Consider the following 53,666-nt stretch of genomic DNA (forward strand, 5'->3'; position numbering starts at 1 on the left):
TTTAAAATTTTAAAGATATTTGGCTTTGGTAAATTTTACAAACTCTTTGCCACAAAAGATGTGAGCGGCATGAGCAGAGTGATGTATGAAACCCTAAAAAACGTCGTTGATGAGGATTTTACAAAGCTTTTTGCTGACTTTGGGGGCAGGGCTTTTATATTTTGGGGAGAAAATGACAAGGCAACGCCTGTAACAAGCGGCGAGAGCATAGATAGGCTTATCAAAAATAGCTCATTTTTTCCACTCAGTGGCGATCACTTTTTCTTTTTGCTCCACGCTAAATTTATATGTGACGAGATAGAAAAAGGGATAAATTTTGAGCCAAATGAAGCAAAAAATGTCGTGCTAGATGACGATGAGAGCGGGATTGAGGAGATAAGATGAGTATATTTTTAAGCATAAGCACAGTTTTATTTATCTTTGCGCTTGCTTTTTATGTGATCACTTGTTTTCAGTGGTTTTCATATAAGCCTGAGCGTGTGCTCTTTCACTTCACAAAGCCTGCTTGGCACGTCTTTTTCTTCATCGTGCCTTTAGTGCTATTTTACACGACTGGCAAGTGGTTTTTTATCTATTTTTACTTTGCGCTTTTGCCAGCTCTTTATCTTTGGCATAAAAAACTTGATAAAAAGCTAGTCTTTACAGGCAGGATCAAGCACTTTTTTGTGATCCTTGCTTGCGCTATCATCTTAAACTACGCTTTAAATTTCATCATCCACAAGGCGTTTTTGGCTCCTATGCCACTTTTTGTATTGGTCGTGAGCCTATTTTTTAGTGAAATTTTAGAAAAGATCAAATTTCAAGGCTTTAAAAATAAGGCGCTTAAAAAACTTGGCGCAAACAAAGAGCTAAAGATCATCCTAATCACCGCAAGCTACGGCAAAACGAGTATCAAAAATTTCCTATTTGAAATTTTAAAAGATAGCTTTGTCTGCTACAAAACGCCTCGCAGCGTAAATACAATGGCTGGCATCATCAAAGACATCAACGAAAATTTAAGCGAGCAAACGCAAATTTACATCGCTGAAGCAGGCGCTAGGCTAAAGGGCGACATCCTAGAGATCACTAAATTTCTAAATCCACAAATCGTCATCGTTGGCGAGATCGGCGCGCAACACATCGAGTACTTTAAAACGCTTGATAATATCCGCGCGACAAAGCTCGAGGCGTTGCAAAGCGCTCGCTTGCAAAGGGCATTTTTACATAGCTCGACAAAAAAAGAGCCAAGCCAAAATATAGAAATTTACGATGAGAACCTAAAAGATATAAACGCAAATTTAGATGGAATTTCATTTACGCTTGATGGCAAAAACTACGCCTCGCCGCTACTTGGCAAATTTAACGCTACAAATTTAGCCGTTTGCGTCAAGGTGGCAAGATATCTAAAAATGAGCGATGAAGCGATAGATAGTGCGCTATCTAAGATGAAAAACGTCGAGCACCGCCTAAGCAAGATCGAGGCTGGCGGCAAGCTGATAATAGATGACAGCTTTAATGGAAATTTCTCAGGCATGAGCGCTAGCTACGAGCTAGTAAGCACCTACGCTGGTAGAAAAGTGCTGCTAACGCCTGGTATCGTTGAGAGCGATGCTGAGCAAAATGCAAATTTAGCCAAGGTGATAAATGAAATTTTCGACCTCGTCATCATCACAAGCTCGCTAAACGCCCAAACTCTGCTAAAACATATCGTAAAGCCAAAGATCATCATCTTAAAGGACAAGAACAAAATGCAAGAAATTTTAGCCCAAAACACGCACGCTGGCGATCTTATACTATTTTCAAACGACGCACCGAGTTTTATATGAAAAAGATAGTTTTTTTAGCTCTAATCTTAAGCTTAGCCTCAGGCTTTGACATCGATGACTACGACAGGGGCAATGAGGCTAGAAATGCTGGAGACTACGCAACTGCGTATGAAATTTTTTACGATGGTTGCGAGCAAAAAGATGTGCTTTCATGCGAGGCTTTGGGCGATATGTTTGTAAATGAAGAGATAAACGAGCAGATGGATAGTGATCTAAAAAAGCACTCAAATATCGAGCTTGGAGTGAGTTATTTTATGAAAAGCTGCGACCTTGGATATCAAAATGCTTGTGATGACGTTATTAGCCTAAAAGACGATCTAAACATCACCTTGCCATCTGGCGTATACGAAAATGCTAAGGCTAGGTATGATGAGCTTTTTGAAGAGTTTAAAGAGCAAGAGGCGAATAAAACGGTAGAAGAGCCAAAAGAGGGGGCTAAAAAGTAAAATTTAAAGCTTTTAAATTTGGCTTTGTAATGTTAAATTTAGGCAAGTCTAAATAATGGCTACCTTCAAAACATGCTCTTTTAGCCCGCTTGGTATCTCGCTATTTTCAAACGCCATTAGCTCGCTCACTCTTAAGACATAAAAGTCTTGCAAGCTTCTATTAGCAGACTTCTCAAGCTTTTTTGCTAGCGTGTCAAAGATATAAAACTCGGCCTCGTTGCTAGCTAGTAAAAAATCAGCCCCACTATCAAATGCAGCAAAAACTATCTTACTAGCAAGCTTATATGCTAGCTCCTCATCAGCCTTTATCTGTCTTTTATGGCTATCTTAAACTCTTTAAATTTACTGACTTTTTCTATCTTTTCAAGCTCGTTTTCATATTTTGGCGCAGCTTTTACGCCTAAAATTTCTTTGAAAAATCTAATCGCCTCACTGTAAATTTCGCTACCTTCAAAGAGCAAGTCATTAAAATGCCTAGTATTTTGCCGCCTTTATGAAGGTGGCTCATTTAAAATAGTTGTAAAGACAGCCACATTTTGCGTTAAAGCTACGCATTTTTTTATATAAGTAGGGTAAATTTATACCGCAGGGCAAAGTGATATTTAGGCTTGCTTCGCCTGTGAATTTTAAAATTTTTCTAAATTTTGCTTTCTCACGGCGCTACTGGTTAGAAAGATAGGCAATCATCAAATGGTTGCGACAACGCCAAAAATGCCAACTATAAAACTATTTGCCCAGATTAGTCTAAAGGCATTTTGCAGATCTTTGGTAGTGGTGTTTGTAACTGCGTCAAGTGTCGCACCGGCTATGACTATAAAAAGGATGGCGTGAGCTAGAAAAATGGCTAGTTTTAGCGCTCCAAGCCAAATTTACCTCGTTATAAAGTTGAGAGTGCATAGGCGTTTGCCTTTGGGTTGCTTGGGCTTTAAGCTAAATTTGTCCCGTCATAAAGCGGTTTATATCAAGCACACCAAAGATGAAGCTTCTCACCCAAAAGACAAAGATAGGCGACTTTAAATTTAAGATAGCTATCTACCAGCTTATCAAGCCTTTTAGCATCAAATTTTTAGTATTTTTAGCAGAGCAAAGTCCTTTGGTAGCTTGCTTTGCGGTGGTAAAATGATAAATTTGCGTTTTTCTCGCTATTAATGAGTAAATTTTGATTTAAATTTACTCATTTGCCAAGTCCTCAGCCACTTTTGCGGCTAGTTTTAGCTTGTCGCTATCAAAGTGCGTGTAAATTCGCGAGGTATTTAGGCTTGCATGTCCAAGGGCTTCTTGCACTAGCACAAGGTCTTTTTGCTTTTTATAAAGCATAGTTGCAAATGTGTGGCGCAGCATGTGAGCGCCGTTTTTCTCTTTTCTGATGCCTGCTTTAAATAAAATTTGCTCCACGATACGGCTAACATAAGCTTGCGTGAGCCTCGTGCCTTTTTTATTTATAAAAAGGTAGCCCTCTTTGTTGATGTAGTTTATGGCGATTGCGTTTAGATGAGCTTCGATTAGGTGACGCTTTATCATTACTATGCGGTATTTGTTGCCTTTGCCACGGATCCTGATGATAAAAAGATCGCCATCTTCAGTGATATCTTTTCTCTTTAAATTTAGCGCCTCGCTCACACGAATGCCAGTAAAGATGATGATTTTTATGATGAGCTTGTTGCGGTTTGAGTTTTGCTTAAAGTCGCTCTGCTCGATCGCATCAAGAAATTTCTTGATCTCCTCCTCGCCCATAAATTCAGGCAGCTTTTGCCCTTTGTTGCCACTAACACCGCCCCAGTTTTTTAAATTTATATCAAAAACATGAGCCTTGCCGTCCTCTTCGTTTTGTTTGTCTAAAAATGCAAAGAAATTTATCACTGAAATTCTGTAGTTTTTCTTGCTCGCATCACTTAGTCCGCCAGTGGTGCTTGCTAGAATTTCACTTAGCAACTCTTCATCGATCTGCTTTAGACTGCTAAGCTCATAAAATTTCATCGTCTCATATATCTTTTTAAGCGGGTTAAAGTAGGTATTTATACCAGTTAGTCCTGCATTTCTAGCGCTTTTTACCAGCCCATCAAGCTGCTCTATATTTTTTATATCGCGGCTTAGGGCGAAATTTACACTTGCAAGCGCCTTTGGATCTCTTAGCTCTTTGTTTGAAAGCGAGCTAAGCTTAAATTTGACATATCTTGTGAGCCAAAATATAAATGAGCTATCAAAACTATCTTTGCAGTCAAGTGGAAATTTCATGCTTAAAGCGTTCTCTCTTTTATCACTCTAGCTGTCTCTATGGCGATCTCTAGCTCTTCGTTGGTTGGGATGATGAGCGTTTTTATCTTTGCCCCTTCTTCATCTATGCACCTCTCGCCTCGCTTGTCAGAGAAATTTAGCTCGTGGTTGATGTGGATACCAAGATGTTTTAGATCATCACAAATTTTTTGCCTTGTGTTTGGCGCATTTTCGCCGATACCGCCAGTGAATATGAGCGCATCAACACGCCCTAAAATGGCGTAGTATGAGCCGATATACTTTTTCACTCGGTAGCAAAACATCTCAAACGCAAGCTTTGCGCGCTCGTCGTTTTGCATCTTGGCTACGACCTCTCTCATGTCGCTTGAGCCACAAATTCCAAAAAGTCCGCTCTTTTTGTTTAAGAAGTTATCGATCTCGTTCCACTTTAAAACGCCGATATTTAGCAAATAGATGACCACGGCTGGGTCCATATCGCCGCTTCTTGTGCCCATTATGAGCCCTTCAAGCGGACTAAGTCCCATCGAGGTGTCGATACTTTTACCATTTTGCACAGCACAAGCTGAGGCGCCGTTGCCTAAGTGAAGCGAGATGGCGTTAAATTTATCAAACTCTATGCCAAGCATTTTAGCAGCTTGTTTGCAGACATATCTGTGCGAAGTGCCGTGAAAGCCATATTTTCTGATGTGATGAGTCTTGCAAACGTCGTAGGGTAGGGCGTAGCGGTAGGCGTACTCTGGCATGCTTTGATGAAACACAGTGTCAAAAACGACCACGTGAGGCACGTTTTTGCTCTCTTTCATCGCATTTTTGATGCCAGCAAGGTGCCCTGGGTTGTGAAGAGGGGCAAGTGGGCTTATCTCCTCGATCTTTTTGATAACGCTCTCATCAACGATCATCGAGCTAAAAAAGCTCTCGCCGCCATGCACTATCCTGTGTCCGATGCCGTCAAGCTCGCTTAGATCGTGCAGCGTATGCGAGGTGGTAAAGAGTTCGTTCATCGCTTCAAGTCCGTCGTGGTGGTCTTTTATGAAGCGTTTTATCTCATAAACTTCGCCATTTGCCTTTAACACCGCCCTTGAGCTAGAGCTGCCGATTTGCTCGACTAGACCGCTTGCTAGGCTTGTTTTTGTCTGCATTTCAAAAAGTTGAAATTTTATCGAGCTGCTACCTGAGTTTAAAACTAAAATTCTCATATCACTCTCCTTCTTGTATCGCGCTTATTAAGATGGTATTTACGACGTCTTCGACGAGGCAGCCGCGGCTTAGGTCATTTACTGGCTTTTTTAGCCCTTGAAGTATCGGGCCCACAGCTAGGGCGTTTGCACTTCGCTGAACTGCTTTGTAGCAGATGTTTCCGCAGTTTAAATTTGGGAAGATAAAGACATTTGCCCGCCCAGCGACATCGGAATTTGGCATCTTTTTGCTAGCCACGCTTAGATCAACCGCCGCGTCAAACTGAATTGGCGCTGCGATCTTTAAATTCGCATCAAGCTCGCTTGCTTTTTTGGCAGCCTCTTTTACAAACTCAACATCAGCCCCACTACCACTATCAGCTGTTGAGTAGCTTAGCATGGCGATCTTTGGGCTAAGTCCAAAGGCACTTGCTGTTTGAGCGCTACTTAGCGTGATGCTAGCTAGCTCGTCCGCGCTTGGGTTTGGCGTGACAGCGCAGTCTGCAAAGAGTAAAATTTCTTCTTCAAGCGCCATGAAAAATGCCCCGCTTACCACACTTACATTTGGCTTTGTTTTTATGATCTGCAAAGCTGGGCGGATCGTATCAGCCGTGCTCATCGTAGCGCCACTTACCAAAGCATCAGCCATGCCTTCATGTATTAGCATCGTGGCAAAGTAAATTTTATCTTTTGCAAGCGCGTTTGCCTTGGCTTCATCCACGCCTTTATGTTTTCTTAGCTCATAAATTTTATTTGCAAATTCATCTGTTAGCTCATTTTGCGCAGGGTTTAGCACCTTTGCTTTGCTTAAATTTAGCCCCAAAGTGGCTGCTTTTTTTGAAATTTCACTCTCAAGCCCTAGCAAGATGATATTTACCGCACCTTTTTCTAGCACGATGTGAGCTGCTTTTAAAATTCTCTCATCATCACTTTCAGGCAAAACGACTGTCTTGCTTGCCGCTTTGGCTCTTTTTAGAAGCAGACTTTGAAATTTAAACGGCGTGATGATCTCGTGCTTGTAGCTTAAAATTTCATCAAATTTATCAGTTATTAGAAGCTTTGAGTTTAAATTTAGCACCCTTAGCTCGCTTGCGTTTTTGTCAAAGACTGGAGCGTTTAAATTTCTAGCTAGTTTTAAATTTAGCTCGCTTTTGCCAAAGACGCTAAAGCCCTCACAGCCAACGACTATGACGAAGTCGCTTTTAGCCTTTATCTCTTCAAATTTATCTATAAATTTTAAAAAAAACTTCTTTTCATTTAAATTTATTAGATTTTTTTTGTCATTTTCGTCTGGAGTTATCTTAAAGATCTCAACTTTTTTGAATTTTGTAGCTATAATTTCCTGCAAATATGCTAGATTTTTGTCTGAAAAAATGTAACAACTTTTCATTTGTGACCTTTTTGGGAACTTAAATTGCTTAATCTTAGCACAAAGATACTTATTTTAAGGCATTTTATGAACTATAAAAAGATTTGGCTCGTCACATTTGCGGGCATTTTTTACACAGGTTGCACCCCAAGTGCAGATCCTCATATCAATATGAAACCTCCAGTTTATGTCGAGCAACTCCCTTCAAAAGATAGTGGCAGCGGTCAAAGCAACGCCGGCAGTCTCTTTGGCAAGGGCGAAAACCCTCTTTTTTCAGATAGAAAAGCGATGAATGTAAATGACATCGTAACCATCGTCATCTCAGAAAACGCAAGTCAAATTTCAAGCGGTAGCAAAAGCACCAACAAAGATAGCACCATTTCGCTTGGCGGAGGCGTTTTCACAGCTGGGGCTGCACCGCTCTCAACCGTGGCTGATAATCTAAACAAATACGGTGACATCGGCTTTAAAGCAGGTGGTGGCAATAAATTTACAGGTAGTGGCACTAGCAACAGGAGCGAGAAATTTACCGCAACCATCTCAGCTAGGATCATCAAGATCTTAAACAACGGCAACTACTTCATCGAGGGCAGCCGCGAGCTACTCATAAACGGCGAAAAACAGATCATGCAAGTAAGTGGCGTCATCAGACCTTACGACATCTCGCAAAACAACGAAATCGACTCAAAATACATAGCTGACGCCAAAATTTTGTATAAAACTGAGGGCGAGCTAGACAAATCAACCAAAAAACCTTGGGGCACAAGGCTTATGGAGGCTATCTGGCCATTTTAATGCAAATTTAAAAGCCTAAATTTAACCCGTTTAGGCTTTTAAAAATTTATATTTCAAAGCCCTTTATTCTTAAATATACTAAATTATATTTTTTAAAAATTATTAAAAATTTAATTGATATTTACTTTCAGAACAATAAAATTTTTGCCATATCATTTCTCAAAATGGGATAAATTCTCACTAAATATTATTTTTTAGCATATTTTAGGACTATTGATAACAAGGCATTTAAAAATTTAGACTTTAAAATTTATTTAAATATAATTATTAATGAAATAAAATAATATTTCTCTTTTCAAAAAAAGATAATATACAAAATAAATAAATTTCTAATGAAGGAGCTTATATGAATAATGACTTGCGTCAAAAGATCAATAGACGCTTAAGCGAACTTAGTGCATTGCCTAAGATGAAAAATGACACTAGTATTGCGCAGCTTTTAAAAGATAAGGGCTTTACTAGGCGTGATTTTATGAAGTGGGCTGGTGCGATGACAGCTTTTATGGCATTGCCAAGCGCGATGACACCGATGGTTGCTCGTGCTGCTGAGCTAAGCGATAGGCTCCCTGTGATATGGCTTCACATGGCAGAATGCACTGGCTGTAGCGAGGGCTTGCTAAGAACTGACGCTCCAAGCATAGATAGCCTTATATTTGACTATATAAGCCTTGAATACCACGAAACTATCATGGCGGCTGCTGGCTGGCAGGCTGAAGAAAATTTAGAGCATGCGATAGAAAAATATAAAGGCAGATATATCTTGCTAGTTGAGGGTGGTGTCCCAACTGGAGCAACTGAACACTTTTTAACAGTCGGACCTCATGGCACAAGCGGCAAAACTCACGCTGTAAATGCCTCTGCTAACGCAGCTGCTATCTTTGCTATTGGCACCTGTTCTAGCTTTGGCGGTATCCAAGCAGCTAAGCCAAATCCAACAAATTCAGTCGGTCTTTCAAAGGTGACTGATAAGCCAGTCATAAACGTGCCAGGCTGTCCTCCAAGCGAGAAAAACATCGTTGGCAACGTGCTTCACTACTTGCTATTTGGTACCTTGCCTGCACTTGATGTTTATAACAGACCAAAATGGGCTTATGGCTTAAGAATTCACGATCTTTGCGAGAGACGTGGCCACTTTGATGCAGGCGAGTTTGTCCAAAGCTTTGGCGACGAGGGCGCAAAAAATGGCTACTGCTTATATAAAGTAGGCTGTAAAGGTCCATATACATTTAATAACTGCTCACGCGAGAGATTTAACCAGCACACATCATGGCCAGTTCAAGCAGGTCACGGCTGTATAGGCTGCTCAGAGCCAGACTTCTGGGATACGATGGGGCCGTTTGAAGAGCCTATGGCTGATAGGCTGTTTGACACTGTTTTAGGGCTTGGCGCTGATAATGTAAGTGATAAAATAGGCATTGGAATTTTAGCTCTAGCTGGTGTTGGTATAGCGGCTCACGCTGCACTAGCTTGTATGAGTAAAGATAAAGAATAAGGCGAAAAAATGAGTGAAAAAAGAATAGTAATAGACCCTATAACACGTATCGAAGGGCACTTAAGAATCGAAGTCGTAGTCGATGAAAACAACGTTGTAAAAGAGGCTTACTCTGGCTCAACTCTTTGGAGGGGCTTAGAGCAGATAGTAAAAAACAGAGACCCAAGAGATGCTGGCTTTTTCATGCAAAGAATTTGTGGCGTTTGCACATACTCACACTACCGAGCAGGCATAGTAGCAGTTGAGGACGCCCTTGGCATCAAGCCTCCGCTAAATGCTGAGCTAACTAGAACGCTCATGAACGCAGCTTTATATCTTCACGACCACATCGTGCACTTTTATCAGCTCCACGGCATGGACTGGGCGGACGTCGTCTCTGCACTAAGCGCTGATGTACATAAAGCTAGAGAGGAGGCGTTTAAATACACTAATCTGCCATTTGCAACAGGCGCAGACAAACTAAAAGAGGTAAAAGAGAGAGTTGAAGCCTTTGTTAAAAAGGGCAACCTTGGACCATTTGCCAACGCATACTGGGGACATAGCACATATAAATTTACGCCAGAGCAAAACTTAATCGTCCTCTCACACTACTTAGAGTGCTTAAGGATCCAAAGAACAGCAGCTCAGATGATGGCTATCTTTGGCGCAAAAAACCCACACCCACAAAGCCTAACAGTTGGTGGCGTGACCTGCGTGATGGACCTTATGGATCCAGCTAGAATGGGCGAATATATGAGCAAATTTGCTGAGATCAAAGAATTTGTTGATAGAGCTTACTATCCAGATATTTTGATGGCTGCTAAGGCTTATGCAAACGAACCAAGCGTTCTAAACGACGTTGGCGTATCAAATTTACTTTGCTACGATGAGTTTTTGATCGGCAAAAATGATCATCTATTTAAAGGCGGTATCATCTTAAATAGCGATCTTAGCAAGGTTTATGACATAGACGAAGACAAGATCACAGAAGAGGCGACAAGAGCTTGGTATAAAAATGACAAAGCACTTCACCCTTATGATGGTGAGACAGAGGCAAACTATACAGGCCTTGTTGATGGCGAGAGCATAGACGGCGAGGGCAAGCTAGCTCATAGCAAGCTTTTTGACACAAAGGGCAAATATAGCTGGATCAAAGCGCCAAGATATGACGGCATGCCTATGCAAGTAGGACCGATCGCAAGCATCGTCATAAACTACGCTAAAGGCAACGAGAGAGTTAAAAAAGTAGTCGATGAGTTTTTAGCAAAGAGTGGCTTACCACTAAGCGCAGTCTTTTCAACTCTAGGCAGAACCGCTGCTCGTATGCTTGAAGCAAAAGTGGTCGCAGAGCACACGATGGACGCATTTAATGCCTTGATCGAAAATTTAAAGACAGATCAAGAGACCTGCACAAAATATGTAATAGATAACAAAAAAGAATATAAAGGAAATTTTCAAGGCAACGCTCCAAGAGGCGCGCTAAGCCACTGGTGCCGCATAAAAGATGGCGTCATCTCAAACTGGCAAGCAGTAGTGCCAAGCACTTGGAACGCCTCTCCAAAAGATGCCAAAGGTCAAATGGGCAGCTACGAGGCGTGCTTAGTTGGTATGAAGATCGCTGATCTTTCAAAACCACTTGAGATAATACGAAAAATTCACTCTTACGACCCTTGCATCGCGTGTGCCGTGCATGTTATGGACACGAAGGGAAATGATTTGAGTACTTATAAGATAAATCCAAATTTGTAAGGAGAAAAGATGTCACATAAAAATCCTGACAGGATCAGCGAATACGAATTCTCCATCGGCGTTAGGCTGACACACTGGATTAGATTTATAGCTATCACGCTTTTGGTTGTGAGCGGCTACTACATCTCTTATGTCTTTATGAGCCCAGAGATCACGAGCGAGCCTACAAATTTCATGCAAGCAAAGTGGCGTTTGGCGCACCAGGTCGCTGGCTTTGTGCTAATAGCGGTATTTATCTTTAAATTCTATCTATTTGTCTTTGATAAACACAGCAAAAAAGAGTGGATGAGCGTGCTTGACTTTTTAAGTCCAAAAGTTTGGATCGCACAGATAAAGTACTACATCTTTATGGGACCGCACCCGCATTTAAGGGGCGTTTATAACCCATTGCAGTTTGCCTCATACTTTTTCTTTTACGTCATCTTAGCGCTCATTTGCCTAACTGGCCTAGTGCTTTACGCTCATGTTTATCACAACGGACTTGGCGGAGCGATCTACGAGCCAGCGAGATACTTTGAAGAGCTTATGGGCGGACTAGCAAATGTTAGAACGATACATAGAATTTGTATGTGGATCATCATGATATTTGTGCCTATTCACGTTTATATGGCGATATTTAACGCCGTTAAAGGCAAAAATGGAGCGATGGACGCCATCGTTAGTGGCTATAAATTTGTAAAAGAACACTGATGAGAGTGCTGGTTCTTGGCATTGGCAACGTGATGTTTGCTGATGAGGGCATAGGTGTTCATTTTGTAAATTTGATGGCTAAAAACTATAAATTTACAAGTTCTAAAAACGAGCTTACTCTAATGGACGGGGGCACTTTAGCCCTCGCTCTAACTCACATAATAAGCGAATTTGACTATCTTATCGTCGTTGATTGCATTAGCGCAAATGGCGCAAGCGTGGGCGATGTTTATTTTTTTGATTTTCTAAACGTACCAAATTTTATCAGCTGGGACGGCTCGGCTCACGAGATCGAGATGCTTCAAACCCTTCATCTAATGGAGCTTGCAGGCGATAGACCGATAACCAAAATCCTAGGCATCGTGCCTAGCCGCATAGAGTCATCAAATTTTAGCCTCTCAGATGAAGTGATTAAAGCTTCTAATATCCTAGAAAAAACGCTGCTTGATCACTTAAAAGAGCTTGATTTTAAGTGTGAAAAGGTAGCAAATTTCACCCTAAATGACACCCTCGATGACTACGCCAAAAAAGGTTTAAAATGATACTTGCTTTTAAATTTGACTGCTTTAAAGAGCCAGCATTTTTGGCGCCATTTTTACGCTCATTAGCTGGGGAGCTTAAGCACTCTATAAGCTGTAAAAATGATCAAATTTCCCTAAAAGTAAGTGGCTCTGCCAATGAGCTTAGCGCCATAGCAGATAGAGCAAGCGCCATTTTGCCTTATAGCCTTTTTATAAAGCATAGCGAGGTTGATGTGGCAGATGAGCTTGACGTGGCAGATGAGATTAAAAAGATAAAATTTGGCACGCTTAGTCCGTCTCAAGCGGCGGCATTTTTGGCTAATGGCAAGGCTATTTTAAATGAAAGCGGCGTGCTCTCTTTGAGTAAATTTGATGGCGAGATAACGCTTGATAATTTTAATGAAAAGCAAAAAACCTGCCTAAATTTATTAAAAAATGGTAAGGGCGTTTGCATAGAGCAAGATGAAAATTTATATGAAATTTCTCTTGGGGTAAAATTTGATGCAAATTTCTTGATGCCTGTAAATTTAAAAGAGCTACCTAAAATTTTTATAGCCGATGATAGGGCGCAGATCGCGCTTGCTAGCTTTGAAAAGCCACTTTTAGCGCTAAAGACGACAGCCATTTATAGGCAAAACCACGAGGACGCACCGCTATTTTTTGACGTGATGGCGCCAAATGACCTTTTTCTTTACGCCCTTTGCGAGCAGCTAAACAAAGAGGGCTTTAGCTTTTTAAGCGTTTCTGTAAAGGAGCAAAAAAACGCTCTTTCAAGGCTTGCTTTGCTTGAAAATAGCGCGCTTTTAAGCCCATTTTTTTATACAAAAGATGAGGAATTTGAGCTTAGTTATTTGGGCGAAGTGGCTTTGGGGCTAAAATTTAGCAAATTTAGCGATGATGAAATTTGCCTGCTTTCAAAATCAAGCAAAACGCAGCTTCTATTTTTACCAAAATTTAGCAGCTTTGAAGAAATTTATGAGCTCATAAGAGCTGATGAGAGCGGCGAAAGACTACTTGAAAACTTCAGTAAAGAGAGCGCCCTGCCAAGTGGTAAATTTAGCTTAAATGCTAGCTTTTTCTCGCTATTTTGCATAGCTGGACGCTTGCTTGGTTTAAGCAGTGACTTTAAAAAAGCAGGGGAGAATTTACTCCTTATGGCAAGCGATTTTAGCGGTCAAAAGGGCGTTAGGATAGATTATAAAATGAAAGATGACTTTGGTTTAGACGGTGTTAAGTTTGTAAAAAGTATCATTTCATTTATCCTTGCTGGCACTGGAGAGAAGAATATCAGCTTTGGTTGCACCGAGTCTTTGGCGCATTTTTTGAGCGATTTTAGCTATGAAAAACGAGATAAATTTAACATCAAAAATGTTACTTTAAGCGGGGATTTATTTTATAATAAGGTAGTTAGCAACTTGATAAAAAAGCACCTAAACCCAAATATAAAAACAAATTTTGACCCCGGATTTGGCATTGAGATCAAGCTTTAGATATGAGATCAAAGGTTTAGTTCAAGGCGTTGGTTTTAGACCTTTTGTCTATACTTTAGCGGACAAATTTAAGCTAGTTGGCGAAATTTACAACGATGACGAGGGCGTGAAGCTAAATTTTAGCGGCGAAGAGGCTAGCTTTTTGGCTTTTGAAAAAGAGCTTTATGAGAAGCTGCCAGCCCTTGCTAGGATCGATGAACTGCATAAATTTAAGATAGATAAAATTTACGAAAAACTTGAGATCATCGCTTCAAAGTCGGCTACCAAGCAAGCGCCTATCTTGCCTGATTACGCACTTTGCGATGACTGCTTGCGCGAGTTTTATGACCCCACAAATCCACGCTACAAATACCCATTTATAAACTGCACCAACTGCGGACCGAGATTTTCCATCATCAAAGCATTGCCTTATGACAGGGTAAATACAACGATGAACGAGTTTAAGATGTGTAAATTTTGTGAGAGCGAGTATAAAGACCCACTTAATCGCCGCTACCACGCAGAGCCGATCTCTTGCCCAAACTGCGGGCCAAAACTCTATCTAAAAGATAAATTTGGCAAAGTCTTGGCTAGTAAAAACGAAGCAGCCAAAGAGGCGGCTAAGCTCATAAACGAGGGCAAAATTTTAGCCATTAAGGGGCTTGGTGGCTTTCATCTGGTTTGCGACGCGACAAATGAAGCCGCAGTTTGCGAGCTAAGAGCCAGAAAACACCGCCCAAGCAAGCCCTTTGCTCTGATGAGTAAAAATTTACAAAACGCTAGAGAGATAGCGCAAATTTCAGAGGCGGAGGCGAAGCTTCTTAGCTCAAATTTAAAGCCTATCGTCTTGCTTGAAGCAAAAAACGGCTCAAATATCGCAAAAAGCGTCGCGCCAAATTTAAATAAGCTTGGCGTCATGCTCGCATTTAGCGGCATTCATCTTTTGCTATTTGATTATTTAGAGCACGACATCATCGCAACTAGCGCAAACATCTCAGGCGAGGTTGTGATAAAAGATGAGAGCGAGCTAAGGGAAAAACTAGGTGAGGTTATAGACTTTTACCTTGATCACGACCGAGAAATTTACTCGCCAAGTGACGATAGTATCGCATTTTGCGTTGGCGATGAAGTGATTTTTACAAGGACAAGCCGTGGGCTAAATCCAAATTTCATACATACAAATTTTAAGCAAAAAGGGACATTTTTAGCACTTGGAGCGGAGCTAAAGAGCTCATTTTGCATCTACAAAGACGGACTTTTGATGATCAGTCCATATATCGGCGATCTAAAAAACGTAGCGACTTTTGATAGGTTTAAAGACATTTTCACCCTTTTTGAAACGACTTATGATCTAAAAATAGACAAAGTTATAGCCGATTTGCATCCAAATTTTTTAAATACAAAATGGGCAAAGGATCAGGGCTTTGAGCTAATTCATCTGCAGCATCACTACGCGCATTTGCTAAGTGTCATCTTTGAAAATGATTTGCCAGACAAAGAGTATCTTGGCTTTTGCTTTGACGGTACTGGATATGCAGAGGATGGCAAAATTTGGGGTGGCGAGGTCTTTAGGCTAGATAAAAATAGCTACAAAAGGGTTTATCACTTTGATGAATTTAGCTTATTTGGCGGCGAAAATAGCATAAAAAATATCTACCTCATCGCTTATTCTATTATTTTGAAGTATGAGCTTGAGGACGAGGGGCGTAAATTTTTAGTAAATTTTGATGAAAAGGTGCTTAGAAATTTCAAGATGATGGAGCAAAAGGGGCTAAATTTAGTAAAAACTAGCTCTGTTGGTAGGATATTTGACGCATTTGGTGCGATAATATGTGGCATTTTTAGCTCAAGCTACGAGGGAGAGAGTGGCATGAGGCTTGAGGCGCTTTATGATAAAAATTTAGATGCGTGTTACAAATTTAGCCTAAATGACGGAGTTATCGGCTTTAAAGATGCCTTTAAAAGCGCTTTAAAAGATGAGCCAAGAGTTGCTGCAACGGCATTTATAAATGGCATGGCTGATATTATTTTTGAAATTTCTAAAAATGAGAAAAAAGAGATTTTATTAAGTGGCGGCGTCTTTCAAAATAAGACTTTGCTTGAGCTTATTTACAAAAAATTTACTGAAGCAAATTTGAAATTTTATATCAATAAGAAATTCTGCAGTAACGATTCTAACGTAAATTTAGGGCAAATTTATTATTATTTATCCACATTTTCTAATAAGTGATGTATAATGATTATAAACGGTAATCAAACGAGAAAGGAGCAAAAAATGGATAGTGTTATACGTTTTAGTGTTTCTTTGCCTAGTCAATTGCTAGACGAACTAGATAGAAAAGTTAGCGAACAAGGCTACGCTTCTAGGAGTGAATTTACAAGGGATTTGATCCGTGAAAAGATCGTAAGCGACAGCTGGAAGGACGCTGACGAGGAGTTGATTGGGGTTTTGACGCTCATTTATGTGCATCATCACAACGATTTGGTGAATAAAAAAATGGATATCGAGCATGACTCTGATGTGAAGATCATCTGCACAAATCACGTTCATGTCGATCACCACAACTGCCTAGAAACGATCTCGATAAGAGGTGAGGCTAGCAAGATAGAGCGCTTTGCTGACAGGATTGCTGGCTTAAAGGGTGTTAAGTTTTCTAAACTTACAAAGGCCGCTGTGCCTAAATTTTAAGCTAAAAGCTTTTTTGGCTCTTAAATTTAGGTTTTTTGTAAATAGCTAGCAGCGCTTTCTTGGCTGCAGAGCTTGTCTTATTTTGTCTTTTTGGTTGTTTTTAGCAGTTTTTGTGATCTATTTTTGCAAATTGATAGCGGGTTTTGCTATTTCTTGCTTGCCTGATATCTTTTTGTGGCGAAAGTTTGATGACCGTTTGTTTTTTTTACTTGGGCTTTGGCTAAAGCTAAATTTGCAAAAGCCCGCCCAAGTTTTTTGGCTTTAAATTTCTCCCTTTTTTTTGCTTTATTTTTGTTCTAGCATTTTTGGCGCTTGTATGCTATCATTAGCCACAAAAAATGTCATTTAAAGAGAATGAAAGATGAATTTTTACAATAGAAATTTTCTAGCCAAAGAGCTAGATCGCTGGCAAAAAGAGGATGTGGTCGATAAGGCCACCGCTTTAAAAATAGCAAATTTATATGATATAGATATAAACGCTCATAGCGAAAAGACTAGCTTTATCTTAAAGTTGGTTGCCTATCTCTTTTTCGCGCTTGCATTTTTTACGCTAGTTGGCGCAAACTGGGAGGAGATGCCAAGGCTGATACGCTTGGTGCTTGTGCTATTTACGCTTGGACTTGTAAATTTTGGCGGAGTTTATTATCTCAAAAAGGGCAAAGATAAGCTTGGCACGGCTACGCTCTTTTTGGGAAATTTCTGCTACGGAGCAGCCATAGCGCTTATCGCTCAAATTTATAACATTAGCGACGAGCCAAGCGGTGGAGTTTTGCTCTGGAGCGTTGGAGCAATGGCGCTCTCTTTTGCTAGCAAAAAGGGTCTGCTAGTGGCTCAAAGCCTTGTCTTTGCGACGATCTGGTTTGTTTTAAAGGGCATGGGCGGCGAGTTTGCTTATGAATTTATCGTCTTTATAGCCCTTGGCGCCTACACGCTTTACAAAAGTGACTCGGCATTTCTTGCGATTGTGCTTTTAGCGGATATATTTTTATACATCGTTTCACTTTGCGCTAGGATCAGTGGGTTTAACGAATTTTATGACTATGATCTTATGTTTAGAGCGCCGATGGCTGCTACTTTATCGCTCTCATACGCGCTTTTACTTGTCGCGCTCTTTAGCCCGTTAGCTGGCTTTAGAGATAGGCTAGCGCACCTTGTAAAAGGCTTTGGCAAGTATCTTGGCATCATTATCTTGATCGTTTGCCTGATAGCTTATGCAAATGGCGACATCTACGAGCTAGAAGAAGATAAATTTTGGTTTGCAAAAGCATTTTTTTATAGCAGTTTTGGCAAGGTTTTTGCTGTATTTGGCATCGCTAGCATTGCGCTATTTTTCAAAGAGAAAAACAAAAGCGGCTTGCTTCTTGGCTTGATACTCTTTGCTTTGCCATTTGTCTTTAGCTTAGGCGTGGGATATGCAAATATCTTCTTCTCGCTAGCAAACATCATCGTCGCAGCCGTGCTTATCAAAAATGGCGAGCTAACGCTTGGACTATGCATGATATTCTTAGTTGCGGTGGTTAGATACTTTGAGCTAATAGGCGATTATTTGGGGGCTACGGCGCTATTTATCATCTTTGCCTTCGTCGTGCTCGCAGTTGCTGCTAAAAAAGGACGTACAAAATGAAGATAAGATCACTAATACTAGCTATAATCTTTCAAATTTTACTAATAATTGCGATGCTCGCATACGCGCTCATGCCACTTTACCTTGGAAAAGAGATAAAAGTGAGGGTAAATCTCTACGATCCAAGGGATCTCTTTCGCGGAAACTACGTGAGCTTGAGCTATGATTTTTCAGATTTTTCAAATCTGCAGCAGTCTAAATTTGATGAAAAAACTGGCGTTGAGATATATATATATGATAGAAATATCTCAAAAAATGATGAAATTTACGCCATTTTAAAGCAAGATGCTAATGCCACTTACGCTTTTGATAAATTTAGCTTTACTAAGCCAAAAGACGTTCTTTTCTTAGCTGGTAAATTTGATGGATATTCATTTGTAAAATACGGCATCGAAGAGTTTTACATGCCAACTAAAAAGGCAAAGCAGACTGAGCGAGAGATGATGGATCAAGACGTGGATGCTGTTGCTGTTTTGATGGTGATGGATGATGGCAGGGCAAGGCTAAAAGATCTCATCATCACGCCAAATGGCAAAAAAAGAAGCAATGATGAAAATTTTGATGAAAATGGCTACACAGATGATAACGAGAGCTTTGAAGAGCCAGTTCGCTTGCAAGATCAAAGGTAAATTTAAAGGATAATTAAAAAACGGGTTAATTTATCTCATTTGCATAAAATGCCCTTAAATTTTAATTTTATTTTTAAATTTAAGCGTTAAAATCTCTGAAAATTAATAAAAAAGGATAATAAAATGTGTAAAGATTGCGGTTGTTCAATGGGTAATCACGCCCACACTCACACTCATGCTGATGGCACCACTCACTCACACCCACACACTCACGACGGGCATACGGATCACGCTCATGACGCACACGAGCATAGTCACGAGGCTCACGCACACCCTGTGCTAAACGAGAGCAAAACCATAGACGTGATAGAGAAAATTCTATCTGAAAACGACAAAGAGGCTGCTCACAACAGAGCGCATCTTGATGAGAAAAAGATACTTTGTGTAAATTTGATGAGTAGTCCAGGCGCTGGCAAGACTACGCTTTTGGAGGCTACGATAAAGGCTGGTAAATTTAAAATAGGCGTTGTCGAGGGAGACTTGGAGACCAATCAAGATGCCGACCGCATAGTAAAAGCTGGCGCAAAAGCTCATCAGATAAGCACAGGTCAGACCTGCCACTTAGACGCTTTTATGGTGCATGAGGGACTTCATCACCTGCCGTTAAATGAGCTTGATCTAGTCTTTATAGAAAATGTTGGAAATTTAGTTTGCCCTGCAAGCTACGATGTCGGCTCACACTTTAACGCTGTGCTTCTTTCAGTGCCAGAGGGCGATGATAAGGTGAGCAAATATCCAGTGATGTTTAGGGCTGCTGACGTGCTTTTAATCACAAAAGCATCGCTTGCGCCACACTTTGACTTTGACATCGAGCGAGTGAAAAACGACGCTAGAAAGCTAAATCCAAAGGTCGATATCTTTGTAGTAGATAGCAAAACAGGCGAGGGCATCGATAAATGGATAAGTTATTTGGAATTTAAAAAAGAGCTAAGATAATGTGCCTCTCAATACCTTCAAAAGTAATAGAAATAGATGAAAATAACGTTGCCACCGTTGAGACACTGGGCGTTACCAGAAAAGTAAGCCTAGATCTCATCTCTGAAGAGGTAAAAGTTGGCGAATACGTGCTAATTCACGTTGGATACGCCATGCAAAAGATCGACACGCAGTTTGCGCTTGAGAGCTTGGAGGTCTATCAAAAGATCGCTGAAGATATGGACGCGGGGAAAATTTGATGGATCTTATCAATGACTTTCGCGATAAAAATTTAATCCTAGCCCTTTCAAAACTCATACAAAAAGAGAGCGTAAAACCGCTAAATATCATGGAAATTTGTGGCGGCCACACGCATAGCATTATGAAATTTGCACTGCCAAGCTTGGTTGGAGAGCATATAAATTTCGTCCATGGCCCAGGCTGTCCAGTCTGCGTGATGCCAAAGAGCCGCATAGACGAGGCCTGTAAGCTTGCTAGTATGGAGAATGTGATCTTTTGCACGCTAGCTGACATGCTAAGAGTGCCTGGCTCAAAGACAAGCTTGCAAAAGCTTCGCGGCGAGGGACACGACATAAGGGCACTTTACACACCACTTGATGCGCTAAATATCGCTAAACAAAACCCAGACAAAAATGTCATATTTTTTGCTATTGGCTTTGAGACGACGACTCCGATGAGCGCAAATTTGGTTGAAAAAGTGGTGCAAGAGGGCATTAAAAATTTATACTTTCATATAAATCACGTGACCGTCCCAGCTCCAGTTAGAGCTATAATGAGCGACGAAAACGTAAGGATAGACGCATTTTTGGGACCAAGTCACGTAAGCGTCATCACGGGTAGCAAAATTTATAAAGAGCTAGCGAGTGAATTTAAAAGACCGATTGCCATTAGCGGTTTTGAGCCGCTTGACATCATGGCAAGTGTGCTAAATTTAGTCCGTCAGCAAAACGCAGGCACATATGAAGTCTATAACGAGTACGCAAGGGCGGTTAAAGAGGAGGGCAACGTCAAGGCAAAAGAGCTCATCGCTAAGTATTTTGAGCCGTGCGACTTTGTCTGGAGAGGTCTTGGCGAGATAGCGCAAAGCGGTATGAAGCTAAAAGATGAGTTTGCCTATCTTGACGCTAGAGTGCAGTTTGACTGCAGCGTAGAGAGCGCTGGCGAGAGCAAGGCTTGCATTTGTGGGCAAATTTTAAGAGGGCTAGCAAAGCCGACTGATTGTAAGGTCTTTGGCAAGGTTTGCAACCCGCAAAATCCGATAGGATCGTGCATGGTATCAAGCGAGGGCGCTTGTGCGGCATATTTTAAATACGCAAGAGTTGGTTAAGGAATTTAATGAAAAAGATAATGCTAAGCCACGGCGGCGGCGGCGAGGAGATGAACTCGCTTATAAACGAGACGATATTTAAAATTTTTGATAATGAAATTTTAAGGCAGAGCAACGACTCAGCGATACTAAATTTAAACGGCAAGATCGCATTTAGCTCCGATAGCTTTGTGGTAACTCCCATTTTTTTTAATGGCGGCGACATCGGTAAGATCGCAGCTTGCGGCACGATAAACGACCTTGCGATGGTTGGAGCAAGCGCAAAATATCTAAGCTGCTCGCTCATCATTGAAGAGGGGCTTAGTATAGAGGAGCTCGAGCGTGTGCTTGGCTCGCTTGCAAAAACTTGTAAAGATAGCGGCGTGAGCGTAGTTTGTGGCGATACGAAGGTCGTGCCAAAGGGCAAATGCGACAAAATTTTTATAAACACAGCAGGTATCGGCGAGATAGTTTGCGAAGGCGTGGAGCTTAAAAATTTAAAAGCAGGGGCAAAAATTTTAATCTCTGGAGATGTTGGCAGACACGGCGGTGTGGTGCTAGCAGCAAGAGAGGAATTTGAGCTTGGTCTTGATCTAAAAAGTGACTGCAAGAGCCTAAAAGAGGTTGTTTTAAAGCTGCTTAGCTCTGGCATAAAGCCACAAACTATGCGTGATGCGACAAGGGGCGGACTAAGTGCGGTGCTAAATGAGTGGGCTAAATTTAGCAAATTTGACATCTTAGTTTTTGAAGAAAATATCAAGGTCGCAGACGAGGTGATGGGCGTTTGCGAGCTGTTTGGATTTGAGCCTTATGAACTTGCAAATGAGGGCACTTTTGTGATGGCTGTCGATGAGAGCCAGGCTGAAGAGGCACTTAAAATTTTAAGAGAATTTGATCAAAACGCGATGATAATTGGCAAGGTTTTGGAAGCTAAAAACGAGCGTGTCATCATCGAAAACGCCTATAAATCAAGAAGATTTCTCGAGCCGCCAAAGGGTGAGCTACTACCAAGGATCTGCTAATGCACGAGCTTAGTATCGTTCAAAATTTAGTCAGTCTTTGCGAGAAAAATGCTGCCAAAGAAAACGCCAAAGAGATAAGTAAGATCGAGATAAAAGTTGGCCGCTTAAGCGGAGTGGAGCCACACTATCTAGAGAGTGCCTTTGATGTTTATAAGACTGGCACGATCTGCGAAAACGCCGAGCTAGTCATAAATTTACAAGGCATTGTTGTAGAGTGTTTGGATTGTGGATTTGGCGGGGAGCTTAGCGAAAATGACTTTACCTGTCCAAAGTGTAAAAGCCAAAATTTAAAGGTGACTGACGGCGAGGATATGTATCTTATGCGCCTTGAGATGAAGTAAAATTTTACGTATTATAGTGCGTAAAATTTTATGAATTTATTGATTTTTATGGATAGTGTTAAATTTTTCTCAATCAAACGCCTAAAGAGCTATAAAAACGAGTAAGAGCATAAAAAGAACTTTTTGCTAGTACAGGCTGGCTTAAAAACTTGGTATTTTGGAAATTGCCACTAGAAATTTAGCTTTTAAGGCTTTGGTGGATAATAATAAGGTAGATATTTTAAGCTCTTTTGGCGGCTACTTTGAGCTAGATGATCTCTTTGTCTCAAAGCAAACTTTTGGATTTTGGGCAAAAAACATCGATGAAGCCAAAATTTACAATGATACCTTCAATCTTGATAAGCTTGATTTTAAAAAGTATTTTAAATTTAACCGCAAAAATAAACTTTTAAACTATCAAAAAGTAAAGATTTTATATGACCTTGCTGTTAAAATTCGAAATCGAGCATTTCATTTTGAAAATCTTTATAAGTTAAATGACGATCAAACGCCGAGAATTTCAACTAAACTTTAGTAGGCATTGATCCGCAAATGTTAGAAGATTTCATTAATGATGCATTGTTTTGTTTTGATGAGGGTCTGGCAAGATACTTAGAATGAGTGGCGGATAATAAGCTCCGCCGTAAATTTTGTAAAAGTCAGACTAAACAATAATATTTTTGCGCAACACTTTACTCAAATATCAAAAACGGAGCTTGCAGGACGTTTCTTATTATCTTTAGTGGCGAGAGCAGGGCGTCTTGCAAGATCTGCGTCGAGTACTCCGGCTTTTCAGTCGTGCCACGTATGGCGATGACGGTTGAGAGCGAGCGGTCTTTGCCAAGGATGATTTGGTTGATAAGTGGGATCTTGTCGATGATACCGCTTGCGTCTTTTAGTATCTTTAGCTCAAGGTCGATGTTTATCTTTTTGCTCTTTAGATCGATCGTGCCGCGTCCGCCGATATCTGCGCTCGTGCCTATCATCTCAATCGCTAAAAACTCGATCACGTCGCCCTTTCTTGTAAGTAAAATTTTGCCGTTTTTAACAGTAAAGCCCTTGTCGTTAAAGTCAGGCGTTTTAAAGCTAAGAAGCGACGGCACCGAGTTTAGAAAGCTTAAAAGCCTTTGATAAAAGATGTAGTCTTTTAGATACGTGCCAAAAAATCTCACCTCAGCCTTGAAATTTTTAGAGCTCTCCCCAAGCATTTTTAGGCGAAATTTACCGCCCTCAAAGCTCTTTATGCCAAAAAGGTCGTTGATAAACTCGCCGCTTATATCAGTTGCATCTAAATTTATGCTTTTCTCATCGCTAAAATATCCGACTCTGCCTTGTTTTGCTAGCCCATTTAGAGAGGTGCTTTTGCCCTTTTTTTCGGCGCTAAAGCTAGTAAATGGCAAGGTTTTGTTTAGATCTTGCAAGATGATGTCGCCATTTTTTGCAAAGAGCTCAAGTGGCGTGCTTTGCTCTTTTGTGCTGTTGTCATCAAGGACAAGCAAATTTAGGTCGTTGCTCTTAGCCTCTATGCCTTTTTCGGCGATATTTAAAGAGAGTTTTTTGCTTGCACTCTGCACCTTTACGCCAGCCTTTGAGACCGTGATCAAAAAGTCGTCACTATCATATTTTGAGCCATTTTTATCCAAAAACGGCATGTCAAATTTAAGCCCTTTTGCCAAAATTTCAAGATTAGTAAAGTCCTTGCTTTTTATGCTCACATTTTCAAAGCCAAGCACACCATTTTGCTTTAAAACTGGGGAGTTTTGCATGATAAAGTTGCTATTTTTCGTAGCTATCAAGCTCTCATTGCCAAAGCTTAAATTTAGTCCAAAAGGCTCAATGCTAAGCGTGGTCTCACTTGGCTTACTAAAGTCAAGAAGCGCGCTAAATGGTTCATTTTTAAAGGCTAAAATTTCATCATTTTTCTCTTTTAGATCAAAGCTTTCTATGACGCCTTTTATCTCGCCGATGCTTTTTTGTAAATTTATATCTGCTTTTGCATTTGCTCTGAAAAAATCAAGCCCAAAGCCGCTTGCATCGATGTTTAGCACAGAAGTATTTACGAGCTTTACAAGGGCACTTTTAGCGTTAAATTTACTCCCAGCGATATCTAAAACAGCATCACTTATCTTAAAGTCGCCATTTGCGATGACGCTCTTTTCGTCAAAATTTTCTAAGCTCTTTTCATCAAGCTTTATCAAAATTTTTAAGCTAGCGTCCATTTTGCCGCTTAGCTGCCTAACTGGCACGTTGATCTTATAAGCTCTTAGTATCTCATTTATCGCCTCATCGTAAATAGAATTTGTCTTTATAAAAAGCTCTAAATTTGCACTCTTTTCATCAAAGATGTTATTTATCGCGACATTTGAGCCATCAAGCTTTTTGCCTTTATAAACTGGAGCTGTAAGGTCAAATTTAAGCTTCGAGTTATTAAGCGTGATGTTTGCCTCACCTACATTTACAGCTGGCAAGCCTTTATCAAATTTAACAAGTAAATTTTTGGCATTTGCAGTCGCATTTAGATCGTTTAGATAAAAGTCATTTTTGGCAATATCGACCTTGCCGTTTATCTCATTTAGGTGATAGTCATCAGCCACGATGTAGCCATATATCCAGTTTTTAACCTCGCTGTTTAGGTGTATGCGACTATCAAGCTCAGCGATGAAGTCCTTGATACTGCCAGCATTTACGTCATAGGCTTTGTAGGTTAAAAGTGTATCTTTTAAGGCAAAGCTAAGCTTGCCATTTAACTCGTGCGAGGTGAAATTTCCATCAAATTTATAGTCATCCTTGTCAAAATTTGCACTGCCCTCGCCGCTAATGCTGACGTTAAAATCTTTAAGGCTTAAATTTTTTACTATGAAGCGATCTATGCCATCTTTCTGCTTATTTTGAAATTTGATATCGATGTTTAGATAAGGGCTATCAACGAAAAATATATCATCTAAAAATAAAATTTTGATCTTAAAATCATTGCCGATTTGCACGCTCTCAAGCGAAATTTCTTGAAAAAAGGTCTCAAGATAATCAACGCCTTGACTAAGGTTTAAAAGTTGCTTGTCGCTGGCTTTTTGCTCTGCGTTTTGTTTAAAATTAGGTAGTTTGATCTGCTTTGCTCTTACAATTAATTTTTTATCTAACTTTATATATAATTGCTCCAATTTTACGCCGTAAAACTCGAAATCGTTAATTTTTATGCCGTATTTTAAAAGCAAAAGAAGCGAAAGAATTAAAATGATAGAAAATTTTATAAAAAAGCCATACCTAGATATTTTCTTTGATATCGTACTCATCGTCGTCCTAAGTGTATTTGTCTATTTGGCACGCCCCATAAACACGAGCAAAGTCGTCTTTGTGCCAAAGGGAAGTGTGGGCGAGATTATATCTTATTTAGCTAATCGCAACTTTAACTTAAGCGCCATAGATAAATACGCCATGCGCTTCATCGGCTCGCCTCAGTCTGGCTGGATCGAGATAGGCAAAGATAAAATTTCAAGGGTTGATTTTTTAAAAAAACTTGCCAAGGCAAAGGCTGCGATGACCGAGATCACGCTCATCCCTGGCGAAACTACTATCGTTTTTTTAAACCAGATAGCAGCCCAGCTTGGACTTGACGGAGCTAAACTAAATAGCGAGTATAACGCCCTTGCGCCAGTGAGTGACGGCTTTTTGATGCCAAATACTTATAAGATCCCAGTTGGCATCAGCGAGAGGCATCTGGCATATTACCTTGTAAATTCATCCAAAAAGGCGCAAAGCGAGATTAGCAGAAAAATTTTTGGCGAATACAACGAGAAAAAGTGGTTTAAAATTTTAACCATCGCTTCAATCATCCAAAAAGAGGCTGCAAACGACGCTGAGATGCCACTTGTCGCCTCAGTCATCTACAACCGCCTAGATAAGGGCATGAGACTGCAGATGGATGGCACGCTAAATTATGGCATCTACTCGCACGATGTGATCACGGCTGAGCGCATAAGAAGCGACATGAGCGAGTTTAACACCTATCTAAACGACGGCATACCGCCAAGTCCAGTTTGCTGCGTCTCTATAAGTGCGATAAAAGCGGCGATAAACCCTGCAAAGAGCGATTATCTATACTTTGTGCTTGATAAAAAGGCGAAAAAACACATTTTTTCAAAAACCTTAAGCGAGCACAATCAAAATATCGCAAAATAGGGCTAAAATACAACTAGCTTTAATAAAAAACGTGATAAATTTCAAAAAATCAAAAGGGCTAAAATGAGTGACATTATCTGGACTAAAACCGACGAAGCACCGCTATTTGCAAGCTACTCTCTCTTTCCTATCGTTAAGAGCTTTTTATCACGTGCTGGCATTAGCATAACTAGGGCTGACATAAGCTTGGCTGGGCGAATTTTATCTCTTTTTAGCAAAGAGCTTGGGCTAAACAAGGCCGATGAGTTAGAGCTTTTGGGCGAGCTAACCGCGCACAAAGAGGCAAATATCATAAAACTGCCAAACATCTCAGCCACGCTAGTTCAGCTAAAAGCAGCCATTGATGAGCTTAGAAGCAAGGGGATAAACGTGCCATTTTACCCAGACGAGATCATCACAGACTACGACGAAGAGGTCGCTAAAAAATATGCAAAAGTGCTAGGAAGTGCGGTAAATCCTGTGCTAAGACAAGGAAACTCAGACAGAAGAGTTTTGCCACCGGTTAAAGAATTTGCTAAAAAGCATCCACATAGCAACGGCAACTGGGATAAGGCAAATAAAACTAAAATTTGCTACATGCAAAAGGGCGATTTTTACGAAAATGAGCGCTCAATCATCGCTAGCAAAGATGAGAAATTTTATATAAATTTCATAAGCATGGAGGGCAAAAAAGAACTTTTAAAAGAGCTTGCCGTTCAAAGTGGCGAGATCGTAGATGCGGCATATTTAAGCGTAGATGAGCTAGATAAATTTTATGAAAGCTGCTTTGACGAGGCAAAAAAAGAAAATTTAACCCTTAGCCTTCATCTAAAATGCACGATGATGAAGGTTAGCGACCCAGTCATCTTTGCTCATGCGATAAAGAGCTATTTTAAAGAGGTTTTTGAGCTATTTGGTGAAGAGTTTAAAACTCACGGCGTTGAGGCAAAAAATGGCTTAAAAGATATGTTTTCTAAAATTTCAACTCTTAAAAACAAAGATCAAATTTTGGCTAAATTTGATGAAATTTTGAGCAAAAAAGCAAAAATTTGGGCACTAAATGAAAATGCCAGCAACTTTGACGTGCCAAATGATGTCATCATCGACGCCTCAGTGCCAGCACTCATTAGAAACTCTGGCAAGGTAAAAGATAGAAGTGGCGAGCTAAATTTCTCACTTTGCATGATCCCAGATAGGACCTACGCTAGGGTTTATGAGGCCTGCGTGGCGGACTTTAAGGAGCATGGTGCGCTTGATGTGAGCAAGATCGGCAGCGTAGCAAACGTGGGGCTAATGGCCAAAAAGGCCGAGGAGTACGGCAGCCACGATAAGACTTTCATCGCAAAAGAGGACGGAGAATTTGTTGTTTGCAACGAAGCTGGCGAGAGCGTCTTTAAATTTAGTGTTAAAAGTGGCGACATTTTTCGGATGACGCAGGCTAAAGACGACGCGATAAATGCGTGGTTTGAGCTTGCTTTAAAAAGAGGCGAAATTTCAAAAGATGAGCTTATATTTTGGCTAGATAGCAGCCGCGCTCACGATAGAAATTTGATAGCTAAATTTGACAAATTTAGAGATAAATTTACTAATGCTGGCGTGAAATTTGAAATTTTAAACTACGAGCAAGCAACTATAAAATCGCTTGAAGCAATAAGAGCTGGCAAAAACGTCATAGGCGTCACTGGCAACGTTTTAAGAGACTATTTAACCGATCTTTTCCCGATATTTGAGCTAGGTGGTAGCTCAAAAATGCTCTCAGTAGTGCCACTACTTGCTGGTGGAGCGATGTTTGAGACCGGTGCTGGTGGGACGGCTCCGACGCTTGTAAAAGAGCTAAAGGAGAAAAATCACCTGCTTTGGGACAGCTTGGGCGAGTTTTTAGCGCTTAGTGCTTCGCTTGAACATCTAGCGTTTTTTAGGCAAAAAAAAGAGGCAAAGGAGCTAAGTGACGCGCTAAATAGAGCTGTTGCTAGCTATCTAGATGAAAACAAAACGCCAAACGCCACTCTTGATACTAGAGAGTCGCACTTTTATCTAGCATTCTTTTGGGCGAGAGAGATGGCAAAAAGTGGCGGGGTTTTAAGCGTAATTTTTGAAAATTTAGCAGACGAGCTAGAGAAAAACGAGAGCGAAATTCTAAAGCAGATCAGAGAAAAAGATGGTGCAAGCGTGGAATTTGGCGGATACTACCTGCTAGATGAAGCAAGAGCAAATGAGGTCATGAGACCAAGTGAAATTTTAAATCAAATAATAGGATAAGAGATGAAAATAAGTGTAGTTGGAGCTGGAAACGTCGGTGCTAGCATAGCTTATGCGCTTTGCATGAGAGAGCTTTGCGATGAGATCGCGCTTGTGGATATATTTGGTGACGTGGCGCGCGCAAAAGCGATCGATCTAGCGCAGTCAAGCTGCGTCTTTAACGCAAAAACTAGCGTTTGTGGTGGCGATGATTTTGTGCTAATTGAAGGCAGTGACATCGTCATAGTCACAGCTGGAAGCCCAAGAAAAGAGGGTCAAACAAGAGAAGATCTACTACTTAAAAACGCCGTTGTCGTAAAGCAAACAGCGCAAAAGATAGCTGAATTTGCCAAAAATGCAGTGATAATAGTCGTCACAAATCCGCTTGATGTGATGGTCTGGACGGCTCATAAATTTAGTGGTTTTAGCAAAAACAAAGTGATCGGCATGGCTGGCGAGCTAGATAGCGCAAGGTGCAGATATGAACTAGCGCTTTTAAAAGATAAGGACGCTAGCAAGCTAAGAGCAAAGATCGTCGGCGCTCACAATGACGAGATGATCGTATCAGCTAGCAATATAAGCGAAAAATTAAATGAAAATGAGCTAAAAGTGCTCAAAAAAGAGACAAGCACTGGTGGCGCAAAGATCGTTAAGCTCCTTGGCACATCAGCTTACTACGCGCCAGCGGCTGCAGCTGTGAAGATGTGCGAAATGATCGTTGGCAAGAGCGATGAGATAATAAGCGCTAGCGTGCTAATAGATGATGAGCTAAGCTGCGGCAGGCTAGTAAGGCTCGGACGTGATGGCTTAAAAGAAATTTTAGAGCTAAATTTAGACGAAGACGAGCAAGAACAACTAAACAAAAGTGAAGCTGAAATTAGAAAAAATATCAAATTTTTAAAAGAAAACTTAGAGTAGGAAGATATATGATCGTAAAAGAAAATGTCCCAGTTTGGGTCGATGAGAGCAGGTGTAAGGCCTGTGATGTCTGCGTGAGCTACTGCCCAGCAGGCGTGCTAGGTATGAGGCTTGAGCCAAAGGCGGTGCTTGGCAAGATGATAGAGGTGGTCTATGCTGACTCATGCATAGGATGCCGTGACTGCGAGCTTCACTGCCCTGATTTTGCCATTTATGTGGCGGAAAAGGGCTTTAAATTTGCAAAGCTAACGCCTGAGAGCAAAGAGCGAGCTGCAGCCGTAAAGGCAAATAAATTTGCAAAACTTGGAGAGAGCGCATGAGAGAGGTAGTATCAACTGGAAATGCCCTAGTAGCAAGGGCTGCGGTCGAGTGTGGCTGTAACTTCTTTGGCGGATATCCTATCACTCCAAGCAGTGAGATCGCCCACGAGCTAAGCGTGCTTTTGCCAAAACATGGCGGCACATTTATACAAATGGAAGATGAGATAGCTGGAATTTCCGTAGCTCTTGGTGCAAGTGCGAGCGGTGCTAAGGCGATGACTGCAAGTTCTGGTCCTGGAATTTCCCTAAAGGCTGAGCAAATAGGTCTTGGCTTTATCGCTGAGATACCGCTTGTCATCGTAAATGTCATGCGTGGTGGCCCTTCAACTGGCCTACCAACCCGCGTCGCACAAGGCGATATCTTGCAGGCTAAAAACCCAACTCATGGCGATGTAAATATGATAGTGCTAGCCCCTAGTAGCTTAGAGGAGTGCTATACGCAGACCGTGCGTGCTTTTAATCTCGCAGCTAGGTTTATGACGCCAGTTATGCTGCTACTTGATGAGACGATAGGCCACATGCAAGCAAGGGTTAGTTTGCCAGAAATCAGCGAGCTAGAAATTTATAAAAGAAGAGAATTTAGTGGCGAGCCAAAAGAGTATAAACCCTACGAGGCAGCACCAGACGCGCCAGCCACGCTAAATCCTTTCTTTAAAGGCTATCACTACCACATAACTGGGCTTCATCACGGCGCTACTGGCTTTCCAACAGAAGATGGCAAGATCGTTGAATACTCGATAAATAGGCTGTTTAACAAGATAAATTTACACACTGATGAGTGCGAGAAATATGAAGAGTTTATGTTAAATGACGCTGAAATTTGTATCATCGCCTTTGGTAGCGTGGCTCTTTCAGCTAAGCAAGCTATCTTAAATTTACGTGAAAAAGGGCTAAAAGCAGGGCTATTTAAGCCACTCACACTTTTCCCAGCTCCAGCTAAAAAGCTAAAAGAGATATCAGATAAATTTAAGAAAATTTTGGTCTGCGAGCTAAATTTAGGTCAATATAGTGGCGAAATTTCAAAGATCATCTTAAGAGATGACTTTGCAAAACTGCTAAAAGCAAACGGCAGACCGATAAGCCCAAGCGAGATCGAGGCGAAGATAGGAGAAATTTATGGCTTTTAATTACGATAAATATTTACGAACAGATAAAATGCCTACTCTTTGGTGCTGGGGCTGTGGCGACGGCGTCATACTAAAGGCGCTCATCCGCGCTATCGATACCATGGGTTGGGACATGAACGACGTTTGCGTGGTCTCAGGCATAGGCTGCTCTGGTCGCTTTAGCGGATATCTTGACTGCAACACCATACACACAACTCACGGCAGAGCCGTAGCTTACGCGACTGGTGTAAAGATGGCAAACCCAGACAAGCACGTCATCGTGGTAACTGGCGACGGCGACGGACTAGCGATCGGAGGCAACCACACGATACACGGATGCCGCCGAAATATCGGGCTAAATCACATCTTAATCAACAACTTCATTTACGCGCTAACCAACTCGCAAACCAGCCCAACCACGCCAAAGGGCATGTGGACGGTCACAGCGCAGTATGGCAACATCGATCCTAGCTTTGACGCCTGTAAGCTCGCAACTGCTGCAGGTGCTAGCTTTGTCGCGCGTGGAAGCGTCATCGAGCCAGAGAAGCTTACAAAGCTCTTTGTAGAGGGCTTTAGCCACGATGGATACAGCTTTTTTGATGTATTTTCAAACTGCCACATAAATTTAGGCCGCAAAAACAAAATGGGCGAGGCGGTGAAAAATTTAGAGTGGATAAAGGGCCGCACGACGAGCAAGGTCAAATTTGACATGTTAAGCGACGAAGAGAAAAAGGGCATTTTCCCACTTGGCGTGCTTCACAAAGATGAAGAAAAGATCGAATACACCAAAGCTTACGACAAGGTAAGAAAGGCTGCTATGAGCAATGAAGCGATAAATTTTGAGGAGCTAGCATGAAGTCACAATTAAGATTTGTCGGCGTTGGCGGACAGGGCGTCATACTAGCAGGCGAGATCCTCTCAGCTGCCAAGATAAAAGCAGGCGGATACGGCGTCAAGGCATCTACCTACACATCTCAAGTGCGAGGCGGCCCAACAAAGGTCGATATCATACTAGATGAGAAAGAAATTTTATATCCTTACGCAAACGAGGGCGAGATAGACTTTATGCTTGCCACCGCGCAGATAAGCTACAACGCCTTTAAAAGTGGCGTGAAAGAGGGCGGTGCGATCGTTGTTGAGCCAAATTTGGTAAAAGTAAGCGACGAGGACAAAAAGCGCTGGAAAATTTATGAAATTCCTATCATCTCTATCGCAAAAGACGAGGTCGGAAACGTCATCACTCAAAGCGTCGTGGCTCTTGGTGTGGCTGTGGCGATGAGTAGGTGCATGGATGAAAATTTAGTGCGTGAAGAGATGCTAGCAAGCGTGCCAGCTAAGGTCAAAGAGGCAAATGCAAAAGCTTATGAGCTAGGTCTAAAATACGCAAAAGAGCTTTTGAAATAAATTTTTGGCTAAATTTAAATTTAGCCAAAAATTTATTTCAAAAGCTCTTTTGCGTATTTTAGACCTAGCTCATAAGCTTTTGCATTTGCCTCTTTGACCTTAGCTGGCACGCTTGCTAGCATCTCTTCACGCACTAAATTTTCATCCATGCACCTACTCATCGCCACAGCCACACCAAGAGCCACGACGCTTTGAGTGATGACGTTTCCGACCTCGTCTTTTGCGATAGAGATGATAGGAATTTCATAAATTTTCCAGCGCTTTTTGTCCTCGTCGCTTACTTTTACCAAATTTGGCTCAACAACGATCGCACCGCCCTCTTTCACGCCACTTTTAAAGGCGTTGTAGCTTATCTGCGCGGTGGCAAGCATAAAGTCTATCTCGCCCTCGTTTGCGTAAGGATATAAAATTTCTTTCTCATCTAGTATGATATCGACCTTTGTTGGGCCGCCTCGCACTTGAGATGTGTAGGTAGATGCCTTGACGCCGTATCCGCCTGCTTTTATCTTGGCAGCTGAGAGGATCTCGCCTGCTAGTATGACGCCCTGTCCGCCAACGCCGACAAATCTTAATTGTGACTTCATGCTAGCTCCTCAAAATTTATCGCTTCATTGCTCATAGCAGCCTTTCTTACCTTGTCGTAAGCTTTGGTGTATTCGATCTTTTCTTCATCTTTGTGAAGCACGCCAAGTGGGAAAATGCCCTTTTTCTCTTCGTCGCTTAACATGTCAAATTTGACCTTGCTCGTCGTGCGGCCCTTTATCCACTCTAAATTTTTCACCGCCTCGCCCATTTTGTTTTTGCGGCCTAAATTTATGTGGCAGTTTGAAAATACATCAAAAAAGCTGTATCCATCGTGGCTAAAGCCCTCTACAAAGAGCTTTGTAAGCTTCTCTGGCTCGATGACGCTTCCACGCGCGACAAAGCTAGCACCTGCAGCAGTTGCGAGCTTACAGGCGTCAAAGCTAGGATCGATGTTGCCATACTGCGCTGTGACCGTCCACATGCCCTTTGGCGTGGTTGGGCTGGTTTGCGAGTTGGTTAGCGCGTAAATGAAGTTGTTGATTAAGATGTGATTTAGCCCGATATTTCGGCGGCATCCGTGTATCGTGTGGTTGCCTCCGATCGCTAGTCCGTCGCCGTCGCCAGTTACCACGATGACGTGCTTGTCTGGGTTTGCCATCTTTACACCAGTCGCGTAAGCTACGGCTCTGCCGTGAGTTGTGTGTATGGTGTTGCAGTCAAGATATCCGCTAAAGCGACCAGAGCAGCCTATGCCTGAGACCACGCAAACGTCGTTCATGTCCCAACCCATGGTATCGATAGCGCGGATGAGCGCCTTTAGTATGACGCCGTCGCCACAGCCCCAGCACCAAAGAGTAGGCATTTTATCTGTTCGTAAATATTTATCGTAATTAAAAGCCATAAATTTCTCCTATCTTCGCCTCGATCTCGCTTGGGCTTATCGGTCTGCCGTTTGCTTTTAGCAGTTTTGCAAAGTCATCTCTTAAGATGATCTTTGAAATTTCGCCACTATATTGACCTAAATTTAGCTCGCAGACCAAAATTTTCTTAAATTTATCTGATATCTCTTTTAGCTTTTTAGCTGGAGCTGGGAAAAGTGTGAGTGGCTTAAATAGCCCTGCTTTTAGCCCTTTTTCACGTAAATTTAAGATAGCTTGCTTAGCTGAAAGAGCCACGCTACCAAAGGCGATGATACAAATTTCAGCGTCATTTAACATAAACTCTTCATATTTCTCGCACTCATCAGTGTGTAAATTTATCTTGTTAAACAGCCTATTTATCGAGTATTCAACGATCTTGCCATCTTCTGTTGGAAAGCCAGTAGCGCCGTGATGAAGCCCAGTTATGTGGTAGTGATAGCCTTTAAAGAAAGGATTTAGCGTGGCTGGCGCGTCTGGTGCTGCCTCGTAGGGTTTATACTCTTTTGGCTCGCCACTAAATTCTCTTCTTTTATAAATTTCTAGCTCGCTGATTTCTGGCAAACTAACCCTTGCTTGCATGTGGCCTATCGTCTCATCAAGTAGCAGCATAACTGGCGTCATAAACCTAGCTGCGAGATTAAAAGCACGCACGGTCTGCGTATAGCACTCCTCTAAGCTACTAGGGGCTAGCACTATCATATTTACATCGCCATGAGTTGGGTTTTTAGCCTGCAAGATATCGCCTTGTGCGACGCGGGTTGGTAGGCCAGTTGAAGGGCCACCACGCATGACATTTACGATGACAAGCGGTATCTCAGCGATAAAGCCAAGACCTATTTGCTCAGCCTTTAGGGAAATTCCAGGACCAGAACTTGCAGTCATCGCCTTAGCACCGCTCGCACTTGCACCAAGAGCTACGGAAATTCCAGCTATCTCATCTTCCATTTGTATAAATGTGCCGCCATGTTTTGGCAAAAGCACGCTTAGCTCGTGGGCGATCTCACTGCTTGGAGTGATAGGATATCCGCCAAAGAAGTTACAGCCACACTCGACCGCAGCCCTTGCTACTAGGGCATTTCCAGTTGATACTACCTCTCTCATGCGCTCTCTCCAAGTTTTGCAAATTTATTTGCCTTTACGGCTGCAGCTCGCTCTTTGCTCTCAGGCGTTAGCTTTGCAAATTTAAAGCCCTTTTCCGCCACATAAATGGCAAAATCAGGGCAGTGAAGCTCGCAGTCACGGCATCCTATGCATGAGTCAGCATAGACCACCTCTATCATCTTGCCAAGCACCGCCTTTGGCTCAAGCCTCATACCTAGCACGCCTGCTGGGCAGTAGCTCACGCAGACATCACAGGCCTTACACCTGCTCTCATCGACCCAAACTGGGACATTTTCTTTTACGATCATATATCTTCCTACTCTAAGTTTTCTTTTAAAAATTTGATATTTTTTCTAATTTCAGCTTCACTTTTGTTTAGTTGTTCTTGCTCGTCTTCGTCTAAATTTAGCTCTAAAATTTCTTTTAAGCCATCACGTCCGAGCCTTACTAGCCTGCCGCAGCTTAGCTCATCATCTATTAGCACGCTAGCGCTTATTATCTCATCGCTCTTGCCAACGATCATTTCGCACATCTTCACAGCTGCAGCCGCTGGCGCGTAGTAAGCTGATGTGCCAAGGAGCTTAACGATCTTTGCGCCACCAGTGCTTGTCTCTTTTTTGAGCACTTTTAGCTCATTTTCATTTAATTTTTCGCTTATATTGCTAGCTGATACGATCATCTCGTCATTGTGAGCGCCGACGATCTTTGCTCTTAGCTTGCTAGCGTCCTTATCTTTTAAAAGCGCTAGTTCATATCTGCACCTTGCGCTATCTAGCTCGCCAGCCATGCCGATCACTTTGTTTTTGCTAAAACCACTAAATTTATGAGCCGTCCAGACCATCACATCAAGCGGATTTGTGACGACTATTATCACTGCATTTTTGGCAAATTCAGCTATCTTTTGCGCTGTTTGCTTTACGACAACGGCGTTTTTAAGTAGTAGATCTTCTCTTGTTTGACCCTCTTTTCTTGGGCTTCCAGCTGTGACTATGACGATGTCACTGCCTTCAATTAGCACAAAATCATCGCCACCACAAACGCTAGTTTTTGCGTTAAAGACGCAGCTTGACTGCGCTAGATCGATCGCTTTTGCGCGCGCCACGTCACCAAATATATCCACAAGCGCGATCTCATCGCAAAGCTCTCTCATGCAAAGCGCATAAGCTATGCTAGCACCGACGTTTCCAGCTCCAACTACACTTATTTTCATCTCTTATCCTATTATTTGATTTAAAATTTCACTTGGTCTCATGACCTCATTTGCTCTTGCTTCATCTAGCAGGTAGTATCCGCCAAATTCCACGCTTGCACCATCTTTTTCTCTGATCTGCTTTAGAATTTCGCTCTCGTTTTTCTCTAGCTCGTCTGCTAAATTTTCAAAAATTACGCTTAAAACCCCGCCACTTTTTGCCATCTCTCTCGCCCAAAAGAATGCTAGATAAAAGTGCGACTCTCTAGTATCAAGAGTGGCGTTTGGCGTTTTGTTTTCATCTAGATAGCTAGCAACAGCTCTATTTAGCGCGTCACTTAGCTCCTTTGCCTCTTTTTTTTGCCTAAAAAACGCTAGATGTTCAAGCGAAGCACTAAGCGCTAAAAACTCGCCCAAGCTGTCCCAAAGCAGGTGATTTTTCTCCTTTAGCTCTTTTACAAGCGTCGGAGCCGTCCCACCAGCACCGGTCTCAAACATCGCTCCACCAGCAAGTAGTGGCACTACTGAGAGCATTTTTGAGCTACCACCTAGCTCAAATATCGGGAAAAGATCGGTTAAATAGTCTCTTAAAACGTTGCCAGTGACGCCTATGACGTTTTTGCCAGCTCTTATTGCTTCAAGCGATTTTATAGTTGCTTGCTCGTAGTTTAAAATTTCAAATTTCACGCCAGCATTAGTAAATTTATCTCTAAATTTGTCAAATTTAGCTATCAAATTTCTATCGTGAGCGCGGCTGCTATCTAGCCAAAATATAAGCTCATCTTTTGAAATTTCGCCTCTTTTTAAAGCAAGCTCAAACCACGCATTTATCGCGTCGTCTTTAGCCTGCGTCATCCGAAAAATGTCGCCACTTTTAACACTAAATTTAAAGACGCTCTCGCCAGCTTCGTTGCAAACAACAAATTCTCCGTCCTCTTTTGCGATGAAAGTCTTATCGTGGCTGCCGTACTCCTCGGCCTTTTTGGCCATTAGCCCCACGTTTGCTACGCTGCCGATCTTGCTCACATCAAGCGCACCATGCTCCTTAAAGTCCGCCACGCAGGCCTCATAAACCCTAGCGTAGGTCCTATCTGGGATCATGCAAAGTGAGAAATTTAGCTCGCCACTTCTATCTTTTACCTTGCCAGAGTTTCTAATGAGTGCTGGCACTGAGGCGTCGATGATGACATCATTTGGCACGTCAAAGTTGCTGGCATTTTCATTTAGTGCCCAAATTTTTGCTTTTTTGCTCAAAATTTCATCAAATTTAGCCAAAATTTGATCTTTGTTTTTAAGAGTTGAAATTTTAGAAAACATATCTTTTAAGCCATTTTTTGCCTCAACGCCGTGAGTTTTAAACTCTTCACCAAATAGCTCAAAAACCTCTTTAAAATAGCTCTTTATCGCATGAGCAAAGATGACTGGGTCGCTAACCTTCATCATCGTGCATTTTAGATGAAGGCTAAGGGTTAAATTTTCTTTTTTTGCCTCGTCAAAGCAGCTTTCATAAAATTTATCTAGCTCATCTACGCTTAAATATGCCGCATCTACGATCTCGCCACTTTGAACGGCAAGCTCTTTTAAAAGTTCTTTTTTGCCCTCCATGCTTATGAAATTTATATAAAATTTCTCATCTTTGCTAGCGATGATTGAGCGCTCATTTTCGTAAAAATCGCCCTTTTGCATGTAGCAAATTTTAGTTTTATTTGCCTTATCCCAGTTGCCGTTGCTATGTGGATGCTTTTTAGCAAATTCTTTAACCGGTGGCAAAACTCTTCTGTCTGAGTTTCCTTGTCTTAGCACAGGATTTACCGCACTTCCTAGCACTTTTGCATATTTTTTAGCGACCTCTTCGTCGTAGTCTGTGATGATCTCGTCTGGGTAAAATGGCACGTTTATCCCCTTGCTTCTAAGCTCATCAATGGCTGCTTTTAGCTGAACTAGCGTGGCTGAGATGTTTGGCAGTTTTATGATATTTGCCTCTTTGTGCGCGGTTAGCTCGCCCAAAAGCTCTAACTCATCGGCCTTGTTTAGCCCAAGCTCTTTGCTAAAAAGAGATAAAATTCGCCCAGCCAAGCTTATGTCAGCCCTAGTTATGCTAATGCCAGCACGTGATAAAAAGCTCTTAACGATAGGAAAGAGAGAGTAGCTTGCAAATAGCGGTGCTTCGTCGGTTTTAGTCCAGATAATGTCACTCATTTTAGCCCTTTTGATTTTTTGAAATTTATCACGTTTTTTATTAAAGCTAGTTGTATTTTAGCCCTATTTTGCGATATTTTGATTGTGCTCGCTTAAGGTTTTTGAAAAAATGTGTTTTTTCGCCTTTTTATCAAGCACAAAGTATAGATAATCGCTCTTTGCAGGGTTTATCGCCGCTTTTATCGCACTTATAGAGACGCAGCAAACTGGACTTGGCGGTATGCCGTCGTTTAGATAGGTGTTAAACTCGCTCATGTCGCTTCTTATGCGCTCAGCCGTGATCACATCGTGCGAGTAGATGCCATAATTTAGCGTGCCATCCATCTGCAGTCTCATGCCCTTATCTAGGCGGTTGTAGATGACTGAGGCGACAAGTGGCATCTCAGCGTCGTTTGCAGCCTCTTTTTGGATGATTGAAGCGATGGTTAAAATTTTAAACCACTTTTTCTCGTTGTATTCGCCAAAAATTTTTCTGCTAATCTCGCTTTGCGCCTTTTTGGATGAATTTACAAGGTAATATGCCAGATGCCTCTCGCTGATGCCAACTGGGATCTTATAAGTATTTGGCATCAAAAAGCCGTCACTCACTGGCGCAAGGGCGTTATACTCGCTATTTAGTTTAGCTCCGTCAAGTCCAAGCTGGGCTGCTATCTGGTTTAAAAAAACGATAGTAGTTTCGCCAGGGATGAGCGTGATCTCGGTCATCGCAGCCTTTGCCTTGGCAAGTTTTTTTAAAAAATCAACCCTTGAAATTTTATCTTTGCCTATCTCGATCCAGCCAGACTGAGGCGAGCCGATGAAGCGCATGGCGTATTTATCTATGGCGCTTAAGTTAAAGTTGCGATTAGCTAAATAAGATATAATCTCGCCCACACTTCCCTTTGGCACAAAGACGACTTTGCTCGTGTTTATGGGGCGTGCCAAATAGACAAATACACTTAGGACGACGATGAGTACGATATCAAAGAAAATATCTAGGTATGGCTTTTTTATAAAATTTTTTATCATTTTAATTCTTTCGCTTCTTTTGTTTTTAAAATTCAGCATAAAAATAAACGATTTCGAGTTTTACGTCGTAAAATTGGAGCAATTATATATAAAGTTAGATAAAAAATTAATTGTAAGAGCAAAGCAGATCAAACTACCTAATTTTAAACAAAACGCAGAGCAAAAAGCCAGCGACAAGCAACTTTTAAACCTTAGTCAAGGCGTTGATTATCTTGAGACCTTTTTTCAAGAAATTTCGCTTGAGAGCGTGCAAATCGGCAATGATTTTAAGATCAAAATTTTATTTTTAGATGATATATTTTTCGTTGATAGCCCTTATCTAAACATCGATATCAAATTTCAAAATAAGCAGAAAGATGGCATAGATCGCTTCATAGTAAAAAATTTAAGCCTTAAAGATTTTAACGTCAGCATTAGCGGCGAGGGCAGTGCAAATTTTGACAAGGATGACTATAAATTTGATGGAAATTTCACCTCGCACGAGTTAAATGGCAAGCTTAGCTTTGCCTTAAAAGATACACTTTTAACCTACAAAGCCTATGACGTAAATGCTGGCAGTATCAAGGACTTCATCGCTGAGCTTGATAGTCGCATACACCTAAACAGCGAGGTTAAAAACTGGATATATGGCTACATCGTGGCTGATGACTATCACCTAAATGAGATAAACGGCAAGGTCGATATTGCCAAAAATGACTTTTATCTAAACGATCTAAATGCGACTGCAAATGCCAAAAATTTACTTGTTAAATTTGATAAAGGCTTGCCAGCTGTAAATGTAGGTGAGGCAAACATCACGCTTAATAACTCGAAGCTTAAATTTGACCTTACAGCTCCAGTTTATAAAGGCAAAAAGCTTGATGGCTCAAATGTCGCGATAAATAACATCTTTGATGAAAAGAGTGCAAATTTAGAGCTTTTTATAAAGACAAATTCTATTTACGATGAGGCGATAAATGAGATACTAAGAGCTTATAAGATCAACGTGCCAGTTAGGCAGCTAAGCGGCAAAATGGACGCTAGCTTAAAAATTTTGATAAAGCTTGATGAAAAGAGCTTAGAAAATTTTGACGAAAAGAGCGTCATCGCAAATGGCGACTTTAAGATAAGTGATGCTGTTTTAGATATCGCTGGGAGTAAATTTAACGCTAAAAGTGCCCTTGTAAAGCTCGTAAATACTTCTGTGCTAAACATCGATGCAAGCGGCTTTGGGCTTGATTTTTTCAGAGCAAATGCAAAAGCAGATATAAATTTACAAAAAAGCATCGGCGAGATAAAAGGCGTCATAGAAAGCTTTGATCTAAAAGAGAAAAATGATGAAATTTTAGCCTTTAAAAATGAACCATTTAGCGCGCTTCTTGACTTTAGTAAGCCAAGTGAGACCACGCTTAGCATTGAGCCTTTTGGACTAAATTTAAGCTTTGGCAATGAGAGCTTGATAGCTACGAAAAATAGCAACTTTATCATGCAAAACTCCCCAGTTTTAAAGCAAAATGGTGTGCTTGGCTTTGAAAATGTGAGCATAAAAAGCAAGGACTTTACTAATCTTGAAATTTTGGCAAAAGGGCTTAAATTTGACATGCCGTTTTTGGATAAAAATGGCTCAAAATATGATAGTGACGACTTTTTGATCACGGTCTCAAAGGCTGGCGTAAAGGTGCAGAGTGCAAGCAAAAAACTCTCTTTAAATATCGCCGAAAAAGGCATAGAGGCTAAGAGCAACGACCTAAATTTGCTTGTCCTTGATGACAACAGCACAAAAGAGCAAAGCACGCCACTTGAGCTCTTTGCAAAAAATGGCGACATCATCTTGCAAGATCTAAACAAAACCTTGCCATTTACTAGCTTTAGCGCCGAAAAAAAGGGCAAAAGCACCTCTCTAAATGGGCTAGCAAAACAAGGCAGAGTCGGATATTTTAGCGATGAGAAAAGCATAAATTTAGATGCAACTGATATAAGCGGCGAGTTTATCAACGACCTTTTTGGCATAAAGAGCTTTGAGGGCGGTAAATTTCGCCTAAAAATGCTTGGGGAGAGCTCTAAAAATTTCAAGGCTGAGGTGAGATTTTTTGGCACGTATCTAAAAGACTACATCTTTTATCAAAGGCTTTTAAGCTTTCTAAACTCGGTGCCGTCGCTTCTTAGCTTTAAAACGCCTGACTTTAACGACAAGGGCTTTACTGTTAAAAACGGCAAAATTTTACTTACAAGAAAGGGCGACGTGATCGAGTTTTTAGCGATTGAGATGATAGGCACGAGCGCAGATATCGGCGGACGCGGCACGATCGATCTAAAGAGCAAAAAGATAAACATCGACCTTGAGCTAAAGATACTAAAAGACGCAAGCGGTATCATCGACAAGATCCCACTTATCAACCAAATCATCCTTGGCAAAGACCGCTCGCTCTCAACCGTCATCGCCATACGTGGCACGACTGAAAAGCCGGAGTACTCGACGCAGATCTTGCAAGACGCCCTGCTCTCGCCACTAAAGATAATAAGAAACGTCCTGCAAGCTCCGTTTTTGATATTTGAGTAAAGTGTTGCGCAAAAATATTATTGTTTAGTCTGACTTTTACAAAATTTACGGCGGAGCTTATTATCCGCCACTCATTCTAAGTATCTTGCCAGACCCTCATCAAAACAAAACAATGCATCATTAATGAAATCTTCTAACATTTGCGGATCAATGCCTACTAAAGTTTAGTTGAAATTCTCGGCGTTTGATCGTCATTTAACTTATAAAGATTTTCAAAATGAAATGCTCGATTTCGAATTTTAACAGCAAGGTCATATAAAATCTTTACTTTTTGATAGTTTAAAAGTTTATTTTTGCGGTTAAATTTAAAATACTTTTTAAAATCAAGCTTATCAAGATTGAAGGTATCATTGTAAATTTTGGCTTCATCGATGTTTTTTGCCCAAAATCCAAAAGTTTGCTTTGAGACAAAGAGATCATCTAGCTCAAAGTAGCCGCCAAAAGAGCTTAAAATATCTACCTTATTATTATCCACCAAAGCCTTAAAAGCTAAATTTCTAGTGGCAATTTCCAAAATACCAAGTTTTTAAGCCAGCCTGTACTAGCAAAAAGTTCTTTTTATGCTCTTACTCGTTTTTATAGCTCTTTAGGCGTTTGATTGAGAAAAATTTAACACTATCCATAAAAATCAATAAATTCATAAAATTTTACGCACTATAATACGTAAAATTTTACTTCATCTCAAGGCGCATAAGATACATATCCTCGCCGTCAGTCACCTTTAAATTTTGGCTTTTACACTTTGGACAGGTAAAGTCATTTTCGCTAAGCTCCCCGCCAAATCCACAATCCAAACACTCTACAACAATGCCTTGTAAATTTATGACTAGCTCGGCGTTTTCGCAGATCGTGCCAGTCTTATAAACATCAAAGGCACTCTCTAGATAGTGTGGCTCCACTCCGCTTAAGCGGCCAACTTTTATCTCGATCTTACTTATCTCTTTGGCGTTTTCTTTGGCAGCATTTTTCTCGCAAAGACTGACTAAATTTTGAACGATACTAAGCTCGTGCATTAGCAGATCCTTGGTAGTAGCTCACCCTTTGGCGGCTCGAGAAATCTTCTTGATTTATAGGCGTTTTCGATGATGACACGCTCGTTTTTAGCTTCCAAAACCTTGCCAATTATCATCGCGTTTTGATCAAATTCTCTTAAAATTTTAAGTGCCTCTTCAGCCTGGCTCTCATCGACAGCCATCACAAAAGTGCCCTCATTTGCAAGTTCATAAGGCTCAAATCCAAACAGCTCGCAAACGCCCATCACCTCGTCTGCGACCTTGATATTTTCTTCAAAAACTAAGATGTCAAATTTGCTAAATTTAGCCCACTCATTTAGCACCGCACTTAGTCCGCCCCTTGTCGCATCACGCATAGTTTGTGGCTTTATGCCAGAGCTAAGCAGCTTTAAAACAACCTCTTTTAGGCTCTTGCAGTCACTTTTTAGATCAAGACCAAGCTCAAATTCCTCTCTTGCTGCTAGCACCACACCGCCGTGTCTGCCAACATCTCCAGAGATTAAAATTTTTGCCCCTGCTTTTAAATTTTTAAGCTCCACGCCTTCGCAAACTATCTCGCCGATACCTGCTGTGTTTATAAAAATTTTGTCGCATTTGCCCTTTGGCACGACCTTCGTATCGCCACAAACTACGCTCACGCCGCTATCTTTACAAGTTTTTGCAAGCGAGCCAAGCACACGCTCGAGCTCCTCTATACTAAGCCCCTCTTCAATGATGAGCGAGCAGCTTAGATATTTTGCGCTTGCTCCAACCATCGCAAGGTCGTTTATCGTGCCGCAAGCTGCGATCTTACCGATGTCGCCGCCATTAAAAAAAATGGGAGTTACCACAAAGCTATCGGAGCTAAATGCGATCTTGCCGTTTAAATTTAGTATCGCTGAGTCGTTGCTCTGCCTTAAAATTTCATTATCAAAAATTTTAAATATCGTCTCGTTTATAAGCGAGTTCATCTCCTCGCCGCCGCCGCCGTGGCTTAGCATTATCTTTTTCATTAAATTCCTTAACCAACTCTTGCGTATTTAAAATATGCCGCACAAGCGCCCTCGCTTGATACCATGCACGATCCTATCGGATTTTGCGGGTTGCAAACCTTGCCAAAGACCTTACAATCAGTCGGCTTTGCTAGCCCTCTTAAAATTTGCCCACAAATGCAAGCCTTGCTCTCGCCAGCGCTCTCTACGCTGCAGTCAAACTGCACTCTAGCGTCAAGATAGGCAAACTCATCTTTTAGCTTCATACCGCTTTGCGCTATCTCGCCAAGACCTCTCCAGACAAAGTCGCACGGCTCAAAATACTTAGCGATGAGCTCTTTTGCCTTGACGTTGCCCTCCTCTTTAACCGCCCTTGCGTACTCGTTATAGACTTCATATGTGCCTGCGTTTTGCTGACGGACTAAATTTAGCACACTTGCCATGATGTCAAGCGGCTCAAAACCGCTAATGGCAATCGGTCTTTTAAATTCACTCGCTAGCTCTTTATAAATTTTGCTACCCGTGATGACGCTTACGTGACTTGGTCCCAAAAATGCGTCTATCCTTACGTTTTCGTCGCTCATTATAGCTCTAACTGGAGCTGGGACGGTCACGTGATTTATATGAAAGTATAAATTTTTAATGCCCTCTTGCACCACTTTTTCAACCAAATTTGCGCTCATCGGAGTCGTCGTCTCAAAGCCAATAGCAAAAAATATGACATTTTTGTCTGGGTTTTGTTTAGCGATATTTAGCGCATCAAGTGGTGTGTAAAGTGCCCTTATGTCGTGTCCCTCGCCGCGAAGCTTTTGCAAGCTTGTCTTTGAGCCAGGCACTCTTAGCATGTCAGCTAGCGTGCAAAAGATCACATTCTCCATACTAGCAAGCTTACAGGCCTCGTCTATGCGGCTCTTTGGCATCACGCAGACTGGACAGCCTGGGCCATGGACGAAATTTATATGCTCTCCAACCAAGCTTGGCAGTGCAAATTTCATAATGCTATGCGTGTGGCCGCCACAAATTTCCATGATATTTAGCGGTTTTACGCTCTCTTTTTGTATGAGTTTTGAAAGGGCTAGGATTAAATTTTTATCGCGAAAGTCATTGATAAGATCCATCAAATTTTCCCCGCGTCCATATCTTCAGCGATCTTTTGATAGACCTCCAAGCTCTCAAGCGCAAACTGCGTGTCGATCTTTTGCATGGCGTATCCAACGTGAATTAGCACGTATTCGCCAACTTTTACCTCTTCAGAGATGAGATCTAGGCTTACTTTTCTGGTAACGCCCAGTGTCTCAACGGTGGCAACGTTATTTTCATCTATTTCTATTACTTTTGAAGGTATTGAGAGGCACATTATCTTAGCTCTTTTTTAAATTCCAAATAACTTATCCATTTATCGATGCCCTCGCCTGTTTTGCTATCTACTACAAAGATATCGACCTTTGGATTTAGCTTTCTAGCGTCGTTTTTCACTCGCTCGATGTCAAAGTCAAAGTGTGGCGCAAGCGATGCTTTTGTGATTAAAAGCACGTCAGCAGCCCTAAACATCACTGGATATTTGCTCACCTTATCATCGCCCTCTGGCACTGAAAGAAGCACAGCGTTAAAGTGTGAGCCGACATCGTAGCTTGCAGGGCAAACTAAATTTCCAACATTTTCTATAAAGACTAGATCAAGCTCATTTAACGGCAGGTGATGAAGTCCCTCATGCACCATAAAAGCGTCTAAGTGGCAGGTCTGACCTGTGCTTATCTGATGAGCTTTTGCGCCAGCTTTTACTATGCGGTCGGCATCTTGATTGGTCTCCAAGTCTCCCTCGACAACGCCTATTTTAAATTTACCAGCCTTTATCGTAGCCTCCAAAAGCGTAGTCTTGCCAGCGCCTGGACTACTCATCAAATTTACACAAAGTATCTTTTTCTCATCAAGATGCGCTCTGTTGTGAGCAGCCTCTTTGTCGTTTTCAGATAGAATTTTCTCTATCACGTCTATGGTTTTGCTCTCGTTTAGCACAGGGTGTGCGTGAGCCTCGTGACTATGCTCGTGTGCGTCATGAGCGTGATCCGTATGCCCGTCGTGAGTGTGTGGGTGTGAGTGAGTGGTGCCATCAGCATGAGTGTGAGTGTGGGCGTGATTACCCATTGAACAACCGCAATCTTTACACATTTTATTATCCTTTTTTATTAATTTTCAGAGATTTTAACGCTTAAATTTAAAAATAAAATTAAAATTTAAGGGCATTTTATGCAAATGAGATAAATTAACCCGTTTTTTAATTATCCTTTAAATTTACCTTTGATCTTGCAAGCGAACTGGCTCTTCAAAGCTCTCGTTATCATCTGTGTAGCCATTTTCATCAAAATTTTCATCATTGCTTCTTTTTTTGCCATTTGGCGTGATGATGAGATCTTTTAGCCTTGCCCTGCCATCATCCATCACCATCAAAACAGCAACAGCATCCACGTCTTGATCCATCATCTCTCGCTCAGTCTGCTTTGCCTTTTTAGTTGGCATGTAAAACTCTTCGATGCCGTATTTTACAAATGAATATCCATCAAATTTACCAGCTAAGAAAAGAACGTCTTTTGGCTTAGTAAAGCTAAATTTATCAAAAGCGTAAGTGGCATTAGCATCTTGCTTTAAAATGGCGTAAATTTCATCATTTTTTGAGATATTTCTATCATATATATATATCTCAACGCCAGTTTTTTCATCAAATTTAGACTGCTGCAGATTTGAAAAATCTGAAAAATCATAGCTCAAGCTCACGTAGTTTCCGCGAAAGAGATCCCTTGGATCGTAGAGATTTACCCTCACTTTTATCTCTTTTCCAAGGTAAAGTGGCATGAGCGCGTATGCGAGCATCGCAATTATTAGTAAAATTTGAAAGATTATAGCTAGTATTAGTGATCTTATCTTCATTTTGTACGTCCTTTTTTAGCAGCAACTGCGAGCACGACGAAGGCAAAGATGATAAATAGCGCCGTAGCCCCCAAATAATCGCCTATTAGCTCAAAGTATCTAACCACCGCAACTAAGAATATCATGCATAGTCCAAGCGTTAGCTCGCCATTTTTGATAAGCACGGCTGCGACGATGATGTTTGCTAGCGAGAAGAAGATATTTGCATATCCCACGCCTAAGCTAAAGACAAATGGCAAAGCAAAGAGTATCAAGCCAAGAAGCAAGCCGCTTTTGTTTTTCTCTTTGAAAAATAGCGCAATGCTAGCGATGCCAAATACAGCAAAAACCTTGCCAAAACTGCTATAAAAAAATGCTTTTGCAAACCAAAATTTATCTTCTTCTAGCTCGTAGATGTCGCCATTTGCATAAGCTATCAGGCAAACGATCAAGATAATGATGCCAAGATACTTGCCAAAGCCTTTTACAAGGTGCGCTAGCCTATCTCTAAAGCCAGCTAACGGGCTAAAGAGCGCGACAAGTAAAAGCGCGTATGAGAGCGATAAAGTAGCAGCCATCGGCGCTCTAAACATAAGATCATAGTCATAAAATTCGTTAAACCCACTGATCCTAGCGCAAAGTGAAACGATGTATAAAAATATATCCGCTAAAAGCACAATCGCAAGAAATGCCGAGTCACTTTTGTAAAGCGTGTAGGCGCCAAGGGCTATAAAGACGATAAATTCATAAGCAAACTCGCCGCCCATGCCCTTTAAAACAAACCAGATCGTCGCAAAGACAAGGCTTTGAGCCACTAGCAGACCCTTTTTGCTAGCAAAAGAGAGCGCCATTGCTCCAACGCTCCAGAGCAAAACTCCACCGCTTGGCTCGTCGCTAATGTTATAAATTTGAGCGATAAGCGCTATGGCTGCTCCGTAGCAGAAATTTCCCAAAAAGAGCGTAGCCGTGCCAAGCTTATCTTTGCCCTTTTTGAGATAATAAACTCCGCCAAAATTTACAAGTCCAAGCGTAAATAGCACAAGCACCAAGCGTATCAGCCTTGGCATCTCCTCCCAGTTTGCGCCAACTAGCGTAAAAAATGCAAGCGCGAAAAAGAGATAGGCAACCAACTTTAAGATAAAGCTAGTCTTTTCGCTATGAGCGTTTATATCTATATCATATAAATTTGCTATTTTTAAAGCGGTGGCCTTATCGACCACATCCTCTTTTTGCCAGCGATCTAGCTCTTTGGCTAGAAAATTTCTATTGTAAAAATTCATCTTTCATTCTCTTTAAATGACATTTTTTGTGGCTAATGATAGCATACAAGCGCCAAAAATGCTAGAACAAAAATAAAGCAAAAAAAAGGGAGAAATTTAAAGCCAAAAAACTTGGGCGGGCTTTTGCAAATTTAGCTTTAGCCAAAGCCCAAGTAAAAAAAACAAACGGTCATCAAACTTTCGCCACAAAAAGATATCAGGCAAGCAAGAAATAGCAAAACCCGCTATCAATTTGCAAAAATAGATCACAAAAACTGCTAAAAACAACCAAAAAGACAAAATAAGACAAGCTCTGCAGCCAAGAAAGCGCTGCTAGCTATTTACAAAAAACCTAAATTTAAGAGCCAAAAAAGCTTTTAGCTTAAAATTTAGGCACAGCGGCCTTTGTAAGTTTAGAAAACTTAACACCCTTTAAGCCAGCAATCCTGTCAGCAAAGCGCTCTATCTTGCTAGCCTCACCTCTTATCGAGATCGTTTCTAGGCAGTTGTGGTGATCGACATGAACGTGATTTGTGCAGATGATCTTCACATCAGAGTCATGCTCGATATCCATTTTTTTATTCACCAAATCGTTGTGATGATGCACATAAATGAGCGTCAAAACCCCAATCAACTCCTCGTCAGCGTCCTTCCAGCTGTCGCTTACGATCTTTTCACGGATCAAATCCCTTGTAAATTCACTCCTAGAAGCGTAGCCTTGTTCGCTAACTTTTCTATCTAGTTCGTCTAGCAATTGACTAGGCAAAGAAACACTAAAACGTATAACACTATCCATTTTTTGCTCCTTTCTCGTTTGATTACCGTTTATAATCATTATACATCACTTATTAGAAAATGTGGATAAATAATAATAAATTTGCCCTAAATTTACGTTAGAATCGTTACTGCAGAATTTCTTATTGATATAAAATTTCAAATTTGCTTCAGTAAATTTTTTGTAAATAAGCTCAAGCAAAGTCTTATTTTGAAAGACGCCGCCACTTAATAAAATCTCTTTTTTCTCATTTTTAGAAATTTCAAAAATAATATCAGCCATGCCATTTATAAATGCCGTTGCAGCAACTCTTGGCTCATCTTTTAAAGCGCTTTTAAAGGCATCTTTAAAGCCGATAACTCCGTCATTTAGGCTAAATTTGTAACACGCATCTAAATTTTTATCATAAAGCGCCTCAAGCCTCATGCCACTCTCTCCCTCGTAGCTTGAGCTAAAAATGCCACATATTATCGCACCAAATGCGTCAAATATCCTACCAACAGAGCTAGTTTTTACTAAATTTAGCCCCTTTTGCTCCATCATCTTGAAATTTCTAAGCACCTTTTCATCAAAATTTACTAAAAATTTACGCCCCTCGTCCTCAAGCTCATACTTCAAAATAATAGAATAAGCGATGAGGTAGATATTTTTTATGCTATTTTCGCCGCCAAATAAGCTAAATTCATCAAAGTGATAAACCCTTTTGTAGCTATTTTTATCTAGCCTAAAGACCTCGCCACCCCAAATTTTGCCATCCTCTGCATATCCAGTACCGTCAAAGCAAAAGCCAAGATACTCTTTGTCTGGCAAATCATTTTCAAAGATGACACTTAGCAAATGCGCGTAGTGATGCTGCAGATGAATTAGCTCAAAGCCCTGATCCTTTGCCCATTTTGTATTTAAAAAATTTGGATGCAAATCGGCTATAACTTTGTCTATTTTTAGATCATAAGTCGTTTCAAAAAGGGTGAAAATGTCTTTAAACCTATCAAAAGTCGCTACGTTTTTTAGATCGCCGATATATGGACTGATCATCAAAAGTCCGTCTTTGTAGATGCAAAATGAGCTCTTTAGCTCCGCTCCAAGTGCTAAAAATGTCCCTTTTTGCTTAAAATTTGTATGTATGAAATTTGGATTTAGCCCACGGCTTGTCCTTGTAAAAATCACTTCATCGCCAACGCAAAATGCGATACTATCGTCACTTGGCGAGTAAATTTCTCGGTCGTGATCAAGGTAAAAGTCTATAACCTCACCTAGTTTTTCCCTTAGCTCGCTCTCATCTTTTATCACAACCTCGCCTGAGATGTTTGCGCTAGTTGCGATGATGTCGTGCTCTAAATAATCAAATAGCAAAAGATGAATGCCGCTAAATGCGAGCATGACGCCAAGCTTATTTAAATTTGGCGCGACGCTTTTTGCGATATTTGAGCCGTTTTTTGCTTCAAGCAAGACGATAGGCTTTAAATTTGAGCTAAGAAGCTTCGCCTCCGCCTCTGAAATTTGCGCTATCTCTCTAGCGTTTTGTAAATTTTTACTCATCAGAGCAAAGGGCTTGCTTGGGCGGTGTTTTCTGGCTCTTAGCTCGCAAACTGCGGCTTCATTTGTCGCGTCGCAAACCAGATGAAAGCCACCAAGCCCCTTAATGGCTAAAATTTTGCCCTCGTTTATGAGCTTAGCCGCCTCTTTGGCTGCTTCGTTTTTACTAGCCAAGACTTTGCCAAATTTATCTTTTAGATAGAGTTTTGGCCCGCAGTTTGGGCAAGAGATCGGCTCTGCGTGGTAGCGGCGATTAAGTGGGTCTTTATACTCGCTCTCACAAAATTTACACATCTTAAACTCGTTCATCGTTGTATTTACCCTGTCATAAGGCAATGCTTTGATGATGGAAAATCTCGGTCCGCAGTTGGTGCAGTTTATAAATGGGTATTTGTAGCGTGGATTTGTGGGGTCATAAAACTCGCGCAAGCAGTCATCGCAAAGTGCGTAATCAGGCAAGATAGGCGCTTGCTTGGTAGCCGACTTTGAAGCGATGATCTCAAGTTTTTCGTAAATTTTATCTATCTTAAATTTATGCAGTTCATCGATCCTAGCAAGGGCTGGCAGCTTCTCATAAAGCTCTTTTTCAAAAGCCAAAAAGCTAGCCTCTTCGCCGCTAAAATTTAGCTTCACGCCCTCGTCATCGTTGTAAATTTCGCCAACTAGCTTAAATTTGTCCGCTAAAGTATAGACAAAAGGTCTAAAACCAACGCCTTGAACTAAACCTTTGATCTCATATCTAAAGCTTGATCTCAATGCCAAATCCGGGGTCAAAATTTGTTTTTATATTTGGGTTTAGGTGCTTTTTTATCAAGTTGCTAACTACCTTATTATAAAATAAATCCCCGCTTAAAGTAACATTTTTGATGTTAAATTTATCTCGTTTTTCATAGCTAAAATCGCTCAAAAAATGCGCCAAAGACTCGGTGCAACCAAAGCTGATATTCTTCTCTCCAGTGCCAGCAAGGATAAATGAAATGATACTTTTTACAAACTTAACACCGTCTAAACCAAAGTCATCTTTCATTTTATAATCTATCCTAACGCCCTTTTGACCGCTAAAATCGCTTGCCATAAGGAGTAAATTCTCCCCTGCTTTTTTAAAGTCACTGCTTAAACCAAGCAAGCGTCCAGCTATGCAAAATAGCGAGAAAAAGCTAGCATTTAAGCTAAATTTACCACTTGGCAGGGCGCTCTCTTTACTGAAGTTTTCAAGTAGTCTTTCGCCGCTCTCATCAGCTCTTATGAGCTCATAAATTTCTTCAAAGCTGCTAAATTTTGGTAAAAATAGAAGCTGCGTTTTGCTTGATTTTGAAAGCAGGCAAATTTCATCATCGCTAAATTTGCTAAATTTTAGCCCCAAAGCCACTTCGCCCAAATAACTAAGCTCAAATTCCTCATCTTTTGTATAAAAAAATGGGCTTAAAAGCGCGCTATTTTCAAGCAAAGCAAGCCTTGAAAGAGCGTTTTTTTGCTCCTTTACAGAAACGCTTAAAAAGCTAAAGCCCTCTTTGTTTAGCTGCTCGCAAAGGGCGTAAAGAAAAAGGTCATTTGGCGCCATCACGTCAAAAAATAGCGGTGCGTCCTCGTGGTTTTGCCTATAAATGGCTGTCGTCTTTAGCGCTAAAAGTGGCTTTTCAAAGCTAGCAAGCGCGATCTGCGCCCTATCATCGGCTATAAAAATTTTAGGTAGCTCTTTTAAATTTACAGGCATCAAGAAATTTGCATCAAATTTTACCCCAAGAGAAATTTCATATAAATTTTCATCTTGCTCTATGCAAACGCCCTTACCATTTTTTAATAAATTTAGGCAGGTTTTTTGCTTTTCATTAAAATTATCAAGCGTTATCTCGCCATCAAATTTACTCAAAGAGAGCACGCCGCTTTCATTTAAAATAGCCTTGCCATTAGCCAAAAATGCCGCCGCTTGAGACGGACTAAGCGTGCCAAATTTTATCTTTTTAATCTCATCTGCCACGTCAAGCTCATCTGCCACATCAACCTCGCTATGCTTTATAAAAAGGCTATAAGGCAAAATGGCGCTTGCTCTATCTGCTATGGCGCTAAGCTCATTGGCAGAGCCACTTACTTTTAGGGAAATTTGATCATTTTTACAGCTTATAGAGTGCTTAAGCTCCCCAGCTAATGAGCGTAAAAATGGCGCCAAAAATGCTGGCTCTTTAAAGCAGTCAAATTTAAAAGCAAGTATCATTTTAAACCTTTTTTGGCGTAGTCATCGAGGGTGTCATTTAGGGTGAAATTTGCTACCTTTTCACACTTAAAATCAAGCTCTTTTAAGTGATCAAGCAGCGTTTTTTCTAGGATATTAGAAGCTTTAATCACTTCATCTGAGAGGCTAAAATTTGATGACTCTATGCGGCTAGGCACGATGCCTAGGATTTTGGTTATCGGTCTATCGCCTGCAAGCTCCATTAGATGAAGGGTTTGAAGCATCTCGATCTCGTGAGCCGAGCCGTCCCAGCTGATAAAATTTGGTACGTTTAGAAAATCAAAAAAATAAACATCGCCCACGCTTGCGCCATTTGCGCTAATGCAATCAACGACGATAAGATAGTCAAATTCGCTTATTATGTGAGTTAGAGCGAGGGCTAAAGTGCCCCCGTCCATTAGAGTAAGCTCGTTTTTAGAACTTGTAAATTTATAGTTTTTAGCCATCAAATTTACAAAATGAACACCTATGCCCTCATCAGCAAACATCACGTTGCCAATGCCAAGAACCAGCACTCTCATCAGTGTTCTTTTACAAATTTATAGCCACTAACGATGGCGTCCATCGCTCCATTTTTGCCTTTAACGGCGTTAAATATCGCCATATAAACGTGAATAGGCACAAATATCATGATGATCCACATACAAATTCTATGTATCGTTCTAACATTTGCTAGTCCGCCCATAAGCTCTTCAAAGTATCTCGCTGGCTCGTAGATCGCTCCGCCAAGTCCGTTGTGATAAACATGAGCGTAAAGCACTAGGCCAGTTAGGCAAATGAGCGCTAAGATGACGTAAAAGAAAAAGTATGAGGCAAACTGCAATGGGTTATAAACGCCCCTTAAATGCGGGTGCGGTCCCATAAAGATGTAGTACTTTATCTGTGCGATCCAAACTTTTGGACTTAAAAAGTCAAGCACGCTCATCCACTCTTTTTTGCTGTGTTTATCAAAGACAAATAGATAGAATTTAAAGATAAATACCGCTATTAGCACAAAGCCAGCGACCTGGTGCGCCAAACGCCACTTTGCTTGCATGAAATTTGTAGGCTCGCTCGTGATCTCTGGGCTCATAAAGACATAAGAGATGTAGTAGCCGCTCACGGT

The 53,666-nt window shown here is 41.2% G+C and carries 54 protein-coding genes; 28 read left to right on the forward strand and 26 right to left on the reverse strand.

Features of this window, described 5'->3' with window-relative positions; all coding sequences use genetic code 11:
- The 3 genes from CYP05_RS02935 to CYP05_RS02945 form a co-directional block, all read left to right on the forward strand.
- The coding region (locus CYP05_RS02935) for an alpha/beta fold hydrolase (RefSeq protein ID WP_430747656.1) at window positions 1-384 on the forward strand (384 nt) is incomplete at its 5' end.
- On the forward strand, window positions 381-1,805 hold the full coding sequence (locus tag CYP05_RS02940) for a Mur ligase family protein (protein ID WP_103641953.1): 1,425 nt from the start codon (window positions 381-383) through the stop codon (window positions 1,803-1,805). The genes CYP05_RS02935 and CYP05_RS02940, both read left to right, overlap by 4 nt.
- Window positions 1,802-2,251, forward strand: coding sequence for a hypothetical protein (locus CYP05_RS02945; protein WP_103641954.1), 450 nt, complete (start codon window positions 1,802-1,804; stop codon window positions 2,249-2,251). The genes CYP05_RS02940 and CYP05_RS02945 overlap by 4 nt, the downstream gene beginning before the upstream one ends.
- A 48-nt stretch (window positions 2,252-2,299) precedes the next feature.
- Here the strand turns inward: CYP05_RS02945 and CYP05_RS10325 are convergent, their stop codons facing one another.
- Window positions 2,300-2,560: a hypothetical protein gene (locus CYP05_RS10325; RefSeq protein ID WP_430747657.1), complete on the reverse strand. Its 261-nt coding sequence runs from the start codon at window positions 2,558-2,560 to the stop codon at window positions 2,300-2,302.
- Window positions 2,557-2,712: a hypothetical protein gene (locus CYP05_RS09905; RefSeq protein ID WP_181001159.1), complete on the reverse strand. Its 156-nt coding sequence runs from the start codon at window positions 2,710-2,712 to the stop codon at window positions 2,557-2,559. Before CYP05_RS09905 ends, CYP05_RS10325 begins: the two co-directional genes overlap by 4 nt.
- Before the next feature lie 515 nt (window positions 2,713-3,227).
- On the opposite strand from CYP05_RS09905, the gene CYP05_RS09910 reads away from it, so the two are divergent.
- A complete protein-coding gene (locus tag CYP05_RS09910; protein ID WP_181001160.1) occupies window positions 3,228-3,374 on the forward strand; it encodes a hypothetical protein in 147 nt (48 codons plus the stop codon).
- Between the two features lie 47 nt (window positions 3,375-3,421).
- Here the strand turns inward: CYP05_RS09910 and CYP05_RS02955 are convergent, their stop codons facing one another.
- Genes CYP05_RS02955 through pta form a run of 3 tightly spaced genes read right to left on the reverse strand, consistent with a single transcriptional unit; the run spans window position 3,422 to window position 7,051 of the window.
- On the reverse strand, window positions 3,422-4,486 hold the full coding sequence (locus tag CYP05_RS02955; protein WP_103641955.1) for a tyrosine-type recombinase/integrase: 1,065 nt from the start codon (window positions 4,484-4,486) through the stop codon (window positions 3,422-3,424).
- A 2-nt stretch (window positions 4,487-4,488) separates the two neighbouring features.
- Window positions 4,489-5,682, reverse strand: coding sequence for an acetate kinase (locus tag CYP05_RS02960; protein WP_103641956.1), 1,194 nt, complete (start codon window positions 5,680-5,682; stop codon window positions 4,489-4,491).
- A gap of 1 nt (window position 5,683) precedes the next feature.
- Complete coding sequence (gene pta, locus CYP05_RS02965) at window positions 5,684-7,051, reverse strand: phosphate acetyltransferase (protein ID WP_103641957.1); 1,368 nt, start codon at window positions 7,049-7,051, stop codon at window positions 5,684-5,686.
- Between the two features lie 66 nt (window positions 7,052-7,117).
- Here pta and flgH point away from each other — a divergent pair, with 66 nt between their 5' ends.
- The 16 genes from flgH to CYP05_RS10105 all read left to right on the forward strand — a co-directional run bounded on the left by flgH (window position 7,118) and on the right by CYP05_RS10105 (window position 22,786).
- Window positions 7,118-7,825 carry a flagellar basal body L-ring protein FlgH gene (gene flgH / locus CYP05_RS02970; RefSeq protein ID WP_002940928.1) on the forward strand — a complete coding sequence of 236 codons (708 nt, stop codon included), beginning with the start codon at window positions 7,118-7,120 and terminating at the stop codon, window positions 7,823-7,825.
- Window positions 7,826-8,171: 346 nt separating this feature from the next.
- Window positions 8,172-9,317, forward strand: coding sequence for a hydrogenase small subunit (locus CYP05_RS02975; protein WP_021085837.1), 1,146 nt, complete (start codon window positions 8,172-8,174; stop codon window positions 9,315-9,317).
- Window positions 9,318-9,326: 9 nt separating this feature from the next.
- A complete protein-coding gene (locus tag CYP05_RS02980) occupies window positions 9,327-11,045 on the forward strand; it encodes a nickel-dependent hydrogenase large subunit (protein WP_103641958.1) in 1,719 nt (572 codons plus the stop codon).
- Between the two features lie 9 nt (window positions 11,046-11,054).
- On the forward strand, window positions 11,055-11,735 hold the full coding sequence (cybH, locus tag CYP05_RS02985) for a Ni/Fe-hydrogenase, b-type cytochrome subunit (protein WP_021085813.1): 681 nt from the start codon (window positions 11,055-11,057) through the stop codon (window positions 11,733-11,735).
- On the forward strand, window positions 11,735-12,277 hold the full coding sequence (locus CYP05_RS02990) for a HyaD/HybD family hydrogenase maturation endopeptidase (protein WP_103641959.1): 543 nt from the start codon (window positions 11,735-11,737) through the stop codon (window positions 12,275-12,277). Before cybH (CYP05_RS02985) ends, CYP05_RS02990 begins: the two co-directional genes overlap by 1 nt.
- Window positions 12,274-13,746 carry a hypothetical protein gene (locus tag CYP05_RS02995; protein ID WP_103641960.1) on the forward strand — a complete coding sequence of 491 codons (1,473 nt, stop codon included), beginning with the start codon at window positions 12,274-12,276 and terminating at the stop codon, window positions 13,744-13,746. Before CYP05_RS02990 ends, CYP05_RS02995 begins: the two co-directional genes overlap by 4 nt.
- The gene (hypF, locus tag CYP05_RS03000; RefSeq protein ID WP_103641961.1) at window positions 13,730-15,955 is read left to right on the forward strand and encodes a carbamoyltransferase HypF; all 2,226 of its coding nucleotides are present in this window, start codon (window positions 13,730-13,732) and stop codon (window positions 15,953-15,955) included. Before CYP05_RS02995 ends, hypF (CYP05_RS03000) begins: the two co-directional genes overlap by 17 nt.
- A gap of 45 nt (window positions 15,956-16,000) precedes the next feature.
- On the forward strand, window positions 16,001-16,414 hold the full coding sequence (gene nikR, locus CYP05_RS03005; RefSeq protein WP_103606748.1) for a nickel-responsive transcriptional regulator NikR: 414 nt from the start codon (window positions 16,001-16,003) through the stop codon (window positions 16,412-16,414).
- Window positions 16,415-16,775: 361 nt separating this feature from the next.
- A complete protein-coding gene (locus CYP05_RS03010; RefSeq protein WP_103641962.1) occupies window positions 16,776-18,038 on the forward strand; it encodes a DUF2157 domain-containing protein in 1,263 nt (420 codons plus the stop codon).
- Window positions 18,035-18,667 carry a GDYXXLXY domain-containing protein gene (locus tag CYP05_RS03015; protein ID WP_103641963.1) on the forward strand — a complete coding sequence of 211 codons (633 nt, stop codon included), beginning with the start codon at window positions 18,035-18,037 and terminating at the stop codon, window positions 18,665-18,667. Before CYP05_RS03010 ends, CYP05_RS03015 begins: the two co-directional genes overlap by 4 nt.
- 123 nt (window positions 18,668-18,790) lie before the next feature.
- A complete protein-coding gene (hypB, locus tag CYP05_RS03020; protein WP_021093192.1) occupies window positions 18,791-19,603 on the forward strand; it encodes a hydrogenase nickel incorporation protein HypB in 813 nt (270 codons plus the stop codon).
- Window positions 19,603-19,842 (forward strand): HypC/HybG/HupF family hydrogenase formation chaperone, encoded by a 240-nt coding sequence (locus CYP05_RS03025; protein ID WP_009293878.1) that lies wholly within the window; start codon window positions 19,603-19,605, stop codon window positions 19,840-19,842. The genes hypB (CYP05_RS03020) and CYP05_RS03025 overlap by 1 nt, the downstream gene beginning before the upstream one ends.
- A complete protein-coding gene (gene hypD / locus CYP05_RS03030) occupies window positions 19,842-20,930 on the forward strand; it encodes a hydrogenase formation protein HypD (RefSeq protein ID WP_103641964.1) in 1,089 nt (362 codons plus the stop codon). Before CYP05_RS03025 ends, hypD (CYP05_RS03030) begins: the two co-directional genes overlap by 1 nt.
- An 8-nt stretch (window positions 20,931-20,938) precedes the next feature.
- Window positions 20,939-21,931, forward strand: coding sequence for a hydrogenase expression/formation protein HypE (gene hypE / locus CYP05_RS03035; protein WP_103641965.1), 993 nt, complete (start codon window positions 20,939-20,941; stop codon window positions 21,929-21,931).
- Window positions 21,931-22,272: a hydrogenase maturation nickel metallochaperone HypA gene (hypA, locus tag CYP05_RS03040; protein ID WP_021087609.1), complete on the forward strand. Its 342-nt coding sequence runs from the start codon at window positions 21,931-21,933 to the stop codon at window positions 22,270-22,272. Before hypE (CYP05_RS03035) ends, hypA (CYP05_RS03040) begins: the two co-directional genes overlap by 1 nt.
- A 196-nt stretch (window positions 22,273-22,468) precedes the next feature.
- Window positions 22,469-22,786 (forward strand): hypothetical protein, encoded by a 318-nt coding sequence (locus CYP05_RS10105; RefSeq protein WP_258031502.1) that lies wholly within the window; start codon window positions 22,469-22,471, stop codon window positions 22,784-22,786.
- Between the two features lie 157 nt (window positions 22,787-22,943).
- On the opposite strand, the gene CYP05_RS03050 is transcribed toward CYP05_RS10105, so the two are convergent.
- Entirely contained in the window at window positions 22,944-25,409 is a 2,466-nt protein-coding gene (locus CYP05_RS03050; RefSeq protein WP_103641969.1) for an AsmA-like C-terminal domain-containing protein, read from the reverse strand.
- A 73-nt stretch (window positions 25,410-25,482) separates the two neighbouring features.
- Between CYP05_RS03050 and mltG (CYP05_RS03055) the strand changes: the two genes are divergently transcribed.
- The 7 genes from mltG (CYP05_RS03055) to CYP05_RS03085 all read left to right on the forward strand — a co-directional run bounded on the left by mltG (CYP05_RS03055) (window position 25,483) and on the right by CYP05_RS03085 (window position 32,392).
- Window positions 25,483-26,427: an endolytic transglycosylase MltG gene (gene mltG / locus CYP05_RS03055; protein ID WP_103641966.1), complete on the forward strand. Its 945-nt coding sequence runs from the start codon at window positions 25,483-25,485 to the stop codon at window positions 26,425-26,427.
- 63 nt (window positions 26,428-26,490) lie between these two features.
- Window positions 26,491-28,665 carry an NADP-dependent isocitrate dehydrogenase gene (locus tag CYP05_RS03060; protein WP_103641967.1) on the forward strand — a complete coding sequence of 725 codons (2,175 nt, stop codon included), beginning with the start codon at window positions 26,491-26,493 and terminating at the stop codon, window positions 28,663-28,665.
- Between the two features lie 3 nt (window positions 28,666-28,668).
- Window positions 28,669-29,562 carry a lactate/malate family dehydrogenase gene (locus CYP05_RS03065; protein ID WP_021089104.1) on the forward strand — a complete coding sequence of 298 codons (894 nt, stop codon included), beginning with the start codon at window positions 28,669-28,671 and terminating at the stop codon, window positions 29,560-29,562.
- A gap of 8 nt (window positions 29,563-29,570) precedes the next feature.
- Window positions 29,571-29,882, forward strand: a complete 312-nt coding sequence (locus CYP05_RS03070) for a 4Fe-4S dicluster domain-containing protein (protein WP_012001805.1) — start codon at window positions 29,571-29,573, stop codon at window positions 29,880-29,882.
- Window positions 29,879-31,009, forward strand: coding sequence for a 2-oxoglutarate synthase subunit alpha (locus tag CYP05_RS03075; RefSeq protein ID WP_103641968.1), 1,131 nt, complete (start codon window positions 29,879-29,881; stop codon window positions 31,007-31,009). Before CYP05_RS03070 ends, CYP05_RS03075 begins: the two co-directional genes overlap by 4 nt.
- Window positions 30,999-31,844: a 2-oxoglutarate ferredoxin oxidoreductase subunit beta gene (locus tag CYP05_RS03080; RefSeq protein ID WP_009293868.1), complete on the forward strand. Its 846-nt coding sequence runs from the start codon at window positions 30,999-31,001 to the stop codon at window positions 31,842-31,844. The genes CYP05_RS03075 and CYP05_RS03080 overlap by 11 nt, the downstream gene beginning before the upstream one ends.
- Entirely contained in the window at window positions 31,841-32,392 is a 552-nt protein-coding gene (locus tag CYP05_RS03085) for a 2-oxoacid:acceptor oxidoreductase family protein (protein ID WP_021087611.1), read from the forward strand. The genes CYP05_RS03080 and CYP05_RS03085 overlap by 4 nt, the downstream gene beginning before the upstream one ends.
- A gap of 32 nt (window positions 32,393-32,424) precedes the next feature.
- Here the strand turns inward: CYP05_RS03085 and CYP05_RS03090 are convergent, their stop codons facing one another.
- The 7 genes from CYP05_RS03090 to mltG (CYP05_RS03120) all read right to left on the reverse strand — a co-directional run bounded on the left by CYP05_RS03090 (window position 32,425) and on the right by mltG (CYP05_RS03120) (window position 39,334).
- Window positions 32,425-32,976: a 2-oxoacid:acceptor oxidoreductase family protein gene (locus tag CYP05_RS03090; protein ID WP_021087611.1), complete on the reverse strand. Its 552-nt coding sequence runs from the start codon at window positions 32,974-32,976 to the stop codon at window positions 32,425-32,427.
- A complete protein-coding gene (locus CYP05_RS03095; RefSeq protein ID WP_009293868.1) occupies window positions 32,973-33,818 on the reverse strand; it encodes a 2-oxoglutarate ferredoxin oxidoreductase subunit beta in 846 nt (281 codons plus the stop codon). Before CYP05_RS03095 ends, CYP05_RS03090 begins: the two co-directional genes overlap by 4 nt.
- Entirely contained in the window at window positions 33,808-34,938 is a 1,131-nt protein-coding gene (locus CYP05_RS03100; protein ID WP_103641968.1) for a 2-oxoglutarate synthase subunit alpha, read from the reverse strand. The genes CYP05_RS03095 and CYP05_RS03100 overlap by 11 nt, the downstream gene beginning before the upstream one ends.
- Window positions 34,935-35,246: a 4Fe-4S dicluster domain-containing protein gene (locus CYP05_RS03105; protein ID WP_012001805.1), complete on the reverse strand. Its 312-nt coding sequence runs from the start codon at window positions 35,244-35,246 to the stop codon at window positions 34,935-34,937. Before CYP05_RS03105 ends, CYP05_RS03100 begins: the two co-directional genes overlap by 4 nt.
- A gap of 8 nt (window positions 35,247-35,254) precedes the next feature.
- Window positions 35,255-36,148 carry a lactate/malate family dehydrogenase gene (locus tag CYP05_RS03110; protein WP_021089104.1) on the reverse strand — a complete coding sequence of 298 codons (894 nt, stop codon included), beginning with the start codon at window positions 36,146-36,148 and terminating at the stop codon, window positions 35,255-35,257.
- A 3-nt stretch (window positions 36,149-36,151) separates the two neighbouring features.
- The gene (locus CYP05_RS03115) at window positions 36,152-38,326 is read right to left on the reverse strand and encodes an NADP-dependent isocitrate dehydrogenase (protein WP_103641967.1); all 2,175 of its coding nucleotides are present in this window, start codon (window positions 38,324-38,326) and stop codon (window positions 36,152-36,154) included.
- Between the two features lie 63 nt (window positions 38,327-38,389).
- Entirely contained in the window at window positions 38,390-39,334 is a 945-nt protein-coding gene (gene mltG, locus CYP05_RS03120; protein WP_103569535.1) for an endolytic transglycosylase MltG, read from the reverse strand.
- Between the two features lie 73 nt (window positions 39,335-39,407).
- Here mltG (CYP05_RS03120) and CYP05_RS03125 point away from each other — a divergent pair, with 73 nt between their 5' ends.
- Complete coding sequence (locus tag CYP05_RS03125; RefSeq protein ID WP_103641969.1) at window positions 39,408-41,873, forward strand: AsmA-like C-terminal domain-containing protein; 2,466 nt, start codon at window positions 39,408-39,410, stop codon at window positions 41,871-41,873.
- A 157-nt stretch (window positions 41,874-42,030) separates the two neighbouring features.
- Here CYP05_RS03125 and CYP05_RS10110 read toward each other — a convergent pair whose 3' ends face one another.
- The 13 genes from CYP05_RS10110 to cybH (CYP05_RS03190) form a co-directional block, all read right to left on the reverse strand.
- Window positions 42,031-42,348 carry a hypothetical protein gene (locus tag CYP05_RS10110; protein WP_258031502.1) on the reverse strand — a complete coding sequence of 106 codons (318 nt, stop codon included), beginning with the start codon at window positions 42,346-42,348 and terminating at the stop codon, window positions 42,031-42,033.
- Between the two features lie 196 nt (window positions 42,349-42,544).
- On the reverse strand, window positions 42,545-42,886 hold the full coding sequence (hypA, locus tag CYP05_RS03135) for a hydrogenase maturation nickel metallochaperone HypA (protein WP_021087609.1): 342 nt from the start codon (window positions 42,884-42,886) through the stop codon (window positions 42,545-42,547).
- On the reverse strand, window positions 42,886-43,878 hold the full coding sequence (hypE, locus tag CYP05_RS03140) for a hydrogenase expression/formation protein HypE (RefSeq protein ID WP_103641965.1): 993 nt from the start codon (window positions 43,876-43,878) through the stop codon (window positions 42,886-42,888). The genes hypA (CYP05_RS03135) and hypE (CYP05_RS03140) overlap by 1 nt, the downstream gene beginning before the upstream one ends.
- 8 nt (window positions 43,879-43,886) lie before the next feature.
- On the reverse strand, window positions 43,887-44,975 hold the full coding sequence (gene hypD, locus CYP05_RS03145; RefSeq protein WP_103641964.1) for a hydrogenase formation protein HypD: 1,089 nt from the start codon (window positions 44,973-44,975) through the stop codon (window positions 43,887-43,889).
- Window positions 44,975-45,214: a HypC/HybG/HupF family hydrogenase formation chaperone gene (locus CYP05_RS03150; protein ID WP_009293878.1), complete on the reverse strand. Its 240-nt coding sequence runs from the start codon at window positions 45,212-45,214 to the stop codon at window positions 44,975-44,977. Before CYP05_RS03150 ends, hypD (CYP05_RS03145) begins: the two co-directional genes overlap by 1 nt.
- On the reverse strand, window positions 45,214-46,026 hold the full coding sequence (hypB, locus tag CYP05_RS03155) for a hydrogenase nickel incorporation protein HypB (protein WP_021093192.1): 813 nt from the start codon (window positions 46,024-46,026) through the stop codon (window positions 45,214-45,216). Before hypB (CYP05_RS03155) ends, CYP05_RS03150 begins: the two co-directional genes overlap by 1 nt.
- A gap of 123 nt (window positions 46,027-46,149) precedes the next feature.
- Window positions 46,150-46,782 (reverse strand): GDYXXLXY domain-containing protein, encoded by a 633-nt coding sequence (locus tag CYP05_RS03160; protein WP_103641963.1) that lies wholly within the window; start codon window positions 46,780-46,782, stop codon window positions 46,150-46,152.
- A complete protein-coding gene (locus tag CYP05_RS03165) occupies window positions 46,779-48,041 on the reverse strand; it encodes a DUF2157 domain-containing protein (RefSeq protein ID WP_103641962.1) in 1,263 nt (420 codons plus the stop codon). Before CYP05_RS03165 ends, CYP05_RS03160 begins: the two co-directional genes overlap by 4 nt.
- A gap of 361 nt (window positions 48,042-48,402) precedes the next feature.
- Window positions 48,403-48,816, reverse strand: a complete 414-nt coding sequence (gene nikR / locus CYP05_RS03170; RefSeq protein WP_103606748.1) for a nickel-responsive transcriptional regulator NikR — start codon at window positions 48,814-48,816, stop codon at window positions 48,403-48,405.
- Window positions 48,817-48,861: 45 nt separating this feature from the next.
- A complete protein-coding gene (gene hypF, locus CYP05_RS03175) occupies window positions 48,862-51,087 on the reverse strand; it encodes a carbamoyltransferase HypF (RefSeq protein ID WP_103641961.1) in 2,226 nt (741 codons plus the stop codon).
- Complete coding sequence (locus tag CYP05_RS03180) at window positions 51,071-52,543, reverse strand: hypothetical protein (RefSeq protein WP_103641960.1); 1,473 nt, start codon at window positions 52,541-52,543, stop codon at window positions 51,071-51,073. The genes hypF (CYP05_RS03175) and CYP05_RS03180 overlap by 17 nt, the downstream gene beginning before the upstream one ends.
- On the reverse strand, window positions 52,540-53,082 hold the full coding sequence (locus CYP05_RS03185) for a HyaD/HybD family hydrogenase maturation endopeptidase (RefSeq protein ID WP_103641959.1): 543 nt from the start codon (window positions 53,080-53,082) through the stop codon (window positions 52,540-52,542). The genes CYP05_RS03180 and CYP05_RS03185 overlap by 4 nt, the downstream gene beginning before the upstream one ends.
- On the reverse strand, window positions 53,082-53,666 hold a 585-nt coding region (cybH, locus tag CYP05_RS03190; RefSeq protein WP_103641970.1), incomplete at its 5' end, for a Ni/Fe-hydrogenase, b-type cytochrome subunit. The genes CYP05_RS03185 and cybH (CYP05_RS03190), both read right to left, overlap by 1 nt.

It is taken from the genome of Campylobacter concisus, assembly GCF_002913545.1.
In the GTDB taxonomy this organism is placed as follows: domain Bacteria; phylum Campylobacterota; class Campylobacteria; order Campylobacterales; family Campylobacteraceae; genus Campylobacter_A; species Campylobacter_A concisus_AV.

Bases quoted from the DNA above. Each gene is read 5' to 3' on its own strand.
- CYP05_RS02940 (WP_103641953.1), top strand. From the start codon at position 381: ATGAGTATATTTTTAAGCATAAGCACAGTTTTATTTATCTTTGCGCTT.
- CYP05_RS02945 (WP_103641954.1), top strand. From the start codon at position 1,802: ATGAAAAAGATAGTTTTTTTAGCTCTAATCTTAAGCTTAGCCTCAGGC.
- CYP05_RS09910 (WP_181001160.1), top strand. From the start codon at position 3,228: ATGAAGCTTCTCACCCAAAAGACAAAGATAGGCGACTTTAAATTTAAG.
- CYP05_RS02955 (WP_103641955.1), bottom strand. From the start codon at position 4,486: ATGAAATTTCCACTTGACTGCAAAGATAGTTTTGATAGCTCATTTATA.
- CYP05_RS02960 (WP_103641956.1), bottom strand. From the start codon at position 5,682: ATGAGAATTTTAGTTTTAAACTCAGGTAGCAGCTCGATAAAATTTCAA.
- pta (WP_103641957.1), bottom strand. From the start codon at position 7,051: ATGAAAAGTTGTTACATTTTTTCAGACAAAAATCTAGCATATTTGCAG.
- flgH (WP_002940928.1), top strand. From the start codon at position 7,118: ATGAACTATAAAAAGATTTGGCTCGTCACATTTGCGGGCATTTTTTAC.
- CYP05_RS02975 (WP_021085837.1), top strand. From the start codon at position 8,172: ATGAATAATGACTTGCGTCAAAAGATCAATAGACGCTTAAGCGAACTT.
- CYP05_RS02980 (WP_103641958.1), top strand. From the start codon at position 9,327: ATGAGTGAAAAAAGAATAGTAATAGACCCTATAACACGTATCGAAGGG.
- cybH (WP_021085813.1), top strand. From the start codon at position 11,055: ATGTCACATAAAAATCCTGACAGGATCAGCGAATACGAATTCTCCATC.
- CYP05_RS02990 (WP_103641959.1), top strand. From the start codon at position 11,735: ATGAGAGTGCTGGTTCTTGGCATTGGCAACGTGATGTTTGCTGATGAG.
- CYP05_RS02995 (WP_103641960.1), top strand. From the start codon at position 12,274: ATGATACTTGCTTTTAAATTTGACTGCTTTAAAGAGCCAGCATTTTTG.
- nikR (WP_103606748.1), top strand. From the start codon at position 16,001: ATGGATAGTGTTATACGTTTTAGTGTTTCTTTGCCTAGTCAATTGCTA.
- CYP05_RS03010 (WP_103641962.1), top strand. From the start codon at position 16,776: ATGAATTTTTACAATAGAAATTTTCTAGCCAAAGAGCTAGATCGCTGG.
- CYP05_RS03015 (WP_103641963.1), top strand. From the start codon at position 18,035: ATGAAGATAAGATCACTAATACTAGCTATAATCTTTCAAATTTTACTA.
- hypB (WP_021093192.1), top strand. From the start codon at position 18,791: ATGTGTAAAGATTGCGGTTGTTCAATGGGTAATCACGCCCACACTCAC.
- CYP05_RS03025 (WP_009293878.1), top strand. From the start codon at position 19,603: ATGTGCCTCTCAATACCTTCAAAAGTAATAGAAATAGATGAAAATAAC.
- hypD (WP_103641964.1), top strand. From the start codon at position 19,842: ATGGATCTTATCAATGACTTTCGCGATAAAAATTTAATCCTAGCCCTT.
- hypE (WP_103641965.1), top strand. From the start codon at position 20,939: ATGAAAAAGATAATGCTAAGCCACGGCGGCGGCGGCGAGGAGATGAAC.
- hypA (WP_021087609.1), top strand. From the start codon at position 21,931: ATGCACGAGCTTAGTATCGTTCAAAATTTAGTCAGTCTTTGCGAGAAA.
- mltG (WP_103641966.1), top strand. From the start codon at position 25,483: ATGATAGAAAATTTTATAAAAAAGCCATACCTAGATATTTTCTTTGAT.
- CYP05_RS03060 (WP_103641967.1), top strand. From the start codon at position 26,491: ATGAGTGACATTATCTGGACTAAAACCGACGAAGCACCGCTATTTGCA.
- CYP05_RS03065 (WP_021089104.1), top strand. From the start codon at position 28,669: ATGAAAATAAGTGTAGTTGGAGCTGGAAACGTCGGTGCTAGCATAGCT.
- CYP05_RS03070 (WP_012001805.1), top strand. From the start codon at position 29,571: ATGATCGTAAAAGAAAATGTCCCAGTTTGGGTCGATGAGAGCAGGTGT.
- CYP05_RS03075 (WP_103641968.1), top strand. From the start codon at position 29,879: ATGAGAGAGGTAGTATCAACTGGAAATGCCCTAGTAGCAAGGGCTGCG.
- CYP05_RS03080 (WP_009293868.1), top strand. From the start codon at position 30,999: ATGGCTTTTAATTACGATAAATATTTACGAACAGATAAAATGCCTACT.
- CYP05_RS03085 (WP_021087611.1), top strand. From the start codon at position 31,841: ATGAAGTCACAATTAAGATTTGTCGGCGTTGGCGGACAGGGCGTCATA.
- CYP05_RS03090 (WP_021087611.1), bottom strand. From the start codon at position 32,976: ATGAAGTCACAATTAAGATTTGTCGGCGTTGGCGGACAGGGCGTCATA.
- CYP05_RS03095 (WP_009293868.1), bottom strand. From the start codon at position 33,818: ATGGCTTTTAATTACGATAAATATTTACGAACAGATAAAATGCCTACT.
- CYP05_RS03100 (WP_103641968.1), bottom strand. From the start codon at position 34,938: ATGAGAGAGGTAGTATCAACTGGAAATGCCCTAGTAGCAAGGGCTGCG.
- CYP05_RS03105 (WP_012001805.1), bottom strand. From the start codon at position 35,246: ATGATCGTAAAAGAAAATGTCCCAGTTTGGGTCGATGAGAGCAGGTGT.
- CYP05_RS03110 (WP_021089104.1), bottom strand. From the start codon at position 36,148: ATGAAAATAAGTGTAGTTGGAGCTGGAAACGTCGGTGCTAGCATAGCT.
- CYP05_RS03115 (WP_103641967.1), bottom strand. From the start codon at position 38,326: ATGAGTGACATTATCTGGACTAAAACCGACGAAGCACCGCTATTTGCA.
- mltG (WP_103569535.1), bottom strand. From the start codon at position 39,334: ATGATAAAAAATTTTATAAAAAAGCCATACCTAGATATTTTCTTTGAT.
- hypA (WP_021087609.1), bottom strand. From the start codon at position 42,886: ATGCACGAGCTTAGTATCGTTCAAAATTTAGTCAGTCTTTGCGAGAAA.
- hypE (WP_103641965.1), bottom strand. From the start codon at position 43,878: ATGAAAAAGATAATGCTAAGCCACGGCGGCGGCGGCGAGGAGATGAAC.
- hypD (WP_103641964.1), bottom strand. From the start codon at position 44,975: ATGGATCTTATCAATGACTTTCGCGATAAAAATTTAATCCTAGCCCTT.
- CYP05_RS03150 (WP_009293878.1), bottom strand. From the start codon at position 45,214: ATGTGCCTCTCAATACCTTCAAAAGTAATAGAAATAGATGAAAATAAC.
- hypB (WP_021093192.1), bottom strand. From the start codon at position 46,026: ATGTGTAAAGATTGCGGTTGTTCAATGGGTAATCACGCCCACACTCAC.
- CYP05_RS03160 (WP_103641963.1), bottom strand. From the start codon at position 46,782: ATGAAGATAAGATCACTAATACTAGCTATAATCTTTCAAATTTTACTA.
- CYP05_RS03165 (WP_103641962.1), bottom strand. From the start codon at position 48,041: ATGAATTTTTACAATAGAAATTTTCTAGCCAAAGAGCTAGATCGCTGG.
- nikR (WP_103606748.1), bottom strand. From the start codon at position 48,816: ATGGATAGTGTTATACGTTTTAGTGTTTCTTTGCCTAGTCAATTGCTA.
- CYP05_RS03180 (WP_103641960.1), bottom strand. From the start codon at position 52,543: ATGATACTTGCTTTTAAATTTGACTGCTTTAAAGAGCCAGCATTTTTG.
- CYP05_RS03185 (WP_103641959.1), bottom strand. From the start codon at position 53,082: ATGAGAGTGCTGGTTCTTGGCATTGGCAACGTGATGTTTGCTGATGAG.